We start from the raw sequence: 56,383 nt of genomic DNA, 5'->3' as shown, positions 1-56,383 counted from the left end.
CTGTGTCGGCAGGAACCGCGGAGCCAGGCACCGAACCATGCCGACCGCGACCCAGGGGCAAGAAGCACCCGAGCCGGACAGCGCCCATTGCGATGCCTTGCTCTGTGCGGGCAAGGCCGGTCGCCCGCAGCACGCCCCAACCTCCGGCAGAGGACTTGTAGGGCCGCGTCGACTTCCTGGTCGCCATGCGTTGAATCCCCGTGATCGAGCGTCGAGTGTTGCGCTCAAGCAAAAAAATATCTTTCGCAAACGCCGCCCAAGTTCGAGTTTCGCCCGTTGCGTCTGATCTACTCGGCAGGACACCATAAGTAACCGTTTCACCAATTAGCTTGCGCAGCCATACCAATGGATGATTCAAGCCGATGGCAAAACCAATGCATGCTTCCAGGGAAGAGAAGGAGCAACGAATGAAATGTCTAAGCTGCGCGTGTGAGGTGGAACTACCTCACCAGTACTATTTTTGCTCTCGGGAATGTTTCGATGAGACAACCCACAACACCGAATGGAGGATGTTGAGCGATGGACTTCCGCCTACTGGTTTTCCTGCTGGTGGCCAGCCCCGCACTGGCTCAGGACCACACTTCCCACGCCCCGGCTGGCCCGCCCGAGGGCAACTACGGCCAGGGGCACGAGAAGTGGCACAACATCTACAGAGGGATGCATAACACGCTGGGTGGCTCATGCTGCAACGGCGGCGACTGTCGGCCAACGGTCGCCAAGTTCGAGGGGGGAAAGTGGTGGGGCAAACTCAATGGAGTATGGACGCCGATCGAGCCGCCCAAAAGGGTTCCTGAACACCCCTACTCATGGAACGAAACGGCCCACATTTGCGCGGCTGGGAACACCGTCTACTGCTTCATACCCCCCGACAACGGGACCTGAACCTCCAGCCTAGCCGGCTGGGTGCGTCGTTTCGGAGAAGAGTTCGCCTTGCTCGGGTTCCACGGGCAGTGTGCTCGCGCCTCGCAAGGCACCCAGGAATTCACTGAGCCGCTCAAGATACAGGTAGATCACCGGCGTCGTGTAGAGCGTGAGAATCTGCGACAGCACCAAGCCACCCACGATCGTATAGCCGAGCGGCTGGCGGATTTCCGATCCGGCGCCGGAGCCCAGCATCATCGGCACGCCGCCCAGCATCGCCGCCATGGTGGTCATTAGGATCGGCCTGAAACGTATCGTGCAAGCGCGGTAGATCGACTCCCGTGGACTGAGACCTTCGCTCCGCTCGACCTGGAGCGCAAAGTCGACAAGCATGATGCCGTTCTTCTTGACGATGCCGATCAGCAGGATAACGCCGATCATGGCGATGACGCTGAAGTCCATATGGACCGCCATCAGCAACAACAAGGCGCCGATAGCGGCCGAAGGCAGCGTCGACAGAATGGTAATCGGATGGATTATGCTTTCGTAGAGCACCCCGAGGATGATGTAGATCACCACCAGCGCCACTCCGATCAGTATTGGTGTGCCTGAGAGCGCCGACTGAAAGGCCTGCGCACTACCCTGGAAGCTGGTTGCGAGCGAAGCGGGCGTTCCGGCATCGCGTTCGAACTGCTGGATAGCGGCAACCGCATCTCCGAGCGCCGCCCCGGGTTTCAGGTTGAAGGAGATCGTGACCGCCGGGAACATGCTTTGATGGTTGACCACGATCGGCGCGGCCTTGGTCACGCTGGTCACCAGGGCGCTTAACGGCACCTGCTGTCCTGTCGAAGAATTCAGATAGATATCCTTGAGCGCTTCTGGACCGTACTGGAATTCCGGGCTGACCTCGAGAACGACGTGATATTGGTTGAGTTGGGTAAACATCGTGGAGACGATGCGCTGGCCGAAGGCATCATCGAGCGTGTTGTCGATGGTCGACGGAAGGATGCCGAAACTCGACGCGACTTCGCGATTGACGGTCACATCGAGTAGTGGTCCTGCATTCTCCTGATCGGTGGCGACGTCGACGATTCCCGGCAAGCCTTTAAGCTTGTCGAGGAAGATCGGCGCCCAATGGTTGAGCTCGTTGGAATCGGCATCGGCCAGAGTGTATTGATATTGCGTCTTCGAAACGCGACCGCCGATAGTGATGTCCTGCGCCGCTTGCATGTAGAGCGTTATGCCTTGGGTCTTGGCGAGTTGGGATGATAGACGGCTGATCACCTGATCGGCGCTGACGTCACGTTGGTTGTTGGGCTTAAGGGCGATGTACATTGTCCCTCGATTGAGCGTGCTCCCGCCAGTCGCTCCTATCGAGCCTGCGACCGATGCTACGGCCGGGTCCTTCAGCACAGTGTCGATTATCGCCTGCTGGCGCTCGGCCATTGCCGGGAACGAGATGTCCTGATCGGCCTCGGTGAGGCCGATAATCAAGCCGGTGTCTTGTTGCGGGAAAAAACCCTTCGGGATGACAAGGTAGAGATAGCCGGTGATGGCAATCGTTCCCAGCATGACGAGCAGCGTAACGAAACTGTGCCGCAGGACGATCCGTAAGCCCCGTTCATACACTCCAAGCAGCGCGTCGAAGCCGCTTTCGCAAATATCATAGAGCCGCCCGTGCCTGATGTCGGCCTCATGCCTGAGTAGATGCGCGCACATCATTGGCGTCAGCGTCAGCGAGATCACCAGCGACAGGATCAGTGAAACGCTCACCGTCACGGCGAACTCCTGGAAGAGTTCGCCGACATAGCCCCCCATCAGAAATAGTGGAATGAACACCGCGATGAGCGACAGCGTAATCGAAACGATGGTGAACCCGATTTCGCCCGAGCCCTTTAGCGCAGCCTGCATCGGGGTGAGGCCCTCTTCGACGTGGCGGACGATGTTCTCGATCACCACGACTGCATCGTCGACGACGAAGCCGACCGCGATCGACAAGGCCATGAGCGACAGATTGTCGAGACTGTAGCCAAACACATAGAGCACGGCAAAGGTGCCGATCAGCGAAAGGGGCACGGTTACTGCGGGAATGACCGTTGCCCAGAAATTGCGCAGGAACAGGAATATCACCATCACCACCAGGGCGATGGTCAGCATCAAGGTGAACTGCACGTCCTCGACCGAGGCACGGATGGTTTGTGTGCGGTCCGAAACGACCGATACCTTGATGCCGGGCGGGATCGAGGCTTGTAGTTGGGGCAACAGGGCCTGGATGCGGCCAACCGTCTCGATCACATTGGCACCGGGCAGACGCCGGATAGCCAGCAAGATGGCGGGCTTCTTGCCGAACCAGGCGGCCACAAACTGGTTCTCCGGCCCGTCGATCGCGGTGCCGATGTCGCGGATGCGCACAGGCGAGCCATTGCGATAGGCAACGACAATATCATTGTAGGGGGCAGGCTTGAGCAGCTGGTCGTTGGTGTTGAGCGTGAAGGTTTGACGCGGGCCGTTGAGCGTGCCCTTCGCAATATCGACATTGGCCTCGCCGAGCACGTTGCGAACATCTTCAAGCCCAATGCCGCGAGCCGCGGCCGCCTGTGGATTGATCTGCACACGGATCGCCGGCTTCTGCTGGCCGCCGATGCCTACAAGACCCACGCCGGAGATTTGCGAGATCTTCGGCAGCAGGATGTTTTCCGCATAGGCATCGACCGTCGTCAGCGGCAAGGTATCGGATGTCAGTGCGAGCACCAGGATCGGCGTATCCGCCGGATTAACCTTACGGATGGTTGGCGGATAGGGGATGCCCTGCGGCAGGAAGGGGCTGGCGGCATTGATCGCCGACAGCACGTCAACCGCCGCGCTGTCGACGCTGCGGCTGAGGTCGAACTGAATGGTGAGCTGTGTGCTGCCAAGCGCACTGGTCGAAGTCAGCTGGGTCACGCCAGGGAGTTGGCTTATCTGTTGCTCAAGCGGGGTGGCCACCGACGACGCCATGGTTTCGGGATCGGCGCCAGGCAACTGCGCTGATACCTGAAGCGTAGGAAAGTTGACGTTCGGCAGCGATGCGACTGGTAGAAGCTGGTAGGTGGCGAGCCCACACAGCAGCAGACCCGCCATCAGCAGGCTTGTCGCGATCGGCCGGTGAATGAAAGGGGCCGAGACGTTCACGGGATCGCTTGCTGCACTGCGCTTTGCAGGGCGGCTTCATCAGCGGCTTTGCCCTCCAGCACTTGAACGCGGCTGCCTTGCACGAGCCTGTACTGTCCGTCGACGACGACCGTTTCGTTGGCCTTGAGACCCGAATCGATGAGGGCTTGCCCCCCGCTCAACTGTGCAACAGTGACGGGCCGCATCTGCGCGGTTCCATCAGGTGCGATCACGTAAACATAGGAGCCGTTCGGACCTTGCTGCACCGCCGACCCTGCGATCGTCAGTCCCCCAGTGCGGGTATCGAGAAGCAAACGCGCATTCACGAGCGCTCCGGGCCAGAGTTGGTTCCGGGCGTTCGGAAACGTGGCCCGGAGGCGGATGGTCCCTGTCGTCTGGACGATCTGGTTGTCGACAAGCAGGAGTTTGCCTTCGTCGAGCTTGGTCTTGTCGTCCTGGCTGTACGCAAAGACCGTAAGCGGCCCCTTGGCCATCTGCTGCTGGATTTGTGGGAGCGTGTCCTCGGGCAGCGTAAAGATCAACGAGATCGGTTGGACCTGCGCAACATCGACCAGACCAAAAGTATCGGTCGGATGAATGATGTTGCCTTCGTCGATCTGCCGGATACCCGTTACACCGTCGATCGGCGAGGTCAGACGGGAGTAGCTCAGATTGATCTGGGCGGCTTGTAACAGAGCCTCGTCTGCCTTGATTGTTGCCTGGAGCTGGATGACCTGAGCCTTCTGCGTGGCCACCAGCTGGGACGTTGCAAAGCCTTTCGCCAGCAGTGGCGTGTAGCGGTCCAGATTTGCCTGCGCGTTGACGAGTTGCGCCTGGTCGCGATCGCGGGTCGCGGTAATCTGATCGATTTGTGCCTGATAGGGATCTGGGTCGATCTGCGCCAGCAGATCGCCCTTTTTCACTGTCTGACCTTGCGTGAATGCGATCTTCGTAATCGGTCCTGAAATCAGGCTATGCACCACCACGTTGTTGTAGGCGATCACCGTTCCCACTCCACGAAGGTAGATCGGCACGTCGTGACTGGCCACTTCGCCGGCAACGACCGGAACCGCCGGCGGAGGAACAGAGGCTGCCGCGGGTTCGGAAGGATCGTAGACATGCTTGGCTGCAAACCCAACGCCGCCGATCAAAATCAGCAGCGCGGCAACAATGACGGGTCGCTTGCGCATCGAAGGCTCCTACAAAGACGGGATCGCTTTTTTCAGCAGCCGGACGCCAACAGCGTGTTTGTGCCGGTCACGCCCGTGCTGCCGCAGGTTGGAACCGTTACCAGTGGGCTTGTCACCGGATCGGCTAATTCGGGTGTTGGGATGCCAATTATCGGGCTCACTCCCAAATTGCCGAGTTCCGAAGACCCCAGCGGAATCCCAACACCCATGGACGATGTCCCAGACGATGTGCCCGTGGTGGTGGATAGTATCGATGTGGTGCCGGAAGGCGACGCGCTCGACGCCGTCGTGCTGCAGGTGCCCGATGCTGTTGAAGGCATCGGGTTCACAGAAGACGTCCCGCTCATGGTCGTGGTTCCGTCAACGCCTCCGCCATCGAAAGTGGAGAGGGCGGAGGTCGTTCCGGCAAATTCGGAAGGTGACGCCAGAACACCAGGCGCCAGGAAATTGGTACACCCAGAATTGGGCGTGATTACAGAGCCAGGCGTCGTCAAGCCACCAGGATCGAGTTCGACCGCGCCCAGCGGAATACCAACCGGATTGAGGGGCGAACCAATGCCAGAGAGGGGCGAGGTCATTCCTATTGGCGGCGTGGTCGTGCTGACTTGCGCCAGGCTCGGCCCGCTGAACAAGAGAGCGATCGCAATGGCGATCGGCAAGATTGGCATCGCAACATCATTGTCATTTCGCATTGGAACTACCGTCGTTTCGTATGTCCAGGTGAGGCATGCGTAAAGGAACGTCGTTGGGCCGTTGGAACGCATTTCGCCCGGTCAGATCGGAGATGATGGCAGATGGAGGGGGAAGCGCTCTTCCGTAAAGGCGGCCGGATTTCCCTATTCGCACGCCGACCCCGAGCATTTGACGGTTCGTCGTCTCGGCTACAAACCAATGTATGAGCCACTCAGACTTCTACTTCATTCCCGTATACCTTTGCGGGATGGATCGCATGGTCGCTGGCACTTTAATGTGGGCAGAAGGCGAGACAGCGGGCCAGCATGGCAACCTGGCTTGCGCCGAGGGGTTTGAGCGGTCCTGCAAACGGATAGCGGTTGCTACAGGCGAAATCGACGATTTCGGGAAACGTCTCAGGTCAGTTCGCATGAGAGAGGCGCCCGATGTCCCAGACCGCCAGGATCAGTGTACTCCGCCAAGCCGGTGGCGGGTCCAAGGTGCCGCCGCCGGCGAGCGCCCCTATCGGTGAGACATTTGCGATCGCTCGCGTTCCGAACTCCACTATCCCCATAACCGCCGATAGCCGCCCTGGTGAAGGCGATCATGGCCAACAAGCTCCTGGAGGCCCGCTGCCGGCGAACGAGCAGCCCGAGGCGACCGTCGCAAGCGAGCACGTGCGCGGACCAGGCGGTTCAGATACCGGACACCGAAACCGCCGGCCAGCCGTCTTCATCATCGGTTTCATTGTCCTGGCTGCTCTTGTCCTCGGCGGATCCTACTACTGGTACGCGAACCGCAACTTGGTGAGCACGGATGACGCCTATGTCGATGGGCGGGTTGTCACCATCGCGCCGCAGGTTTCGGGCCTCGTCGTGTCGCTGGACGTGACGGACAACCAATTTGTACACAGGGGTGATCCGCTGATCCATATCGATCCGCGCTCCTACATGAGCGAGCGGAACCGGGCGCAGGGGACCCTGGACAGCGCCAAGGCGCAAGCTGCGGGGGAACGGCTGGCGACCGAGATCGCTCGCAAGAATTTCCCCGCCCTGTTCCAACAGGCCCAGGCTCAATTGCTGACTGCAAAGGCCAATTTGACAAAGGCCCAGGCCGACTATGACCGGCAGAGCACTCTGCCGAAAGCCGCGACGACGCAGCAGGAGGTCGATGCCGCGTTGGCGGCGCTGCGCCAAAGCAAAGCGCAAGTCACGCAAGCCGAAGCCCAGGTTCAGCTGAGTTCACCGGTCGAGCAGCACATCGGCCAGAGCGATACGCAGGTCGAACAGCTGAACGGTAAAGTCGAGCAGGCTCAAGCGCAGCTCGATCAAGCCGAACTCAACCTCTCCTGGACGGTCGTGACGGCGCCACAGGATGGCTGGATAACCCGGCGCAACGTGGAAATGGGCAACTACGTCACACCTGGCCAGCAGATCTTCTCGATCGTTCCGCCGGACATGTGGATCACGGCCAACTTCAAGGAAAACCAGCTTGATGGTCTGCGGCCCGGCCAGAGCGTGAAGATCGACGTGGATGCCTATCCTCGGCTCGACCTGCATGGCCATGTCGACAGTGTGCAGATGGGGTCCGGCTCGAAGTTCACCGCCTTCCCACCCGAAAACGCCACCGGCAATTTCGTAAAGATCGTCCAACGCGTGCCAGTCAAGATCGTCATCGACAGCGGGCTCGATCCCAAGCGTCCGCTGCCGCTTGGGATCTCGGTGGTTCCGACGGTTTCAGTTCGATGAGCAGCACTCCTGCCGAGGCCAGCGCAGCCTGGAAGCCTCGCTACAACCCTTGGCTCATCGCGGTTTCGGTGACCCTTGCCGCCTTCATGGAAATCCTCGACACGACGATTGTCAATGTTGCCTTGCCGCACATCGCCGGCAGTCTATCGGCGAGCAATGACGAGGCGACCTGGGCGCTCACCTCTTACCTGGTGGCAAATGGGATCGTGCTGACAATTTCTGGCTGGCTGAGCGATCTCTTAGGGCGCAAACGCTATTTCCTGATCTGCATCACCATGTTCACGGTCTTCTCGTTCTTGTGCGGGACGGCGACCAGTCTGGGCGAACTGATCGTCTTCCGGTTGCTGCAGGGTTTTTTTGGCGGCGGCCTGCAACCGAACCAGCAGTCGATCATCCTCGACACGTTCCCACCGGCCAGGCGCGCGGCCGCATTCGGCGTGACGGCGATCGCAACCGTCGTCGCCCCCGTCCTCGGCCCGACGCTGGGCGGCATTATCACCGATCAGTCGACGTGGCGCTGGATCTTCTTCATCAACATACCCGTGGGCATCCTCGCCGTCTTCTTGAATGCGATCCTCGTCGAAGATCCGCCTTGGGTGAAGGACAGGAAGAGCCGGGGGCTTGACTACATTGGCCTGTCGCTCATCACGCTTGGTCTCGGATGCCTGCAGATCATGATGGATCGCGGCACGGACGACGACTGGTTCGGTTCGCCCTTCATCGTGTTGATGGCGCTGCTCGCTTTCCTGGGAATCGCTGGCGCGATCGGCTGGCTGCTAATTGCCAAGAAACCGATCGTCAATCTCGAAGTGTTCAAGGACAGGAATTTCACCACCGGCTGCGCAATGATCGCGGCGATGGGCAGTATCCTCTACGCGAGCGCCGTCGTCATCCCACAGCTCGCACAACAGGTTCTTGGCTATACCGCAACCTGGGCGGGGCTCATTCTTTCTCCAGGCGGCATCATTGTCATCATCCTCATTCCATTGGTTGGACGCCTCATGACAATCGTCCAGACGCGGTTCGTCGTGGCTGCCGGTTTTTTGGTGATGGGAGGCGCGCTGTTGTTTTCGAGTCATCTGGCACCGAACGTCGATTTCCCGACACTCGTGCTGATGCGCAGCTTGCAGGCGGCCGCGCTGGCGTTTTTGTTCGTGCCCATCAGCACGACCACCTATCTCAGTTTGCCACGCGAACTGAGCGGCGACGGGGCTGCCCTCTTTTCGATGGTTCGCAACGTGTCCGGTTCGATAGGGATTTCCGTCGCAACCTCGCTCGTCACCGAGCGGAGCCAGATCCGGCAGTCCTACCTGTCGGAATGGGCCTCGCCCTTTCATCAACCCTACAACGTGTTGGTTGATCAATACGAACGTGCGTTGACGGCGACCGGGCATGCCGCGGGATCAGTCCATGGAATGGCGGTTGGAAAGGTCTACCAAGTCTTCCAGACGCAAGTTGCCGTCCTCGCCTATTCGGACGTCTTTCTGTTCTTCTCCTTTGTCGCCTTCCTCGCCGTCCCATTTTGCCTCCTGCTATCCGGCAAGAAGGCTGCCAACGGCGAGGGCGCCAGCCACGCGGGTTGATCATGGGCCAAAATTTGCGCGCTGTTGCAGCGATTCCAGTCATCTTCGCGCTGGCAGGTTGCACTGTCGGACCGGATTTCGTTAGGCCTGATCCCGGCTTGCCGAAACGCTGGTTTGCGAACGGCGCGGCAACTGCGCTGGAAAACTCCAGGGAATCCAGCGCTGCGGTTCTCGAGCCTGTCGACCCCGCTTGGTGGCAGGCCTTTCGAGACGCGGCTCTTACCTCGCTCATGCAGCGCGTCGCCGATGCCAACCTCGATGTGAAGACCGCGACCATCCGGCTCGCAGAAAGCCGTTTTCAGCGCGCTGCCGTGGCCTCCGCTCAACTGCCTGGCCTGAATGGCAGCGCCAGATACCAACATCAGAGTCTTGATGATGTGAGTGCCAAAGGCAGCCTGATCGGCGGCCTGCTTGGTTCACCGGGCAGCACCATTTCTTCCGCAAAGCCGGCCGACCTGTTTACCAGCGGCTTCGACGCATCCTGGGAACTCGATCTTTGGGGGCATGTCCGCCGCCAGGTCGAAGCTGCGGATGCGCAGGTTCAGTCTTCCGAGGAACGGCGGCGTGACGCGCTCGTCTCGAGCCTCGCTGAAACCGCACGCGACTACATCCAGCTGCGCGGCACGCAGACCCTAATCAGGATCGCCAACGACAATCTGAAGATCCAGCGAGACATTTTGCAGCTGACGCAAACGCGCCAGCTGCAAGGTTTGACGACCAGTCTGGACGTCGAGAACGCCGCCGCGCAGGTCGAAGCCATCCGTGCCCAGTTGCCCAGCCTGCAACAACAGGAAGCGCAGCAGATCAACGCCGTGAGCTTCCTGCTCGACCTGCCGCCCGATGCGCTGCGCGGCGAACTCGCCACCGGGAAACAGGTGGTGCCGATGCCTGCCCGGGTTCCGGCCGGCATTCCTTCCGATCTCGCGCGGCGGCGCCCTGACATTCGTGCTGCGGAAGCGCAGCTTCACGCGGCCACCGCAGACATCGGAGTCGCAGTGGCCGAATTCTATCCCTCCATCCAGCTGAATGGATCGGTGGGTTTCGACGCCCTCAAAGTCGGGAACTTGTTGACTGCCAGGGCGATCACAACCAATCTCGGCCCGAGCATTTCGATACCGATTTTCCAGGGCGGCCGGCTAAAGGCGACACTGGATCTTCGCAAGGCCCAGCAGGTCGAGGCGGCGATCGCCTACCACAGGACGGTGCTGCGAGCCTGGCACGAAGTTGTCGATGCCCTCATCGACTACCGCGCCGAACGGCAGCGGCGCTCCCGACTGGCCAGGCAAGTCGAGCATCTGCGTCAGGCCTTGTCGCTGGCCCGTGACCGCTACAATAACGGAGTCACCGAGTTCGACACGGTGCTCGACACCGCACGCACACTGCTGCAAGCCGAACAGGATCACGCACAGAGCACGACCAACATCTCGATCGACCTCGTCCAATTGTACAAAGCGCTCGGTGGCGGTTGGGAATTGACGTATCCGAACGCACCGCCCAAACCGCCGATCAATGCTCAACGAACTTCGAAAGCAGGAAAGCCGGCATGACCTCGACAGCGAGAAGGGCTCGACGTCGACCTTTGGGCAAGCTGGCTCGGAAATCGGTCAACTTGCCAATTGGAGCGGAAACAGGACCGCTTCAATCCAAACCACTCCAGTTGGCGAGATTGGGTCACAGGCAAGAGTGCCAGATTCCATTGGATCCATAGTAACTCGGGTCCACGGCATCAAACGAGCAGTAAGCCGTGTCTGTGTCGTCGTTCAACCAGGTCTGGTTGTCATTTTGCAGATCGCCAAGTTCCCGATCGCGAAAAAAGACCTTGTGGTGCTGGTTGCCGATGGCACCGCTGCCAGAGTGTACGGCATGACCGTCACTGCCGCCGCTGCGCGCCATGGAAACCGTCACCGTGCCGGTCGCCAGCATCACGCCCAAAGTAATCTTCGCCAATGTTGTGGCTGATTTTCTCACGATACGCTCCTTCAGATTGAGAATTCCAAGACTGTTGAACAGAATCTATATTAGTCATGTGCTTACTTCTCGGAATAGCATCTAAGTTTGATGCATATATATCATGATCTATGGTGGTATCGGCTGTGAAACGAGATTCAGCCGGGCCGCAGTTCGGTTGGCGTGCGCGCCAAATCTTTCGGCGTTCGAATCCGGTCCCCACTCACGCTGTGGAGCCCGGATTCGAAGAGACTCTGGTGGATCACGGGCAATATGGGTACCCGAGATAGCCGTAGTATGGATACGGGTAACCACAGTAGCCGTCGTCATAAAAGTCACTGCCGAAACCGCGACCCCTTCTGAACCTATGACCGTCGCCGACATGGACGCCACGGACATGGGCGCCATCACCCATGCTTGCGATACGACCGTCGCCGCCAGGGCTCATGCCGTGGCTACCGCCAAAGCCTTCGCCGCGGCTGCCGCCAAAGCCTCCGGCATGGCCGCCACCGCCCATGCTCATGCCATGACCACCGCCGCCGCCGAAGCCGCCGCCGTGACCGCCGCCACCGCCGTGCGCCATCGAGGCCGTCGCTGATCCAGCCGCCAGCATTGCGCCCAAGGCGATCGTCGCCAAGACTGTTGTTGCTCTTTTCATAATACACTCCTGTATTTTAAGCTTTCGGAGCTGTTGAAAGCCATACTGATATAGATACAGGAGTCATTTCTCGACATAATACGATTGTTTGACGTTTATATATCTTTTAACTACATATATTACTTGTTGATTTCATGTGTTGCCGGCAAATGTGCCAGGCAGCGCCTTTGAGGCCTCGGCTGCAAGGTATCCCGCTCCGACCAGAGCGGGACCGGTCGTCGCATCGGATGCGCTGGCAACCTATGGGCTGCCCCAAGACGCTCCGGGATCAGGATGTGCGATGGACGCAACTCCAAGGTTCATGCGTTCGCCGACGGGCATGGCGTCCCGTTTCGCATAGACAACCTTCACTGCATTTTGCAATTTTTCGAAGGCGCGCATCTCAATCTGACGCACACGCTCGCGCGAAACGCCGAATTCGCTTGAGAGATCCGCCAAACTCCTCGGGTCATCCGCAAGCCGACGCGCCTCAAGGATGCGCCGTTCGCGTGCGTTGAGCACGCCAAGCGAGTCGATCAGCGCTCTATGCCGGTTGGAGGCCTCCTCGATCTGAACGAGCTTGTACTCCTGATTGTCCTCGCCCTCGACCAGCAGATCCTGCCATTCGCCTTCGGCTCGACCTCGCAGGGGCGCGTTGAGCGACGTGTCTCCGCCCATGCGGCTGTTCATGTAGACAACTTCCTGTCCCGTCACCCCAAGGTTGCTTGCGATGAGTTCCACCTGATCTGCATGCAGGTCGTTATCGTCAAGCGCCGAGAGGCGAGCCTTGAGCCGCCGCAAATTGAAGAACAGCTTTCTTTGATTGGGCGTCGTGCCCATCTTCACCAGCGACCAGGAGCGCAGGACATATTCCCGAATGGCCGCCTTGATCCACCAGACAGCATAGGTCGCCAAACGAAAGCCGCGCTCCGGTTCGAAGCGATTGACTGCTTTGATCAGACCGATGTTGCCCTCTGATATTACCTCCGACATCGGCAGTCCGTAGCCCCGGTAACGCATGGCAACCTTGGCAACCAGGCGAAGATGTGACACCACCAGTTGGTGAGCGGCCTCCGGGTCGTTGTGCTCGCGCCAGCGTTTTGCCAGCGCCTGTTCCTGCCCCGGCGTCAGCATGGGGAGATGTTTGATCGTGCCTAGATAACGGCTAAGCCCGCGTTCGCTCGACAGATTTGTTGTTGTTGCACGTGCCATGCAGCACTCCTTGCTTGCGTCGCAGGGGATCAGTTGCTTCCTGACGCCCATAGCTTTCGATGTTGGCTTCTCTGTTCGACGCTGCCCTGTTGGCCGCGCTCTTCGCTTGAAGGGCGAAGATGCACCCAGGCGCCGTTAGCGCGTGCCATGAAGTACAGAAGCGATACAGCTGATCATGGCCTGGCTATCCAAAGGCTTGCGGAAGAAGCCGATCGCGCCCGTTTCCCGAGCGCGTTTGCGGACGCGTTCCTCGGGAAAGGCGGTGATCAAAATGGTCGGTATGTGATAGCCATGTTCGATCAAATGATCCTGCAGCTCTATTCCTGTCATTCCGGGCATCTGGATATCGCAGATCAAGCACGACGTATCTTCCAGATTAGATGACCTCAGGAAGTCCTCGGCCGATTCGAATGCAAATGCGATGAAGCCCAACGATCTAACGAGGCTTGCGGTCGCAAGTCGAACGGACTCATCGTCGTCGATGATCGAGATCATCGCGTTACGGGTCAATTCACTATTCCTCCGTGCTTGCCGATGACCCAAGCATTGCTGTTCAACGACTGTTTCTCAGCGAGAGATTGCGCCTGCGGTCGTGAAAGCGAAAGTTATACAGAGGTGTAACAATTTATTTCCCGGGAGCGTCTATCCCCAGGGCGCCGGCCATCTTCACCAGGTCGGCCAGAGTTCTGGCACCCATTTTCTTCATCAGGCGACCGCGGTGGATTTTCACCGTGATTTCACTGAGTTGCATCTCGCCAGCGATTTGCTTGTTCATCAATCCAGTCGCGACAAATGCCATCACCTCGCGCTCCCGAGGGGTCAGGGTGCGCAGAAGGCTTTGCAGCTCCGACTGCGCCCGGTCTCTCTCTCGCCGTTGCCTGTCGCGCTCCAGAGCGCCGGCGACTGCATCCAGAATATCCTGATCTCGGAAGGGCTTGGTGAGGAAATCGACAGCGCCGGCCTTCATGGCGCGCACAGACATCGGAATGTCGCCGTGACCGGTCATGAAAATGATCGGCAGATGAATGCCTGCCTTGGCCAACTGCGTTTGAAATTCGAGTCCGCTCACCTCCGGCAGCCTGATATCGAGCACAAGGCAGCTCGGACCGTCGGGAAGCCGACTGTTCAGCAGTTCGGGAGCAGAACCGAAAAGCTCGACGCGCGTACCAACAGATCGGAAGAGGCTGCTTAAAGCTTCACGTAACGACGAATCGTCGTCCACGACCAGAACGGTCGGAGGCACAGCGCCGTCGTTGCCTTCTGATTGGGAGGGAGGGGCGGGGCGTCGGATCATCACCCGGCATCCTTTTCAACGCGTGGCAGGGAGAATTGGAATATCGCGCCTCCGCCTGGATTAGGCACGATCCACACACGGCCTCCGTGTGACTCAATGATCGACCGGCAGATAGACAGCCCCATGCCTATTCCATCCGCCTTGGTGGTGAAAAAAGCCTTGAACAATTGGCGGGCACTTTCGGGATCGATGCCTGGTCCAGAATCTCGGACTCTCACATTTGCCTGGTTGGATCCATCGATCGACGTCGTGACGAGAATTTCCCGTATGTCGCTCTTACAAGGGGCCATTGCCTGAATCCCGTTGATCAACAAATTGATCAGGACCTGTTGAAGCTGGATACGGTCGCCAAGTGCGGGCAGCGGCCTGTGGGCCAGATCCAGTTTCAGAGTGATGCGATTTGCAACGAACTCATGCCGCACCAACACGATTGACTCGTTGACGATCTCGTTCACGTCGACAAGGGTCATCTGGATGTCGCCCTTCTTGGACAACGCTCGGATTCGATGGACGATATCGCTGGCGCGTTGGGCGTCAGCGATGCTCCGCCTGACCGCGCTGCGGACCTCATCCAGATCGGGCTTGTCGCGATCGATCCATCGCAGGCACGCCTCGCCGTTCATAACGATGCCGGCAAGCGGCTGATTTACCTCGTGCGCGATCGAGGCCGTCAATTCACCCAAGGTGGTGAGGCGTGTCACATGGGCGAGTTCAGCCTGGGCCTTCAGCACCTCGGTTTCGGCTCGCCTGCGCTGTGATATGTCCGTATTCGTTTCGAGAACCGCCAACGGTTTGCCATCGGCATCCTTCTTCAGCGACCAGCGGCTGGAAACGACAACGACGGATCCGTCCCGCTTCGTGTGCATGAGCTCACCTTCCCAGCGGTCGGAGCTGAGCAGTTCCCGATTGATCTCGTTCAGTTCGGCTGGAAAGACGGTCTGCAGGAACTGATGGCTGGACTTTCCCGCCGCGTGTTCGGCGGACCAGCCGTAAATGGCTTCGGCACCACGATTCCAATAAGTGATCATATCACCCATGCTGCGTACGAAAATCGCATCATGCGTCAAATCGAGCAGTTGGGCTTTTTCAGAAAGGTCGGTCGAGGTCGACTGGTTTTTAAGGACAAGAAGGCTGGTAATGGCGATGGCCGAGATGCTCATGAGGCAGCGGCTGAGCGCGCCTCCACTGGCTTCGTCTCCGTGAACAATCCAGAAGCTCAACAAAGTGAGCGCTGCACAGCCGAACGAACACAAGACAATGCCACGCCTACGGAAGGCGGTACCCGCGAGCAGAATAACGACCACATAGAGGACCGCTACCGCCCCAGAAAATGGATCAATCGTATCGACAACGAATATCCCGGCCGCCAGAAGGATGGCCAGAGGGGCCACTAGCCGCGAATTGCCGGATGCTGGCGGAGATAGTCTGTGCCGCATAAGGTCTCTGCTCGGTTCCTGGTCGACGCTTGCGCTGCTGATCGACTCTCCGTGGCGCGCCGTCCAACCTAGGCAACTGGATCCTTTCTGCTTGTTGGAAATTGCGGTCGTCGGTGCCTGATTGCACCTTTGTCACCGCAACACCTCGCAGCGAATCCCCTAGAGACCGAGCGACCCATCAACGACACAGGCTTGGGAGCGAGCCCAAGATCTGGCTGAAAACACGCAAATCAGAGCCGGCCAAGGCAACAACGAGCAAGTCCTGGCAGCGACGAGAGCGGTATCACGAAACAGGATTATGTTCAACGCCCGGGCGGAACCCACCGCTCGCCTTCTTGTAACTACATCCGGCGGCGTTTCTCGACTGAACTGAAAGAGGAACTCATGGTACATGCGATCGAACGGTCCCGCAGTCTCGGCTCAACCTTGCCGGAGTTGCGTGCAAAATGCTGGCTTTTTATAATGCTTGGCATCGCGCTGCTGAGCCTGGGCTTTCTGGGATTCGCGAACTTGTTCGCCGCGACGGTGCTATCCGTCTTCTATATTGGCGTGTTGATGTCGGTCGCCGGCATCGCGCAGGTCGTGCACGCTTTCAATATTCAGGGATGGAGATCGTTTGCATTCTGGCTACTGAGCGGCTTCGCCTATGCAATCGCCGGCATCGCCGCATTCCACAACCCACTGCTTGCAGCCTCGGCCTACACGCTCGTGCTGGCAATCACACTCATTGCAGCAGGCATTCTGCGGTTCTGGGTAGGCCTCCAGTCCAGGCGCCATCTGGCCTGGGGCTGGGTTGCGTTTTCAGGGGTAGTCACGCTTCTTGCGGGCCTTGTCATCCTCTTCGGGCGGCCACTCAATACTCTGGCGACGCCAGGCGCGATTCTGGCAATCGACCTGACCATGCAAGGCGCGACGCTCTTGGCATTCGGTTTTGGACTGAAGAGCAGCGCGCTTTCGTGGATGTAAAAAATAGAAGCTGGCAAGCGTGATAGTTTGAGCGGTTCCATTTGCCGAAAGCCACTTGAGACGATCGCGAGCAGCGTGCTCCGCACCTCTCCACCTCTGACCGCCACGATCAGCGTGCGATTCAGCTATTGCGTGTGTCAACAAGAAAGACCTCGTCAGCGCCCGATCGATACCGTGTGTCTTACGCGCCAGGCGGACACTCATGCGGTCCGTGTCCCAACCAATTGGCGCCGTCGCAAAGCCCCCGTAGCAAGGAATGAAACAAAATGAGCATAGCCGCCGATAAGATATCCCGTCGAACCTTGCTGGCTGCGACTGCGGCTGGCGGCTTGTTCACGACGGCGACACTGGCCCAGGCGCAGAAAGGCGACCCGATAGCCAACGGTCGCGGCGGCACCAACCCTGGTCCGATGAATCCTTCCCGAATAGCCCAGAATCCGGATCTAATGGTCCCACCGAGCACGGATTCGGGTGAACTGCCGAATCTGCGCTTCTCGTTCGACGATGCCCATATCCGACTGTCTGGCGGCGGCTGGACCCGGCAGGTGACCGCACGCGAACTCAGCGTCTCCAAGGACATTGCCGGCGTGATCATGCGACTGAATGCCGGCGGCGTGCGTGAGTTGCATTGGCACAAGGCCGCCGAGTGGGCCTATGTTCTGTACGGAAGAGCACGCATCACGGCGGTCGATGCCAATGGCCACAATTTCGTCGACGACGTCGGCGCGGGCGACCTGTGGTATTTCCCGCCGGGCATTCCGCACTCGATCCAGGGCCTCGATCCAGACGGGACTGAATTCTTGTTGGTGTTCGATGACGGCGACTTCGACGAGGACAACACCTTCCTCTTAAGCGACTTTCTGAAACACACGCCTCCCGAGGTGCTCGCCAAGAATTTCGGCGTTCCGGCATCGAGCCTTGCGAACGTCCCCGATCCTAGCGAGCTTTACATGTTTCCCGCGCCGGTTCCGGGGCCCCTCAGCGCAGACAAGATCGCGGGCGCGGTTGAGGTCCCGCACAGCTTCAGCCACCGCATGATGGCACAGGCTCCGATCAAGATGAAACATGGCACTGCGCGGATTACCGACAGCAACGTGTTCCCAGCTTCCAGAACAATCGCGGCGGCCCTGGTCGAGGTCGAGCCGGGAGCGATGCGCGAGTTGCATTGGCATCCGAATACGAATGAATGGCAGTACTACATTCAGGGTCAGGCCCGCATGGGAGTGTTCGCGGCGTCGGGCGCCGCCCGCACATTCGACTTCCAGGCCAACGACGTCGGCTACGTACCCTTTGCCATGGGCCACTACATCGAGAACACAGGCAACACGACACTGCGATATCTGGAGGTATTCAAGAGCGACCAATTCGCCGATGTGTCACTGAACCAGTGGCTTGCCCTCACACCGCCGGAGCTGGTTCGCGCCAGTTTGCGTGTCGACTCGCAGTTTCTGCACGCCTTGCGCAAGGAGAAGTCGCCCGTCGTGCCGGCTTAACATCGCGCAGCCGGGTGCGCGAGCCGGTGACGCTGCCCTCGCTTCTCTTGCAGTTCTTGTTGTCGTTCCGGACCCGCTGCTCGGACGCGAAGCATCGTCCAGGATGCTCACGACGGCGTGAGGGAGCTCAGTGATGCCCGCCAGGTCGGATGGACTGCCAGCCCGCGAACGGCTTTTCCCGGGTCGTCGATCGCCGAGCGCCAGGGTGGCGCGATGCGCCGTCCTCCTGGCGCCGATCGTTTTGACTGCATGCCAGCCAGCGGTTCTCGATCCACAAGGGACGGTCGGGATTGCAGAGAAAACGATCCTGATAGATTCGCTCGCCATCATGCTTGCCATCGTGGTGCCGACGATCGTCACCACCTTTATCTTCGCCTGGTGGTTTCGAGCCTCCAACACAAGAGCGACCTACCTGCCGAATTGGGAGTATTCGGGCCGTATCGAGCTCATCGTCTGGTCCATTCCCCTCCTTGTGATCATGCTCCTAGGCGGAGTGGCCTGGATCGGATCCCATGAACTCGATCCCGCGAAACCGTTGACATCAAACACGCCACCGCTGGAGGTCCAGGTGGTCGCATTGGATTGGAAGTGGCTCTTTATCTACCCAGGCCAGCGTATAGCGAGCGTGAACCATCTTGTCGTTCCGGCCGGCACTCCCATTCATTTCTCGCTGACGTCCGCGAGCGTGATGAATGCGTTCTTCGTACCGCGGCTCGGTAGCATGATCTACACGATGAACGGCATGACAACCCAGTTGAACCTGCGCGCGGACGCTCCGGGCACTTTCCACGGCCTTTCGAGCCACTATAGCGGCGATGGTTTCTCGGACATGCATTTCGAGGTGCAGGCCGTGTCTGCGCAGCGGTTCGCTGCCTGGATTGATGCCACGCGCGACGTGGGGCCAAGCCTCGATGCCAAGAGCTACGCTGCCTTGGCAAGGCAAAGCGTGAACACCACTCCTTTCACCTTCCGTGCGGCCGATCCTGACCTCTTCCAGCAGATCGTCACACAGCAACTGCCGCCTGGGCCTGGCCCGCAAACCGGCCGGCCCAATCCGAGCGTATCCCCACAGACGGAGGACTAGCATGTTGGGCAAACTCAGCTGGGCAGCTATTCCCCTCGACCAGCCGATCCCACTGTTCACGGCCGCCCTGGTGGGTGTGGTGATTGTCGGCGTCCTCGCATGGGTCACGCTGAAGGGCTGGCTTCCGTACCTTTGGCGCGAGTGGATCACCAGCGTGGACCACAAGCGGATCGGGATCATGTACATCCTGCTCGCGATGGTGATGCTGCTGCGCGGCTTCGCCGACGCGATCATGATGCGGTCGCAACAGGCGCTGGCGTTCCGCTCCGAAGGCTACTTGCCACCCGAGCACTACGACCAGATTTTCTCCGCCCACGGCACGCTGATGATCTTCTTTGTCGCTATGCCCTTCGTGATCGGGCTGATGAACTTCGTCATGCCGCTGCAGCTTGGGATCCGCGACGTGGCGTTTCCGACCCTCAACTCGGTCAGCTTTTGGCTCACCGCTACCGGCGCGTTGCTCGTCAATATTTCGCTGGTCGTGGGCGAGTTCGCGCGCACCGGGTGGCTGCCGTATCCTCCCCTGTCGGAGATAGCCTACTCGCCCGGGGTCGGCGTCGACTATTATCTTTGGTCGCTCCAGATATCCGGTGTGGGCACCTTGCTCACAGGCGTCAACTTCGTCACGACGGTCCTGAAGATCCGTGCACCCGGCATGAACTTGATGCGGATGCCGATGTTCTGCTGGACGACGCTCGCCTCCAACCTGCTGATCGTCGCGGCATTTCCCATCCTAACGGCGACTTTGGCGATGCTGCTGCTGGATCGCTACCTCGGTTTTCACTTCTTCACCAATGAAGCCGGCGGCAACGTGATGATGTTCATGAACCTGATCTGGGCGTGGGGACATCCTGAAGTCTACATCCTAATCCTGCCGGCCTTCGGCATATTTTCGGAAGTGATCTCGACCTTTTCCCGCAAGCCGTTGTTTGGCTATCGGTCGATGGTCATGGCGACGATGGCCATTTGCGCACTTTCCTTCACTGTGTGGTTGCACCACTTCTTCACTATGGGGGCCGGCGCCGACGTCAACGCGATTTTCGGTATCGCTTCGATGATTATCGCGGTGCCCACGGGCGTGAAGGTCTTCAACTGGCTCTTCACGATGTACGGTGGCCGGGTCGTCTATTCCCAATCGATATTGTGGTCGATCGCCTTCATGATCACATTCGTCATCGGCGGGATGACTGGCGTCCTGCTGGCGGTGCCCCCGGTGGACTTCGTCCTGCACAACAGCCTTTTCCTTGTGGCCCATTTCCACAACGTCATCATCGGAGGCGTGCTCTTCGGTGCCTTCGCCGGCTACACCTACTGGTTTCCGAAAGCCTTCGGCTTCCGGTTGCACGAAGGGCTTGGCAAAGCATCGTTCTGGTGCTGGCTCGTGGGCTTCTATGTGGCCTTCATGCCGCTTTATATCGTAGGCCTAAAGGGTATGACGCGTCGCATGCAGCACTACGATGTCCCCGATTGGCGTCCCTGGCTGCTGATCGCGGCCGGCGGCACGGCCATCATCCTGGCCGGAATAATCCTGCAGATCGCGCAACTTGCCATCAGCATTCGCTGGCGTAAAGAACTTCGTGACGAGACCGGCGACCCCTGGAATGGACGCTCGCTCGAGTGGGCGACACCCTCTCCGCCACCAGCCTTCAATTTCGCGGTGCTCCCGAGCGTCGAGGGCGACGAGGCTTACTGGGACATGAAGCAACGCGCGCGCCAGCAGGCCATGCTGGGCGAGGAACCTCCCTATGCGGACATCGAGATGCCGAGGAACAGTCCCACGGGCTTCATCTGCGCCTTCTTCGCCACCTTCATGGGATTCGCACTGATCTGGCATATCTGGTGGATCGTAGTCCTGGCTGCGGTGTGCGCGTTCGCAACCTTTGTCGTCTTCGCCTGGCGGGATGAAGTCGAATATGTAATTCCGGCTGACGTGGTCGCACGCATCGACCGGGCCAACCGAACCGCGCGCGGCGAGACACTCGCCCTGTCGGGGACGCCGTCATGAGCGCGTTCGACGCGGCCGTCGGCCGGGACGGCCCGAACCACGTCGAGCGTGCCCAGGGCTCGCCGGATATCCAACACAGCGCGAAGCATGCGGCCTATGCGCTGGCGTCGAAGCGTATCATCGCGGGCTACGGCTTCTGGATTTTCCTGCTGAGCGACATCGTCATGTTCTCCGCCTTCTTCGCGACCTACGCGGTGCTGGTTGACGCGACGGCCGGCGGACCGAGTGGGCAGGGGCTGTTCGACCTCGGCAATGTCGGCATCGAGACGGCCTGCCTTCTCCTGTCGAGCTTCACTTGCGGCCTCGCAGGCATCGGCGCCCGGACGCGCAACGGATTCTGGTTCTATGGCGCGATGGCCGCAACCTTCATACTGGGAGCTGCATTCCTTAGCATCGAGATCCGCGAGTTCATGGGCATGATTGCGCTCGGGGCAGGCCCAACGCGGAGCGCGTTCCTGTCGGCCTTCTTTACGCTGGTTGGCTGCCATGGCCTGCATGTGGCCATCGGCTTGTTATGGCTGCTTACGATGATGGCGCAGGTGTTCACAAAGGGCTACCGGGCCGACATTCTGCGGCGCCTGCTTTGCTTCAGCCTGTTCTGGCATGCCCTTGATATCATTTGGGTCGGATTGTTCACAATGGTGTATCTGATGGGAGTCACGCAATGAGCCACGCCGAGCAGGACGAAGACTCGCACTACGTCGACACCGCGCCGGGTGACGAGAGCCTCGACGGATACGAGGCTGCCGAAGAAATCAGGACTTACCTGATCGGGCTAGGGCTCGCAACGCTGCTTACCCTGGTGTCTTTCTTTATCAATCGCACCGCGCTGGTTTGGGAACCAAGCATTCCTGTCGCGCTGGCCGTCCTCGCGATCGCGCAGATGGGCGTCCACCTCGTCTTTTTCCTCCACATCACCACCGGCCCCGACAACGTCAACAACGTCTTGGCGCTTGCCTTTGGTGTGTTGATCGTTCTCCTAGTCATCGTCGGATCGCTCTGGATCATGGCACATATGAACCACAATATGATGCCCATCGATCAGATCATGCAGATGCAAAGTTGACCCATAGCGAGGCGGACGCGATTTATCGCGGCAGAGGTGCCGTGCGCGTAGAGTCAAAGCTCAGCCAATGCGCAGCACATTTTCCTTTGTTTCGTGGCGCAACCGGTGGAGCAGATTCGCTTACAATCGCCGGGGTTGCCGCGTTTCACAATCCACAGCTTGCCTCGACTTACACGCCTGTTCTGGCAATCACATTACATCAGTTGCGGCAGGCATTCTGCGATTCTGGGTGGGCCTCCAGCCCAGGCGCCATCTGGCTTGGGGTTGGGTAGCGTTTTCAGGGATAGGTACGGTCCCACCGAGCACGGATTCGGGTGAACTGCCGAATCTGCGCTTCTCGTTCGACGATGCCCATATCGGACTGTCTGGCGGTGGCTGGACCCGGCAGGTGACCGCACGCGAACTCGGCGTCCGGGCGTGGCTGTGCGGGGCGTCGCCCATGTGCCGCGTTTCTCGGCCTGACTTGCCGCAACTCCGGAACCTTGAGGATGGGGCCTTCCTCACTCCAATCCTGCATCGGCGATGCCGCAACGTGCGAGTGCTTCTTCAATACGGTCCGCCAAAGTCGGAAAATCCGCGCCCTTGCTGCGTTTAAACCGCACGCTCGGGCAAGGTTCAGACAATATCGCCCATAGAAGGGCTGGCCCTCTAAGCTTTCTTCAGGAATTCCGTCCTGAGAACCAGATCTTTGACCTTTTCAGCCCGACATTCGACCTCATCCTCGTTACCCGTAAGATGGATGTTCTTGATCAGCGTTCCACGTTTCAGGGTCACGGAGGTGCCCTTGACTTTGAGATCCTTGATGACCGTGACGGAATCCCCCTCGCTCAGTGGGGTGCCATTGCTGTCTTTGACCCTCATGATCTTGTTTCCCGTCTTTGTGCATCGAGCTTGCTAAGAAGATCGGCGATTTCCTCGGCATCCTGCCGGTTCATTCCCACGATGGTTCTGCTGCCCATCTCGGCTGGCCGGCCGGTAAGAGCATCATTGACGATCCAGGTGCCAGCCGGCTCCTGACAGGATTTGTAGCGTTGAGTCATACAGACACGATAATCGCCGAGGCTCGCCATGCCAAGGGCAGATCATTCTTTTTCGTTTTGTATTGATGTTTCATGCATCAATGATACCATCGAGATTGTCATTTCTCATACCCAGACACTGATACCTCGATGATCACAGCCTTCCAGCTTCGTGCCGCCCGCGCCCTTCTCGACATCGACCAGAAGACCCTGGCGGAAATGGCTGGTGTCTCCGTGCCAACGATCCAACGCATGGAAGCCAGCCAAGGCAACGTGCGAGGCGTTGTCGATAGTCTGATGAAAGTGATCAACGCGCTGAACCGCGCCGGCGTCGAACTACTCAGCGAACATGTGCGCAGCGACGACGGCGGCCGCGGCGTCAGGTTCCGGCATCCCGATGCGCTGTTGGGCAAGCCGAACTAGACCATACTGAGTACACCTTCTGCGCCACACATTCACCGTCCCTCAACTTCCCTTTCTTCCAGAAACACCCAATGAGCCTCTCCCGGCACGGCAGCATGCGGTCCCGCTTTTCCGCACGGAAAGGCAAGGTTCGCTCATGATTCTGTATTTGCGCCGGTTGACCGGAAAGGAACGAAGCGAACGAACTGATCGGCATCTCGCTCGTTTTCTGACGTTCATCGCAGGAGCCGCCAATGCTGGCGGCTTTCTGGCGGTTCAGCAGTACACATCGCACATGTCCGGTATCGTTTCGTCGATGGCGGACCACGTGGCACTCGGCAATGTCGGGCTGGTGCTTTCCGGATTGGGGGCCTTGTTGTCATTTGTCGCCGGCGCGGCCTGTTCGGCGGTCCTGGTCAACTGGGGAAGGCGGCAGGGCCTGCAGAGCGAATACGCGTTCCCGCTTGTCCTGGAAGCGATCCTGCTGATCTGTTTCGGTCTGCTCGGCAGCCATCTCGCACGTCACGAAGCACTGTTCGTGCCAATGACGGTGATGCTGCTTTGCTTCATCATGGGGTTGCAGAACGCCATTATCACCAAGCTGTCGGAAGCCAGAATCCGGACAACGCATGTCACTGGCCTGGTGACCGACACGGGCATCGAACTCGGCAAGCTGCTTTATTGGAACATCTCGGGGAATGATTCGGACGAACTGTTCGTGAAAGCGGATCGAAGGAAGCTGAGGCTGCTTGCGTCGCTTGTCGCATTGTTCTTTATCGGCGGCGTCATGGGCGCCGTGGGTTTCAAACACGTCGGCTTTGCGGTGACGTTGTTTCTCGCTGCCATTCTCCTCGTGCTGGCGTCCATGCCAGTCCTGGAGGATGTCTCCGTTCGCATGAGGCGGCTCTGGCAGTAGCCCCATGGAGCTTTGCCACGTGCCGGATTTGGCCGTCGGCAATCCGGCACCATATCGGCGACAGCAAATTGTCTCTTGGCGTCACCCGACATGCCTTGTACAGATTCTCCCTCTTTGTGCCCCTCATCCTGTCGGGGGGAAGAGCCTGTTTCATATGCGAAGAGCGTTGCGTGCGTGGACACCCGCTCATCAACGGCGGGAGGTCGCGTTGCGCTGGTTGAGCCGTCGCTCGGTGGAGCAGAAGCCGGCAACTCCGGTTTCCTCGATGCGCAGCTTCTCCGGCCTGATGGCCGCTTACTGGCGATCGAAGAAATGGCCGGAGGCATGGGGGCTGACGTCGGTCATCATCATACTTACAGCCTTGTCGGCCTTGGCCAGTGTCTGGTTTGCAGAGGTGTCGGGCCAGCTCGTCAGCGCGATCGCTCTTCTTCACCGTCCTGACAATCCCGCGACGCTGAGGACTATCCTGGAAAGCGCCGCGACACTTGCCGCGATTGTGGTGCTCAAGGATGTAGGCTTCATCGCCGTCCGCCACTATTTCTCGACGACGCTGCACCGAAGGTGGCGTGCGTGGCTTGATCAGCGGTTCAACGATGCCCTGCTCGACAGCAACCATACGCACTATCACCTCCAACATGGCGCCACCCATGCCATACCGCCCAATATCCCGGTTCCCGACAATATTGATCAGCGTGTCCAGGAATCGATCAAGGGAATGGCCGGCGGTGCCATTGGCGTCGCCATGGGTATCGCGGGGGTGCTGCTGTCACTTGTCTTTGTTGGCCGCAAGATCGTCGAAACGTCCGCTCCGGTTGATGGGCTGCCCTTCTTCGGCGGCTATGGCAGCGCCTTCCTGACGCTTGTTGCCGTCGTTGCCTACGTCCCGATTGCAACCTTCGTCGCGACGAAGCTGGGAGGTGTGTTGCAGGTGCTGGACAACACAATGCAGAGGGCCGAGGGCAGTTACCGCGGCGCGCTGAACACGCTTCTCCACAACAGCTTTTACACTGCCGCCGCCTCGGGCGAGATTGCGCAGAAGGGCATCCACAAACGCCGCTATCTCGACATTGATCGCACCTGGGCGAGGCTCAACAAGCTGGTCTCCGGGTACATGGCTTTTGAGCTCTTCTATAATTTCCTGGGATCTCGGATTGTTGCCTACGCGCCGGGCCTGTTGCCCTATGTCGACAACGAGATCAGCCTGCAAGTCTACATCACGGGGGCCGAACTGGCGAACGCCCTGATAATTGATTGTTCCTGGTTCATCCACGTTATGCCGGACATATCGACGCTCAAGGCGAATTCAGGTCGCCTGACCGAACTTGCAAGGGCGATCGAGGATGTGCAACGGCCGCGCGAGTTCTACGCGCGCACCGGCCTTTCCGAACTGCGCTACAGCACGCAGGATCCCAAACTTGGCCTGACCCTCGACGATCTGGAACTGATGCATGAGGGCGATGATGCGCCCTTTATCAGGACCGGCGAGCACCACTTCAAGCCAGGAGAATGGACCTTGCTCGTCGGAGAGTCGGGCAGCGGCAAGTCGTCTCTGTTCAAGGCCATCAACCGCCTCTGGCCGCATGGTCGCGGCGCGACAATTCTGCCCGAGAGCGTGCGAAGTCTGTATGCCGCTCAGGATGTGAACCTACCCCCCATTTCCCTCAAAGAACTGATTTGCATGCCTGATCTAGTTGAGGCCCATTCGGATGTCGACGTCGCCGTCGCGCTGACCAAGGCAGGCCTTGCCGAATTCGCCGGCGACCTCGCGCAGGAGGGGCGCAACGGGCATAGCTGGGACCAGCTTCTTTCCGGCGGTCAGAAGCAGAAGATCATACTCGCGCGGATACTCCTGCTCCAGCCGGGTCTGCTGTTTCTGGATGAGTCGACGAGCGCCCTCGACCCCGACGCCACGGTTGCCTTCCACCAGGCGATCAAGGATGCTTGTCCGAGCGCGACGGTGATCAGCATCATGCATGATGCCACTCCTCCGATATCCGTCACCGGCAAGGGCTTCTACGACAGCGTGGTCACCATCGCAAACGGCACCACCAGAAAGGAGCCGCTCGCTGATACGAAAGGCGGTCCCGTGGGTCCGGCGCGGGTGATGCCAGTTCCCAAGGCAAAAGAGCGCGAAGATGTGCGGCCGCGGCCCAGCGGACAAGGATAGCTCTACTTTATCGGGTACGCTGCGCGCCGTTTTCGCGAGGCATCCACTGCAATGACGAGCAGGTGTACAGCGCAAGGGCCGTTACCACGGCGTCCATACCGTTGCGCGCTACTCGGTAGTCTTGCCGTCGAAATGCTCCGACGACAACTCGGCGACCGACTTCTTGCTTTGGACCAGCTGGTCGCGATGATTTGGTGGACCGTAGATGGTATAGACTTTCAGACTATTCGCACCCACATTGATCAGATTGTGAGAAGCGCCTGCGGGCACAAGGATTGCGTCGCCGCTCTTTAACTTGTGCGTGATCCCGTCGATGACAATCTCGCCCTTGCCCTTCTCGACCCGAAAGAACTGGTCGCGGGTCTTGTGCGTTTCCATCCCAATGTCCTGCCCCGGACTTAGCGACATCAGCACAAGTTGCAGATGATGGGCCGTATAGAGCACCCGCCGGAAATCTCTATTCTTTTCTGCCAAATCCTCGATGCTGACTTAGATCAACATGCCGGTCACGTCCGAAGCTGTCCGCCTTTATTCGAGTAACGATCATCGACACCTTCAAGAGGCACATCAACAGGGCGCCTCACGTCCGGCCGGCGCCCCTCAAAGCCCACCCAGCTCCCAGTGTGGCGCACGGTCACTTTCGTCACACGACGATTCACTTGCGTTTGCGCTCAAACTGGCGCGATGCTGCCCTCGGAAAAATAATCAATGGCAACCGAGATCAAGAGCGAGAAGCAGGTGCATCATTCCCCCACCACGCGCTACGCTGCGTCTGGCCATCTTCTCACCACCGTCCGACTATTGTGAAAGATCAGGTAGATCGGTCGAAACGGCTCGATTTACGAAGCTCAGCGAGCAATATCACGACCGTGCTGCTGAAATTAACACAGACTTGCTCGGCCATCGGCAACGAACACCATGCGGTTAGCTCCGCAACCAGATGATTGGTGTCTCCGTCTATCGGGGCCGAATCAAGCTGCCCCTTCTTACCCATCACAATTATCACCGTGCCGTTTGCACCATAACCGATCGCTGCCATCCTGTTAATACGAGTGTCGCCATCGACGCGAACATCGAACAGCACTGACCCGCCAGTTTCCTCCGCAACATCAACCACTCGATCGGAAAACGGCCGATTCATACCGTCTGTATTGGCGAGCGACTGCTCCAGTAAGACCAGCTCAACATACTCCGCCTTCATGCCGCGACTATGGGCGCGCAGGCGCAATCGTCCAGGATCATTTCACACAGGAATCCCAATGACCGCCACCAAACGTGCCGACGATATTGGCTTGACTAAGGACGTAGTCGAGTCTGAATTTGCAAAGCTTTTCTGCAGATGATCGGATCCCGACTGAGCCCGACCTCTATTTCGTCGCCTTCGATCTGCTGCACCTCAATGGCCACGATTGGCGCGATATGGCGCTAGAGGAGCGGTGCGAGATCCTGGCAAGCATGATCGAGCAAGGCGGACGCCAATTCAGCGAGGCACCGCCCTGCGAAGCCACGTCGATCTAACACCTCCTTTGGGTCAGCTCTTATGCCTTTCCAAATCATTCTTGCGTCGCGCTTGCATCTCGGCCAGCAAATCAGCTTCTTTGACCGTCCCTCGCTGAAAGACAGACAGCACGATAAATGCCAGTGCCTCACCGTCGACGGAACCGCGTTCCAACTGGGATTCGATGCATAACTGGTCGAACACGCACTGGCAGATCGCCAACTCTTCCGGACCAAGGAATTCGCTTTGGGGAATGCGGCTTAGCATCTCAACGCCTTACAGGGCGAGAGTGTACATCTCTCAATCAGCAATGCCCTCTAGGTAACCCGCCGACGACGCAACTGTGTACGCTTCCGACATACGGTTAGCGAGTTAATTCCTGAATAGGCCTCCTACGGCCGGGTAGCGGCTATGCCGCAGTCCGAATTGTGATGATTCATTGGACCGAGTGCCGCGAAAGGCGTAGCTTATCAGGATTGCTCAAGCCTCCTGAAAGCAGCGCGAGATGCCGGTTAGCGATGCCGAGTTCATGCATCGGGAGAATATCAAGCACTTCGAAAAGAGGCTGGAGACGGAAACAGACCCCGTAAATCGCGGTCTGCTGTTGAAACTTCTTGCCGAAGAGACGGCTTGGATGCTCCCTCACGCTGCTGCGGAAAAGACCCCTAAGGCCGGGTAAGGAGAAGGCCAGCGGATGCGGAGAGACTCAGGTATATGATCGCCATCGCCTCACAGTCTGCTTCGACTGTGAGCGCGGCAGCGTGTTCTGCCTTCGGGACAAAGTAAGGGGTACTCAAGGTCCCCCTGCAGCGCGCGGCGCCAACGTTCATCTCGACCCGGGGCGGGACGTCATTGGCGGGAAACTGAGACGTATGGCGGCGCGGGCTCATATATCGAGGTTTAGTGCGAAGGTTTGGCCGTGTGCTAATACAAGGACGGCGGGGGGGGCGCCCATGGAAGAGACCTCGTTGCCAAGATGGCGGCGACGCTGCTGAAGAGCCGTGCCATTGGCTTTTCGGTGGCTTATCGGTGCCCCGTCAGACCGATCCGAGCATCTTTGGCCGACATTCCACTCAAGCTGCACCAGAGGCCAGCGCATCGCGCATCGCCTCCGGTTCGGCCGGCCAGCAACATGTAACTCGAAGGCGCTCGCGCGGCGTGTCGGGTTTGGCGCCGGTGGACCGTAGTGTCTCGAGAAAGCGCACCCAATCGGCGCCAGAGGGGGCTTCTGGGCGTGCAAGGAGCCAGCGTATCCAATCCACCTCGGGTAATTCCTGGTGAGGACTTACATCGACCTCGGTTCGCTGGCATGTGCAGTTAAGGAGATCTGCTCCTCCTAACCGTGCCGCGTTCTTGGTTATGCGGTGCCAAACGCCCCAGGTTCCCCCCCGGTGCTTGGCAGCAGGCCAAGTTGACGCACCGCGCTGAACCCGCTTATCCTGTCGGCGAAGCCCTTTGCGCCAGTCTTGTGGCCAAACGGGGGTGACAAGCGACGTCAGGATAGCACCGGATGCAGTGGAAATCTCTGATTTCAGAATTGATGCGCGAAGCCGCAGCCGTCCAAGTCCAGCTAACTTGTGGATCTACTGTCTCCCGACCTAATTTTTATGGCTCAGCTGGTGGATAAGGTCCCGTTCGGAGAGTTCTACGAGGCAAGTCCAGACGCCGTAGTCGTCATTGACCGGACCGGACACATTCTCTTTGCCAATAGCCGGGTTGAGGCCCTGCTGGGATACAGCCCGCCGGAACTCATCGGAAAGCCCCATAGTGTGCTTATGCCAGCGCGGTACCGCGACAGTCATGCGGCTCATGTGCACCGGTTTATGCTCGAACCCACACCGCGCATGATGGGCGGGGGACTTGAGCTTTTCGCACGTCGTAAGGACGGTAGCGAGTTCAAGAGCGAGATAAGCCTTAGCCCATATCAGGCCCCAGACGGCTTGTTCGTGATCGCGGCCTTGCGGGATCGCGAGGCTTTGCATCCCGGCAAGAGCATTGTCGAATCTGAAAACGCCGCTCTGCGGGATATGCTGGGACAAGCCCGGCTCGATTCCGCTCGCCTGATGGCGCAGGCTGGGATCGAAGCCGCCGAGCACGAGGCCGCCCAGCGATTGCAACGTCTTCTGCTGGATGAGTTGCATCATCGCATGAAGAACATGCTCGCGATGGTCGTCGGAATTGCGTCGCAGACCTTGCGCACAGCCGAGACCCTGGAAGAAGGGCGACAAGCTATTTCGAGCCGTTTGGTCGCCATGGGCAGAGCGCAAGACATTTTGCTCCAAGCCAGTGAGACCGGCGCGGAACTGGCTGATGTTGTCAGCGCTGCCATCGAGCCTTTCGATCGCCACGAGATTCAACGGTTTGTTGTTCAGAATACGCCGATCGAGATCGGTCCGGGGGCGATTCTGCCCCTCACCATGTCCCTCAACGAGTTGTGCACCAACGCGGTCAAATATGGCGCACTGTCCAGCGAGACCGGACGCGTCAACATCGCCTCGACGGCCAATGAAGAGACCCAGCTATTCACGCTGACCTGGACGGAATCGGGTGGCCCAACGGTCCAGGAGCCGACCCGGCGCAGCTTTGGAACGCGTCTGCTCGGCGCTCTTGCCACTCAGCTTCACGGCGATGTCCGGGTGCGATACGAGCCGGGGGGCGTCGTTTACCGACTCGAGATTCCTCTGGCCCTTTTACGAACGTTTCGCGCCAGGTGAGACAATAGCGGCGAAGGTTCATATCCCAATGCAGCGGCGCTCGAACTTGCCGTGGCCAGCGCCATTGGATCAACGGCTTCAGAAAGGGAACAAACCGGGGGAGCAGGCGGTTACTGTCTTGCAGTGCTCGCCGCACCGTCAATTAACAGCGAGGACGCTGGGGTTTCTACCCACCCGACTTTCGTAGCGGCCTTGCCCGGAGCCAACCAAGAATGTCGGAAACACCTTCACCTTCTGAGCAACAGGACGACGCCGAAGCCGAAGTTGAAGGCTTCAAGGAAGACCTTGGGCCTTTCGTCGTCGCTGCCGAAACCACCAGAATGCCGATGGTTTTCACTGATGCCAAGCAGGCCAACAATGCAATCATCTTTGCCAACGACAGCTTCATTTCCCTCATCGGATACCAGCGCGACGAGATCTTAGGGCAAGACTTCAACTTCGTTCTGGCAAGCGCGACCGACACTGCACCGCTGGCGACGATAAAGGCCGAGTTTGAGGAAGGTTCGTGCAGGGGAGCGGAGATTTGTTGCCGTCGAAAGGATGGCAGTACGTTCTGGGCCGACGTCTTCATCAGTCCGGTGCAGGACGAGAGCGGCGACACCGTCCAGCATTTCGCCTCGTTTGTGGATCTCACACGACATAAGGAAGAGCAGGCGAGGTCGGAGACTCTGATTGATGAGTTGAACGACCGAGTCAGGAACATGCTCGCGGCGGTGCAATCGATCGTCTCTCAAGCCTTCCGAAAAAACGTCGATCCAATGGCCACCCGCGAATTCATCGCGTTACGCATTGCCGCGCTGTCTCGGTCACATGACCTTTTGGCCCATGGGAATTGGGGGAGGGCCGGGCTGCGCGACATTGTTGACAATGCATTGCAGCCGTTCAATGTCGGCGGCGACCGATCAAGGCGATATGAGGTCACTGGTGACGATATCCGCCTTCCCCCCAGGCGCGCATTGGCCCTGGGCATCGCACTTCACGAGCTCGTGCTAAACGCGGTGACCCATGGTGCGCTCTCCAACGATAGCGGATCGATCATGGTGTCGTGGACAAAAGAGCCGAAACCATCTGGCGATCGGTTGATTCTGGTTTGGCGTGAGAAGGACGGACCATCGGTGACGCCGGCCTCGAAAAAGGGCTTCGGCTCCCGGGTGGTCGAAGACGGCCTTGCCCATGAACTGGAAGCCACGGTGCACCTGCACTACCCCAAGGACGGCGTGATCTGCACAATCGACATGGCAGCACCCCGCGATGATCGTGGTGAGTAAGATCCTCACCGGTCAGCGGATTTTGGTCGTCGAGGATGAAATGCTCGTCCTTATGGGAATAGAGGACATGCTTGCCGATCTCGGTTGCGACGTCGTCATCGCGGCCGCAACAAATGAGCAAGCCATTGCCCTCATCGAGGCCCAGCACTTTGATGCCGCGCTGCTCGACCTGAACCTGAATGGCGTCAGAAGCTACCCTGTGGCGGACGTCCTAGCCGAGCGCGGCGTGCCGTTTGCGTTCGCGACGGGCTACGGTGTCGGCGGTCTCAGGGAGGGCGACCGGGAGCGACCATTGCTTGTGAAGCCCATTGCCTATGTCGCGCTGGAAGAGCTGCTTACTGGTCTGCTTTCGGCACCAAAATAACTCACATTCCGAAAAACCACCAGTGCAGCGCGTAACTGACGCGTGAATGGCACCGCTGACGTTTGAAGACATATCGCTGGCTTCGACTATGGTGTTCGTGCAGAAGCTCAGAGACAATTCTCGATCCACCAAGCGGAAGCTTTGGGCAGGTTGCGGTTTTTTCGAGGGGATCGCCAGCTTGAGGCGGCCCCAAGTGCCTAAGTCGCGGATGCCGGATTGGTATGTAGCTTGTGTGAGACGCACAGGCATTGACCGTGTCGGCTGCCGACGCCCTGCTTGCTCCCCAATCCCGTGCCCTGGCATAGGCGCGCTGCGTCTGCAGTTCGCTTGATCGAAATCAAAGACAACTGGCGCATTGCTCATAACTTTCTCAAGCAGAAGAGAAAGTTGGAGGAATGGATGATGGATAAAGACAGGGTAATCGGGTCTGCGAAGGTCGTAAAAGGGAAGATAAAGGAGGCCGTTGGCAAGGCGGTCGGTGACGCCAAGTTGGAGTCCGAGGGCAAGGCCGACAAATTCGAAGGCAAGGTCCAGAATGCCGTCGGCGGCATCAAAGACGTCATCAAGGAGAAATAAGCACTATTTCTGGCAATTCTTTAGATCGCAAATCGACAGAGGCCGCTCTTAATGAACCGTAACATACTCTATCTGGTAATCGGCGCGCTCCCGGCCGCTGTGACTGTAGTAGGTTATCAGCTCTACAGAGAGCAGCAAACCGGGATTACTGTGAGTATCGGTAAAGACGGTGCCTCCGTAGAAGGCAAGTAGCCAGTTGGTGCACGCATGGCCATTCGAACATTGAAAGGCCAGTTAATCGAGTTTGTGGGAATAAGGTGATCGTCGGCAAGGTCCGACCAAAGGCATCAAAGGAGAAGATCCTGTGTCGCTTGGAGCCATACTTATCATCTTGCTTATCATTTTCCTGCTCGGCGGATTTAGTGGCCGCTTCGGTGGATACGGCTACGGGTTCGGCCACGGCGGCATCGGTATTCTTGGCGTGATTCTGATCGTCGTCATCGTCTTGGTTCTCATGGGACGAGTTTGAGTCCGTGGCGAAAATTCCGCCCGCTTCTCAACGAATTTAATACAGGCACAGGCATACCCACTTAATCGCTCACACACACAAGGGGTAACCATCCCCTCTAGGAGAAGATCATGAACAAGATCATGTCGGGCATACTGGCCGGCGCATTGTCGGCTTCGTTCGCGGCTTCCGCCGCCTTGCCGGCCAATGCCGTGGAGATGTTCGTACCCCAGGCGCCGTCAGCTTCAAGCGACGTTCATACTGTGGAAGCCCGCAACGGCGACCCGCGGTGGATACGTCGCCACGGCAACCGAGTGCATCGCCGTGTTATACACAACGACGGCATGTACTGGAACGGCCACCGCGGCTACCGCGAGTACCATCGGGGCTATCGCCGGCACGGCGACCTTTGGTTCCCGCTTGCTGCCTTTACCGCCGGCGCACTGATCGGCAGCGCAATCGTCAACAGCGAGAACAACCGTGTCTACGGAGGCAACGCCCATGTGCAGTGGTGCTACGACCACTACAGGTCGTATCGCGCGTCGGATAATACCTTCCAGCCTTACAACGGCCCGCGTCGGCAGTGTCGTTCGCCCTACTGAAGTTCCGCCGCGTGCCATTCGTTGGGCTGGTCCTGAAGCACACGAGAGGACCAGCCTCTAACTGGCGTCCCGCCCTACGCTTTGCGCTGCTCGGCGTGGCACATGCCAGGGTCTGAACGCCAGGAGGCTCAGGTCATGCGCGATCTCGTCAGCGCCGACCGACGGCGGTACCAGCATCGTCGGCTGGACGAGATCACGCACCTTGCCTGCCATGACGAGCGCGTTGCGGTCCGAGGCGCCGCGGGTATCGAGCAGTCTGACATTCGCCCAGATATTGCTGAGTTTCGCGGCAACCCGATCCGGCATGGTGTCAAGGTCGTGGCGAGCATGGACATTCCCGATCAGCATGCCGGATGAGTTTTTGAGACGTGTCTGCGCCAGACCGAAGAATGTCTCGGCGCACAGGTGATCCGGAATGCGCCGCCCGGAATATGCGTCCAGAACGATGGCGTCGTAGCGATGACGGTCGGCGCGCAAAAAATCCCGCCCGTCGGAAGTGCAGCAGTGAACGCCCCGAGGCAACCCAAAATATTGCTGTGCGATCTGGAAAGCCTTTGGGTTGATGTCGACGATAGTGACATGCACGCCAACCCTGTCCAGCATCGTGCCCAGGCTGCCGCCGCCACAACCGATCATCAGGACGTCGGACACTTCCGCTTGCGCGAGAAGACCAAAGATTGCGTGTATATAGGGCACGACGCTGATGCCATTGGGGTCGCACTCGCTTTGATAGCAACCGCCTTGGCGATAGATGAACGAACCGGAATCCTTGGTCCGCAGAACCTCGATGTTGCCGAAATCGGTATGATATTTCGCAACCCGGATCATGACCTGGTCACCACTGTCAAATTCCTAAATCCGCCGCACAACTCGTCTCTCGAGCGGCCTTTTGCCAGGGCGTTTCGCTGCCGCCGTCATTGCAGGCCCGCTTTGCACTTGCCGAGCACCGCGGAGCGTCCAATTCCGGCTCATGTCGCGCGGGTTCCCATGGCACATGGATAGATGTGTCACGCATCATTTGTTGAATGCACCGCATTTTAATATATGCTGCAACCGGCAGGGACAATATCTCAAAGTTAACAATGAGGGATGCGACCCGTGATAACTGCTCCACAGTTGCGTGCCGCGAGGGCGCTCCTTGGCATTGACCAGCGCAGGCTGGCCGAATTGTCCGGCCTTTCGGTGCCGACAATTCAGCGCATGGAAGCCAGCGAATCGATTATCCGGGGCAACGTCGATTCCCTGATGAAGTTGATTGGAGCCCTTGACCTTTCCGGCGTCGAGCTGATCGCCGAGGGCGCTTCCAGCCAGATCGGTGGACGTGGCGTGCGGCTTAAAGCGGATTTCGACCCCGCCAAAATTCTGGGCGGTGTCGATGCGGGCACCAAATTCGCTGCGAGGAGCGTGGCGTGACTTTGGACGCCGCGGTCCTCCTATGGGGCGTTGCTTCGCTCCTGGGGACAGCGGTGCTTGCGATTGCGTTGAGCCGCACACTGGACTCGGGAACACGCCTCGTCTACGGCTTGACGCTCGGTATTTCGGCCGCCGCGCTCTTGGTTCTCGTGAGCCGCATCCTCGAAGACCCCATCACCCCGTCGACTGCCGTATTGCCGGTCGGGCTGCCCTGGATTGGAGCTCATTTCCGCCTGGATGCGCTCTCGACCTTCTTCCTCGTCGTCATCAATTTCGGCGGCGCCATGGCCAGCCTTTACGGTCTCGGCTACGGCAGCCACGAGCCCTCGCCGCACCGGGTGCTGCCGTTCTTCCCTGCCTTCCTCGCCGGAATGAATCTGGTCGTGCTCGCGGACGACGCCTTCACCTTCCTGCTTTCCTGGGAATTCATGTCGCTCTCTTCCTGGGCATTGGTCATCGTCCACCATCGCGAAAAGGACAATGCACGGGCGGGTTACATTTATCTCGTGATGGCGAGCTTCGGCACGCTCGCGCTGCTGCTTGCGTTCGGCTTGTTGTCCGGCTCGGGCGGAAACTACACGTTCGAGGCGATGCGTACCGCGGGGCCTACCCCGCTCGTCGCCACTTTCGTCCTGGCTCTCATGTTGCTGGGCGCTGGCTCCAAGGCTGGTCTGGTTCCGCTACACGTTTGGCTTCCACTCGCTCACCCGGCCGCGCCAAGCCATGTCTCGGCTCTGATGAGCGGCGTCATGACCAAGGTCGCCGTGTACGGCTTCATCCGCGTTATCTTCGACCTGCTCGGTGAACCGACATGGTGGTCGAGCGTCATCGTCCTTTTCTTCGGAGGTCTCACCGCTGTCTTGGGGATTCTTTACGCGTTGATGGAAAATGATCTCAAGCGACTGCTTGCCTACAGCACCATTGAAAACATCGGCGTCATCTTCGTAAGCCTTGGGCTCGCGCTCGCCTTCAAGGCGAATGCCATGCCATCGGCTGCAGCGCTGGCGCTTACCGCCGCGCTGTTCCACGTTCTCAACCATTCATTCTTCAAAAGCCTGCTCTTTTTTGGCGCGGGCGCCGTGCTCACGGCAACCGGCGAACGGGACATGGAGAAGCTGGGCGGTCTTATCCATCGGATGCCGCTGACCAGCTTCGTCTTTCTCGTTGGCTGCGTGGCGATCTCCTCGCTTCCGCCCTTCAACGGATTCGTCTCCGAATGGCTTGCTTTCCAGGCTGTCCTGCAGAGCCCGGATCTGCCGCAATGGGGCCTGAAGGTGATGGTGCCCGCCGTCGGCGGCCTGCTGGCGCTGTCGGCGGCGCTGGCCGCGGCCTGCTTCGTAAAGGCTTTCGGAATTACGTTTCTGGGCCGACCACGGACCTCGGCGGTGGAACACGCGCACGAAGCTGACCGCTACTCGTTGGCGGCAATGCTCATCCTTGCCGCGCTCTGTCTGCTTGCCGGCATTCTGCCGGGCTTTGTCATAGATGGCCTTTCCCCCGTGACGCTTTCGCTCATCGGCAGCCGCATGCCGGTGCAGATGGCGCAGCCTTGGCTTTCGATCGTGCCGATTGCCGAGAGCCGCAGTTCCTACAACGGCCTGCTGGTTTTTGTATTCATCGCCATTTCCGCATCCGCCGCGGCCTATGTCATCCATCGCTTCGCGTCGCACGCACTGCGTCGAGGTCCAGCCTGGGGTTGCGGCTTCGCGGACACGGTCCCAGGCTCGCAGTACACGGGCGTCAGCTTCGCACAGCCTATCCGCCGGGTCTTCGGCACATTCGTGTTCCGTGCGACCGAAAGGGTTGAAATGCCGGCACCCGGCGAAACCGGTCCGGCTCGTTTCAATCTGGAAATCCATGATGTGATCTGGGAGACGCTGTATCTGCCTATCGGCAAGGCCCTCGACTTTGCGACCGACCATCTGAACCATCTGCAGTTCCTGACGATCAGGCGCTACCTGACCCTTGTCTTTCTCTTTCTCATTGTCTTGCTCCTGGTGCTCGCACTATGGCCCTGATCCTTGAGTTGGCGGTTCAAGGCACGCAGATGATGCTGGTGCTTTTGCTGGCGCCGCTCCTGACTGGCTTCGTCCGCAAGGTGAAGGCAAGACTCTTGCGCCGCCAGGGTCCTCCTCTCGTCCAGCCCTATCGCGATCTCTTGCGGCTCATGCGCAAGGAGGTCGTTCTGGCCGACAATGCATCCTGGCTGTTTCGCGTCATACCCTATCTGATCTTTGCCGCCACCTGGGTCGCCGCTGCGCTCATCCCGACGTTCGCTACCGGCCTTAAATTCAGTTGGACCGCTGACCTCATAGCGATCGTCGCGCTGCTTGGAAGCGCACGGTTCTTCCTGGCGCTTGCGGCGATGGACGTCGGCACGAGCTTTGGCGGCATCGGCGCAAGCCGCGAGGTGATGATCGCTTCTCTGGCCGAACCCGCCATGCTCCTGATCGTTTTCAGCCTGGCACTCGTTGCCGGAGCGACACAACTGTCCACGGTCGCAGCCTTCATGGGCTCGCCACAGGTCGGCCTGCGGGTATCGCTCGGAATGTCACTGATCGCTCTTGTTATAGTGGCGATCGCAGAAAATGCCCGCGTGCCGGTGGATAACCCGGCGACGCATCTGGAACTGACCATGATCCACGAGGCGATGGTCCTGGAGTATTCCGGTCGCCATCTGGCTATGATCGATTTCGCAGCCTTCCTGAAGCTTCTGCTCTACGTCTCGCTGATTTCTTGTGTCTTCGTTCCATGGGGGCTCGCAACCGCCGGGGCCGGACCCTGGACCTATGTCCTGGGCGTCATTTTCTACATCTGCAAACTTGCCGCAAGTGGCGTTCTCCTCGCCTTGTTTGAGACGGCCATCGCCAAGATGCGTGTCTTCCGCGTCCCGGATTTCCTCGGAGCCGCGCTCATGCTGGCTCTGCTCGGCACGCTCCTGCTGTTCGTGTCACGGAGCCTCTGATGAACGGCCTCACCTTCGACATCGCTCATCTGCTCGCCGGTGGCCTGGTGCTGGTCAGCTTCATGATGCTGTATCAGGATCGCCTCTTTGCCCTGATCAACGTCTTCGCGCTTCATGCAATCGTGCTCGCCCTGTCAGTGGCCTGGCAGGCCTACATTCAGGACGCCCATCATCTCTATGTCACGGCGGCGATCGCCCTCATCTTCAAGGCGATCGTCATTCCAGTCGGGCTTCACCGCATCATTCAACGGCTCGGTATCCATCGCGACATCGAGACAGCCGTCGGGATCGGTCCGACCATGCTTGCCGGAATAGGTCTGGTGACCCTCTCCATGGTCCTGATGCTGCGGGTCACTCCCGACGCCGACCCCCTCGCCCGCGAGGATCTTGCCTTCGCGCTGTCCATCATATTGCTGGGACTTCTGGTGATGGTCACCCGTCGAAACGCCGTCAGCCAGGTTGTCGGATTCATGTCGCTCGAGAACGGCCTGGTCCTCGCCGCCACAGGGGCCAAGGGCATGCCTCTGGTCGTCGAGATCAGTGTCGCCTTCTCGATCCTCATCGCCTTCATCGTCATCGGAGTCTTCCTGTTCCGCATCCGCGAGAGGTTCGACTCAGTGGATGTCGGCGCGCTCGACGACTACAGGGGAGAACACCGTTGACCGCGTTTTCCCTCGATGCGGTGGCCGCCATTTTGCTGATACCAGTCATCGCGGCCGCGCTTCTGGCGGCGCTGCCGAATTACCGGCTGGCGGCTGGCCTCAATGTCGCCGCCAGCTTGCTGACCTTGCTCGCCGCAATGTCGCTTTTCGTCACGGATCGGCCGCTGCCCGGTCAATACCTGCTCGTCGACGATCTCAACATCGTTTTCATCGTGCTCAATGCATTTGTCGGCTTCACGACCAGCGTCTTCAGCGCCTCCTACATTGCGCACGAACTGGATACCAGACGGCTGACCGCGTCGAACCTGCGATTCTACCATGCAATGTACCAGATCATGATGTTCGGCATGAACCTGGCGTTCGTGTCGAACAACATCGGCTTGATGTGGGTGGCGGTGGAGCTTGCCACGCTGACCACCGTGCTCATGGTTGGCATCTATCGCACGCATGCAGCGCTGGAAGCCGCCTGGAAATATTTCATCCTGGGCAGCGTCGGCATCGCGCTGGCCCTGTTCGGCACCATCCTCGTCTACATGGCCGCGCAACCAGTTGTTGGCGAGGGCACGAATGCCATGGTCTGGACCGTGCTCATCGCACACGCGGCACATTTCGACCCGGCTTTGCTGAATGTCGCCTTCGTCTTCCTGCTGCTTGGCTACGGTACGAAGGTTGGCCTTGCGCCCTTGCATGCCTGGCTGCCCGACGCGCACGCGGAAGGCCCGACGCCGATTTCCGCGGTGCTGTCGGGCTTGCTGTTGAACGTCGCGCTCTATGCCGTGTTGCGTTTCAAGATGTTGCTCGCGGCAAGCCCGGAAGCGATCGCGACGGGGCCATTGATGATCACGATGGGGCTGACGTCGCTTGTTTTCGCGGCCTTCATGCTCTACCGCCGCCGCGACATCAAACGTCTGTTCGCGTATTCCTCCATCGAGCACATGGGCATCATCGTGTTCGCTTTCGGCATGGGTGGCCCGCTCGCCAACTTTGCCGGCCTGCTGCACATGGTGATGCACAGCCTGACCAAGTCGGCGATCTTCTTCACGGTCGGACACATCGCACAAATCAAGGGAACACAGAACATAACCGAGATCAGGGGGCTGACGGAGACGCATCCGGCGCTTGGCTGGGCGCTCGTCATCGGCGTCGTCGCCATTGCCGGCCTCCCTCCGTCCGGCATCTTCATGAGCGAATTCCTGGTCGTGAGTTCGACATTTGCAAGACACCCTTTTTTGGCGATGCCGTTGGTGTTCGGGATTTTGCTCGCTTTCGGCGCCCTGCTGCTTCGGTTGACCGGTGTCGCTTTCGGCGAACCGCGAGGCAGCGCTGCGCCCGCCAAGGCGTCCTATATTCCGATGTATTCCCACCTGGCGCTGGTGTTCGCCGCCGGCATCTATCTGCCGCCACCACTGGTCACATGGTTCCAGCATGTCGCCAATCTTCTGGGATGAAGCCGAAGGGAGAAAGAAGCATGCCCGCTCTGATCGACCTCATCCTTGCCGGCGAACGTGTCGACAACCATTTTCCGTGGGCCCGCGCCGTGGTGGCTCCGAAGATATGGAGCTTTGCTGTCGAACAACTTGTCGAGGGTCACTGGGGCTTGCTCGGTCTTTGGGGTGAGCCAGGTGTCGTCCACATGGCGCTTCTCGATGAAAGTGCCAGGGACATCGGCGTTGTCAGCCTGGTATGTCCGGATGGGCGCTACCCATCAGTCGGCCGACGGCATCCGCCCGCATTGCGGCTCGAACGTGCAGCCGCTGACTTGTTCGGACTCTTGCCCCAGGGCGCACCCGATACACGACGGTGGCTCGATCATGGCCAGTGGGGTGTCAGCTATCCACTGGGAACACAGCGGACGTTCTCTCCGACTGCATCCCCCTATCATTTCCTGCCTGCAGAAGGGGCTAGCCTGCACCAGATCCCGGTCGGGCCTGTGCATGCCGGCATCATCGAACCGGGGCATTTTCGATTCACAGCGAGTGGCGAAACGGTCGTCCGGCTGGAGGAGCGCCTCGGATACGCGCACAAGGGCATAGAAGGCCTGATGGCGGGGTCCGATATCGACAGCGCTGCCAAACTGGCGGGCAGGATCTCCGGTGACAGTACCGTGGCGTATTCGTTAGCTTTTGCTCGTGCGGTCGAAGCGGCGCTGGGCGTCGAGGTTCCGCCACGCGCGGTCTGGCTGCGAGCGCTCATGGCCGAACTGGAACGTCTGGCCAACCATGTGGGCGATATCGGCGCCATTTGCAACGACGCCTCCTTCTCGCTCATGCATGCCCACTGCGGGGTGCTGCGTGAGCGCGTCTTGAGGGCAAGCGATGCCGCCTTCGGCCATCGTTTGATGCGCGACCGCATCGTGCCCGGAGGGGTGGCAAGCTTCCTGAGTGATGAGGGGACGACCGCGATTTGGTCCCTGATCGCACAGATCAGGCAGCGTTTTCCCGCGTTGGTCGAACTCTACGACAATACGGCGTCGCTGCAGGATCGGACAGTCGCAACCGGCCGTCTGAGGGTGGAACTCGCTCGACAGTATCGCGCCGGAGGGTATGTCGGCCGGGCCTCGGGTCGGGACTTCGATGCGCGGCGCGGTCTCGCATACCCTCCCTACGGCGAGCTCACCTTCGATGTGCCTCTCCTTCAGGAGGGCGACGTGAACGCCCGGGTCTGGGTTCGCATCCACGAGGTCGAGCAGAGCTTGTCCCTGATCGAACAAATCCTGCGACAACTGCCAGACGGGCCGATCCGTATCGACTTTGCGCAGACAGGCGGACCATATGAAGGCATGGCGCTCGTAGAAGGTTTCCGGGGCGACATTCTGGCCTGGCTGCGCATTGGCAAGAGCGGCATTGTCGAGCGCTGTCACCTGCGTGACCCCTCATGGTTTCAATGGCCGCTTCTTGAAGCAGCGATAGAGGGAAATATCGTCGCCGACTTTCCGCTCTGCAACAAATCGTTCAACTGCTCTTATTCCGGGCACGATCTCTAAGGCATTCTGTCATGCGCAAGCACCTCTTCGAAGGCCTCGCACGGACCCCTCTCACCGAGCGTCCGCCCGAGGCGAGCCGGACGGCGATCGAGGAACTCGCCCGCGCTCTGGACGGCGCGGCCCGCAAACGGCTGGGCCGCAGCCTATCGATCCGGGCGGTAGACGCCGGTTCCTGCAATGGCTGCGAACTCGAAATGCACGCGCTGAGCAATGCCTTCTATGACGTCGAACGCTTCGGAATCCGCTTCGTCGCGTCGCCGCGCCATGCCGATGTGCTGCTTGTCACGGGCCCGGTCACAAAGAACATGCGCGAGGCACTGAAGCGTACCTATGACGCGACACCGGCCCCCAAATGGGTGGTTGCCATTGGCGACTGCGCCAAGGACGGCGGCTGTTTCGCTGGCAGCTATGCGGTCGTGGGAGGCGTATCCGAGGTGCTGCCGGTCGATCTGCACATTCCAGGCTGTCCGCCGCCACCAATCGAAATCCTGAAAGGCCTGCTCGGCTTGCTTGAGGGTGTAAATTCAAAGGCCGGTGTGCTCCCAGATTGAATCTTGATGCGGAGTTTTTTCCAGGTCCGCCTTGTCGCTGCATGCATCCAATGCGTAGGCTTGAGTTGGTGATTTTTGGAATCTTGCTAGTAGCAATCCCGCCAATCCCGCGCTCGGATCCGCATGAACAAGCGGTCGACCTGGTGGAGCAACGGTCCGGCCGTCGTTATGTCAGCCATCTGCCAGGTCCCGCGCGGTCGGTCTGGCGGCACCTGCGAATTGCTGCGTCCCGAAAGATGGCTGGACTCCTGCTGACCAAACGGACGCGCCAATTTGATCCACGTCATAGCGCGTTCAGCTGCCAAGGCGTGAAATGCGAGAAAATAGGAGGGTCGCATCGATGCTGATCCGCACGTTCTCCACTTTGGAATGCGCGAAGTTGCTGGCTGCCAATCGTGTCGGCCATCTAGCATGCGCAAAGGACGGACAGCCCTACGTCGTCTGCTTCAACTACGCCTACGCCGACAGTCACATCTACGCGTTCTCATTGCCGGGCAAGAAGATCGACTGGATGCGGGCCAACTCCCTGGTATGCGTCCAGATCGTCGAACACACCCAGGGACGCGGATGGAGAAGCGTGATTGTCGACGGCCGCTTCGAAGAACTGCCTGACCAGATCGGCCACAAGCTTCAGCGCGATCACGCATGGTCAGTGCTGAGCAAGCACGCGGACTGGTGGGAGCCCGGCGCGCTCAAGCCTGTCATGCCTCCCGTGTCAGATAGCTTGCCGCACGTTTTCTTCCGGATAGTCATAGAAGAGATGTCTGGCCGGGAAGCCAGTGAGTAGGCTGTTTCCACCCTACGCGCAGCCGTTGGCAGCCGGCGCATTCCGCAGCGCGTCCAAGCCGATCAAGCAGCTGGCGTCGGTTCCTGATCGAACTCTCTCAGCCAGTCGCCTTCGAATCCCGCCCGTTGCAGGCCGCTGCGACTATAGGAGCACGAGCGCATCAACCGCCACACGAGCCCGCTGCGCTCGTTCTTGATCATCAGGACAACCGGGCCTTCATCGAGGCCGAAGTGCGAGGGCGAGATCCACCAATCAAAGGCGCTGCCGGCCGTTCCCTGATGCGTCGGATTGAATGCCGCCTTGAAACCATAGGCTTTGGCGGCCTTGAGCCTGGCCTGGTGAATGCAGAAGCTGATCGTCGGCCGCACGATTTCCGGAGCGAACGGCAAGGACGCAGCGACTGCCCATGGAGCGAGGGTGCCATCGTCGGGACCGTAGGGAACGCCACGCGGCATAGGAGAGGAATCTACGTTCGATGCCCTTCAACTTGAGTGTGCAGGGGCCGGGGCCATCACTCGCGGTAATGCCCCAGCAATGTTTGCCGTAGCCATCAAAACCTCGCGGGTTCTCGATGGCGTAGCGGTGCTGAACCAGTGTGGCTCGCCGGCTGTTCTCGAAATAGTCGCTTCCCTTGCTGCGCATGAAGCCGTCCTGCACGCCGCGAAGATCGATCCAAACGCTGAGGGACCGCCCGACCGCCATCTTCTGCCAGAACGACCGCACCGCGATCGGCTGTTACGAAGCGCTGAAGGAAGCCGGCCTGCCGCAGGACATTTCCGTCGTCGGCTACGACGACGAGGAAATCGCCCGCCACCTCTTCCCGCCGCTGACCACCTCGATCCTGCCGCACATGGCGATGGGCCAATGGGCGATCGAACAGCTGGAAGCGCCGGCGGCGCCTGGACGGGGGCGGTATCCGATCACGAAGCTGGAGAGTCCGCTGGTGGAAAGGGAGAGTGTGCGGGCGGTGAAGGCCGGCTGACGGCGGCGCGGCTGGCCAGCGAGGCGCCGATCCGGGAGCCATGGACTGGATAGAAGGCCGGCCTTGGAATATTTCATTCCCGACAGCTACCTAGATGCGGTTGCCCAGCCAGTCTTCGGAAAGGTTCCTGATACGGAGGGACGGATGCCTCCCCTCGTTTGTAAGATACCCTCATCGAAAAAATCCGGTCGCGGGGACCGCCCAAGCTTAATACTCAAAGAAATGAACGGACCGATGTCGTCGACATCATCTCCATCCTGGCTTTCCGCCGGCAAGCTATCGAAGTCCAGCAGCAGCGCATGAAGGTCGGCAAATAGAATATCTTCCGTAGGCCTGACCGCCAGGATACGGGCACGGATTGCCAGTTGGCCACGGTCCGCCGTCATGGTGGCGAGATCGTCCAAAAGGCTCCTCTGCGTCCCATTCATCTCGGTAGCTTTCGAGATGAGGACTTCCGCCGCTCTCTCCCGCATCCAGAGGGGGCGGGTGGAGCTATGTGAAAAATCCCGAACTTGTGCGGGAGGCGGGGGCCGGCCGCGTCAGCCGCACCGTGCTTGCTCTCCAGCTTGAAACGGAAATCCGCACCGGGATGGACATCAATCCCGGCCGCCGCGCCGACCGGTTCGTGGAACGTTGGCAAAAGCTCGACCGTACGGGACAGGAACAATATCAGGCCGGCGACATGTCCGGCTACAAGTCAACGCGTTCTGCCATGTCCGAGATGGCCAAGAGCCTTGAACGCGATCCTCAACTTGAATCCCTACTGGCAAACCGCAAACACGAGCTTGGCATCAACGTCGATTCCGGCCGCCGACTCGGGGCGGAACTCGCATTCAGCCACGGCATCGGTAAGGGGAGAGGCATTGGAATCTAAGGCATGCCGATTTGCCGCCGTTTCCACCCCGCAGGCGGCCGAGGCAACAAACCTGATTGTCTCCGGCATGGGTTCTGTCCAGCAGAAATCAGCAACAACCAGTGAGGTGCAGGTAAGCTATGCCCGAGCCGGATCGTATTATACGCCTCAAAACCGTCCTTGCCCGGACCGGCCTGTCCCGTTCAACCATCTATCGCAAGATCGCCGAAGGCACTTTCCCGGCTCAGATCAGGATTAGCGTCAACGGGGCGGGCTGGCACGAATCCGATGTCAATCGATGGGTTGAGAGTCCCACCGGCTGGTGTGTTCGAATGAAATAACGCGCCACTACTGTCCGGAGCTGACCAACGATCTGCCGATTGATGGATGTCCAATATGCGGCCGTCTCCGGACTGGCGGCTTTTGGCTGACCTTGGGCCAACAACTGCCGTTCTGCGGCCGACCCGTTGTCGGACGTTCTCCACGCCGCGGTCAGCACCCGAGACTCGCTATTTGTCCTGTTAGGCCGATCGGCAGAGCCGGGGCCGAAATCGAACCGAGCGTTCTCGTATGGTACCGGGATGACTGCGGGAAGATCTTGTCACCTGCTCAATAGAGTAAGGAAAGTTTACTAACATGCCGTAACGTTGAACGGCGACGAGGATTGAGAGCCGCGAGAGAGTAATTTCCAGGCAGGTATACGCTATGCCTTCAAGTGGACGCCCCAGCCAAGCATTTGGTCGCTCCGACGATTTCGAGCGAAAGGCCAACCGAGCGAGCACTGCATGACGAATTCCACGCTTCTTCAGATCGACAAGAATGATGCCCGTCTCGGCATGTTTATTCATGGGTTCGGCAAGCAATGGCTACGCAGCCCATTTGCAGCCAGCCAGTTCAAACTATCCAGCCCGGCCGAGCTGGAGACGCTTCGCGAAAGTTCCGTAACGACGCTTGTCATCGATCTTTCAAAGGGGATCGGGCCGACCAGTTCGACGGGGATCGGGCCGACCAGTTCGACGGCCGAGATACCAAAACCCAATGGGAGCTCAACGCCCGCCAACGCTGGGGCGGCGTTGACGAAGGCGACCGGGATGGTCCGCTCGATCTTCAGCAACGCAGCCTCATCAATATGCATTGACCGGCAGCAAGTGGAAGCGGTTGTCGATGTCGTCGACCAGCTCCTGTACACTCGCCCGGCAAGCGTCTTGAACCTCACCAAGCTCAAGACAAAGGACGAGATCAGCTTTCAACATTCAGTAGCAGTCTGTGCCCTTGTCGGCTTATTCGCGCGACATCTCAAGCTTGACAGTAATCTGGTCCGGATACTGTCCGTTGGCAGTCTTCTACACGACATCGGAAAGATTCGCATCCCGACTGCCATTCTGACCAAGACCGACAAGCTCACGGCTGATGAGATGGCGGTCATGCAGACCCACCCGCGCGAGGGATATGCAATGCTGGCGAGGACGAAGGGTCTACCGGAAATCGTGGGAAAAATCTGCCTTCATCATCACGAAAAGCTGGACGGATCCGGCTACCCGGATGGCTTAAAAGACGGACAGGTCGGTGCCGCGGCACGGATTGTCGCGATTTGCGATGTTTTCGATGCCTTGACGTCTATTCGGCCATACAAGAAGGGCTTCACTCCGGAGGCTGCCGCGGAGATGATGGGGACGTGGAGCGGTCATTTCGATCGAGCGCTTTTAAAACAGTTCTTTGATTGCATGGGCCTGAGGTGGCCGAGCGGACCAGATCAAACCCTGCAAACCACCGATGAGATGGGGGACATTGCTCAGGCGGACTTGAACAACTTCTAATTCACTTATCGCGCGCACGGTTGAGCCCGCCGCCAAGGTGTCACATCTCAATACTGAACGCTACACGTTCAGATCGCGCAGGCCAATCGCCGTCATCCATTCGTCGACCAGGCGGGCGTACTGCCTCGCGTGATCGATCCGGCTCGGGAAGGCATAGTCCTCGATCGTGCCTCTACGCCTCTCAAGCCAAACCAGAAGGCTGGCCCTGACGTCGCTGGTGATCTCAAACTGGACCGGGCACCCCGTCTTTTGCTGAACGACGAGCGCACGAGTCCTGATCTCCGGTCCGGCAACGAGGTCGCGAATTCTGATCTTGACCAGGGCGCAGCCGCGAAGCTTGCTGTCGATTGCAAGATCGAACAATGCACGGTCTCGAACGCGTCTCTCGCGGTCGAGAAAGGCGCGAACGGCCGAGATCTGCTTGTGCGTGAGTGGCCGCTTCGGTCCAACCTTCTTGCCAGCGTTCCAAGCTGCGCGCTCGCGACTAGCATCATCGTATTGAGAGTGACCCCATGTAAGTTCTCCTCGGCCTTGATTAGCCGGATGAGAAACGGGATCGCCGGCATTGCAGCTTGGGGGCCGAGGAACGGAAGGTCAGCTTTTCGCAGTCCAACTTTGAAAGCAGACGTTCCTAGGCTCGTCCTTGGCCCCCAGCTGTGAAGGGTTGATCTCAATGGCTGTCAAAAGATAGGGCGCGACATCGACGGCGTCAGCGAACCAGCTCGAAACCGGTCGCGGCTCCCGGCCGGGTCAGTCCGAGACAATTTCGTAGTGAAGAACCTGGGCGTCGCCGAGTGAAGACTTCAGTCCGGGCGAGATGACGCCGGAGCCGAAGAGGAGAATATCTTCGCGACGTACGAATACTTCATGGCCGGGTCCCATCGACACAAATGTGCCCGAAGAGCTTCGTTCGACAAGCCGGGCCCTGCCATTCGAAATGGTGAAGGTCGCGTGGCGCCTCGACACCCAGGGCCGCTCGACGATAATATTGCATTCCGCGGATCGGCCGATTGTCACGGATTCGTTGTTTCGACACGATCGCAACTGATCTCTATAGCGGATCACCAGACGAATCTGCCGCGGCGGGACGGAGCGCCTATCGGTAGTGGCGCCACGGGTGGCGACCTGAGTATTGAGGACCCCATTGCTGCTCCACAGGGTATAGACATCGAAAAGTTCCTGCTTTCCCTTGAAGTCCATTTTGTCGAGGAGCCGCAGGCCCTTGCGGCTGCCCGCGGAAAGGGCTTCGAAGAAGCTCTGGCTGATCAGCACCTCCCCGGGGTTGGCCGTGGTGGACAACCTTGCGGTGACATTGACAACGTCACCGAATATCGCGCCCCGCGCGCGAATGACCCGCCCGAAATGCAATCCGATACGAGCGAGCAACGGCCCTTTCGTCAGTTGGTGGCTGATTCGACAAACGGCCGCCAGCGCCATCTCCGGGCTCTCGAAGAGGCTGAGTACGTCATCGCCCTTCGAGTAGATGAAATCACCGCCGTATTGGGAGACGATCGCCCGCATTGCGTCCAGGCAGTCCGAAAGCTGCAGCAAAGCGGCATCGTCGCCGATGCGCTCATAGAGGGGCGTGCTGCCCACGACATCAGCTAAGAGGACTGCGGCAAGAAGCGTTTCCTGATCCATCGATCTTGTGTCCGACCCGAAAAGCCCAGCGTGTATAACACACGAGGTTGCCTGCAACATATCTACTTGAGCGCTGGGAGACCGGGGCCATGCTTCGGGCGATCGTCACGGACGGACGGGTGTATGCTTAACTCATCTCTCCAAATCATATCACCGGCAAAGGCTTTTGAGATAGAAAGCAGCGGCTGGTTCACAGGAGGCGGCGAGGCCGATCTTGACGTCCGACATGCTGCGCGAAGCTGCCGCTCGGTCGCTACAGGTCCGTTCAACGCTCGCTCGCGAGCAGCTCGTAACTATGCCAGGACTAGGAGCCGTCTGGCTTGACCAATTCCAAGTGACTTACTCCTAACGCTTGGGCAAGTTCGTAGAGAGTAATCACGGTGGGATTTCGCCGGCCGCGCTCAAGGCTACTTAGATACTGCTGACTGAATCCGGAGCGTGCTTCGACCTCCTCCTGCGTCAGGCCTTTCTCTCGCCTAATACGAGCGAAGTTTTTTCCAACAAGCTGACGCATGTCCATGCGTCGACAATCGAGGTTTACACACTTTAGGTTTATCAACTATAATATGTATTAGCTGTTGGTTAAATTCGCCTTTTGAAGGAGGCCATACCGTGTCGACGACAAAGCCAAATGTTCTCGTCGCAACCTGCCATGACAAGCAGCCGCAAACTGCAGTGCTACACGACGACGCACTCCAGCTGATGAACGGTTGGCAGATGGCTCGGTACGTCTCCCTGGTGTTATGCCGCGCGCAGCAGCGGCTGGAGAGCCGAATAATGGTCAATCCCAGTATTCGGGGATTGACCGGAGATTCCCTGCAGCGAACGAAAGGCCGAGCGAAGCACATTCTCGGTGATCCAAGGGCGTATGCGATTGCGCGGGAGGCCGAGGTCTTCGCGATGACCGCAACTCTAAAGCTTCAAGATAATATCCCCCAGGTGACGGCTTCGTCGCTCGCTGGTGTCATAGCCAAGTTGGAGATGATCGTCGGCGCAGATCGAGATATCGGTGACCCGACTGACTTCCCGTGGCCGCATATTACTTCGGTGCTTCGTGACCTCAAAGCCGTTGCGGGCGAATTGCCTCCTTATCGGCCGGACCGCGCCTCGACAAGGGCTGATGCAGCGCGTTATTGGCAGGATGCTTGCAAGCTCGTCAGGGCGCTTGCGGACGAGGATGCTCGGTCGAGCGACTCCGCTTTATAAATCTCGCTAGGCTGTCCAAGGCTTGGCGCGGTGCCAAATTCCCCAACGTGGGCCTGTTGAAACTGGCCGTTGTGCAAAAGCATCGTCACGGCCATACGCGTAGCTATTGCCGAAATCGCTGGTTTGTTTGAAGGGAAGCCGGCGGCTGACTGGGTAGCGTCCGGGCTATAGCTAACCCGAACATCCTGCCGACTGCTTCCGTGGTGCTTCCGCCACGTGTTTCCCGGCCCCTTCGCAGAGAAACATGGTCTTGCTAACCGGCTGTTTTCACAGTATAAAACTGGCGCACCCGACAGGATTCGAACCTGTGACCTCTGCCTTCGGAGGGCAGCGCTCTATCCAGCTGAGCTACGGGTGCTTTCCGGAATCCGGAAAACGAACCAGCCGGTGAACCGGCAAGTCACGGCTTCTTAGCGGAAGCAGGCGCAGGCTTCAACGGGCAATTGGCGATTGGCGCAGCGACTTGGCTCGGTGCGTCCAGGCTGCGGCCTCTCAGGTTTCCGCCCTCGCCTTCACCGCCCGCCGCCCGCGCACCGCGCGTTTCGGCTTCTTCGCACCCGTCAGTTCGTGCATCGCATCCAGCTGCATCTGCTGCATTTCGGCCAGGCGGGTCCATTGGCGCGAGATGAGGTAGTCGAGCTTTTCGTGCAGATGGCGCACTTCGAGCTCGGCCTTGAGGTTGACGCGGTAGTCGTTGAAGGAGCGCAGGCGGTCCTTGGACTCCTGCCGCCTCTGGCTCATCATGATGATCGGCGCCTGGATGGCGGCGATGCAGGAGAGCAGCAGGTTGAGCAGGATGAAGGGATAGGGATCGAAGGCGCTGCTCATGCCAGCGATCAGGTTGATGCCGATCCACACCAGCAGCACGCTGGCGAACGAGATCAGGAACCACCAGCTGCCGCCGAAGGCCGCCATATTGTCGGAGACGCGGTCGGCGAAGGTCCGGTGCTCCTCGAACTCCTCCTCCGAGTTTTCGGAAATCGTGTCTTGCCTGGCGATCGATTCGACCACCTGGCGGTCGAGCTCGGAAAATTCGCCGTGTTCCTGCTGCAGCAGCTCCTCCATGTAACGCATGCGGTAGCGGCCGAGCTCGGCGCGGCTGATACGGGCGCCGGCCGGCAGGTCGGGATGGTCCGACCGGATGCGGTCGGCGAGGCTCGGGCGCAGCGTGTCGATGCGGACGAGATCGCGCTTGCGGAATTTCCGGCCCGATATCGCCGACGGTTTTTTCTTCGGCTTGCCGCGCGATGCGCCCTGAGCGGATGGCTCGGAGTCCGGCACGTCGGGCGTCTCAAAGTGCTCGTCCGAGGTCTGGTCGGCCTCGTGCTCGCCAATGATCGGCGCCTCGAAATATTCGCCGCCGCTGTCGTGCTGATTGTCTGCCGCCTGCTCAGGCGGCGCTTTCGGGACAGTGCTCATGGTGCGGGCTCCTGCTGTCGGGCTGCAAAGGACGATAAGCAGAGGTGGCGGCGCATAGCCAGCGCCGGGCACGGATTTCGCGGGCCGGACAAGTGGTTTTGATCAACCCGAGGAGCGATGTAGCTCGATGCTTGCTGGCGGCGGCTCGCCTTCGCAGGCTCAGGGCGGTGGACCATCCGAGATTCGTCGAAGCCTCCCCAACTTCGTCATCCACGGGCGGAGCGGAAGCGAAGCGGACGCGAAGACCCGAGGATCCATGCCGTGACGTTTGTAGAGGGTGCAGCGGAGCAGAATTCAGCACCGCTGCAGGCGCTTTGAAGTCGCGGCATGGATCCCTTGGGCTGCGGAGCAGCTCCTCGGGTCTGCGCCGCGTCGCAACGCTCCTTGCTCCGCCCGTGGATGACGAAGTGATGGGCGTTCCAGCATTGCGAACCAGGCCGTACAGTGCTGCGGGGGGCGGCGGGAACAAAAAACCCGCCTTGCGGCGGGTCACAGTGCTTCAATTGGCGCAAATCAGCACCATGCCCAAAACACTAGCACAATTGCCCTCACCGGGCAATCCGTCACCGGGCACCAAGGCGCAAATCGCGCGGCGGCCACTACTGTTCCGCGAACATCAGCCTGGTCTTGGCGCCGTCCACGGACGGCGACAGACTGCGCTGAATCAGCGCTTCGACATGGTCATTGCGCTGGCGGGCGCTGTCGGCGCCCATCACCACGACGATCAGATTGCGGCCGTCGGCATTGTAGGAGGTGACGATGTTGAAGCCCGACGCCCTGATGTAGCCGGTCTTGATGCCGTCGACGCCGCGCACGCGGCCGAGCATGTCGTTGTGGCCGCGCACCAGCCTGCCGCGGAACATGAAGTCACTTTCCGAGAAATAGTGGAACTGCTGGGGAAAGCGCTGACGCAGCGCCATGCCGAGCACGGCCATGTCGCGCGCCGTGGTGTGCTGGTCGTCGTCGGGCAGGCCCGAGGCGTTGCGGAACACGGTGCTGGTCATGCCGAGCTGGCGCGCCTTGGATGTCATCATGGCAGCGAACTGCTCCTCCGAGCCGCCGAGATATTCGCCGACCGCCACCGCCACGTCATTGGCCGATTTGACGACGATGGCGCGGATCGCCGAATCGACGTCGATGCTCTCGCCGCGCCGGAAGCGCAGCTTGGTCGGCGGCTGCGAGGCGGCGTGGTCCGACACCGGGATCTGCGTCTCCTTGGTGACGCGGCCGGTCTCCAGCGCCTCGAACAGCAGGTAGAGCGTCATCATCTTGGTCAGCGAGGCCGGGTAGCGCTGCGCCGTCGAACTGACCTCGAACAGCTGCTTGCCGGTCCTGGCGTCGACGACGATCGCGGCATATTTCCGCGCCGGCGCCGGCACGGCCAGCACGCTGTCGGGCGGCGTCGCGGTGGTGCAGCCGGCAAGCAGCACCATCAGGACGAGTGCCGCAAAAACTCTCTGGATGAGCGGAAGGGGACGCAGGTTGGACAAGGGCAAGTCTGTTCGGGTCAAGCTGTTGCTGAGATGCGGCGAAGCTAACGTAACGCGCCAGCTGCGTCCATTTGGTTAATGCCGGTTAGTCCCAGGATTGTCGAGGCCCGGAGCTCGGGTTCCTCTCCCCCGCCTTCTGGCGGGGCGAAGAAGCCAGGCCTGAGGCAAAATGCCGATTGCGGTGCTTGCGCAACCGCCGCCGAACGGGTTCTGTTTGCGCATCAGAATCGGTGAGAGCGCAATGACTGTCAGCACGATCAAGGCCAGGGGCATTTCGGTTTCGCTCGACCTCACGGTCGGCCACATCGCCGACATGGTCGTCAGTCGTGACGGGCGGCAGCTGAAGCCGCTGCATCGCGCGCCCTGGGTCGATGCGAACGAGACGCTGCCGGACAATTTGCCGGAAGGCACGGTTCGGCTGTCGGGCGATTTTCTCTGCGCGCCGTTTTCGCGCAGCGATGTCGAGGAGGCGCCGCTGCATGGCTGGCCGGCCAACAGCGCCTGGGATGTCGTCGAGAGCGCCGCGACAGAGGGCGGCTGGCGCGCGCTCTTCCGCCTGCGGCACAAGGTGATGGGCGCGAGCGTCGACAAGATCCTGACGCTGCGCGACGACCATCCCTTCCTCTACCAGGAGCATGTGTTTTCCGGCGGCCATGGCGCCATCTCGGTCGCCCATCACCCGATGACGGCGATGACCGGCGGCGGCAGGCTGGCCTTTTCGCCAAAGCGGTTTGCCGCGACGCTGGACGATCCGCTGGAGCCGGATCCCGCACGTGGCCGCTTCATGCTGGCCTATCCGGCGCGGTCCGCCGATCTCAGCCATTTTCCCGCCGCCGGCGGCGGCACGCTCGATCTCACGGAATACCGTATGGACGACCGCCGCGAGGATTTCATCACCCTGGTCGAGACCGATCATGGCGGGCCGGGCTGGACCGCCCTGGCACGGCAGGCCGAAGAGGACCTGGTGCTGGTGCTGAAGAACCCCGCCGAGCTGCCGATCACCATGCTGTGGCTCAGCAATGGTGGGCGCGACTACGCGCCGTGGAGCGGCCGCCACCTTGGCGTGCTCGGCATCGAGGACGGCCGCACCGCCGTTGGCCATGCCGCCTCGATCGGCGACAACTGGCTGAAGCGCGAAGGGGTGGCGACCGCCTTTGCGCTTGGCGAAGGCCAAAGCGTTTCCTTTCGCCATGTCATCGGCGCCATGCCGCTGTCCGGCTGCGAGCCGCCGCAGGAGGTCACGACGGCGGATGGCCGCATGCGGCTGGCAGCCGGTGGCTCGTCCTGGGAGGTTCCCTTCGACGGCGATTTCCTGCGCATCGGCCAGCCAGCAGCCTCATAGGCAGGATTGCGCGACCGTAGGGTTTGAAATTTCCACGAACTGCCGCCAAGATGTGGCCGAAATCATCATGCGGAACATGGTGGATTGAAGCTCCTGCCAGAGAGGCTCTCATGTCCGAAATCGCCCATCTCGCCGCCACCATCTTCAAGCGTGCCGGCAAGGCAAACCGCTTCATCGTCGCCATTGCCGGACCACCAGGCGCCGGCAAGTCGACACTGTCGGCACGGCTGCATGACCTGCTGCCCGAAGGTGCTTCGGAAGTCGTGCCGATGGACGGCTTCCACTATGACGACGCCGTGCTTGAGCGGCGCGGCCTGCGCGCGCGCAAGGGGGCGCCGGAAACCTTCGACTTTGCCGGTTTTGAGGCCCTGCTGAAGCGTATCCGGGCCGGCGAACCCGACATTGCCATCCCGGTCTTCGACCGCAGCATGGAACTGTCGCGCGCCGCCGCCTCGATCGTCGCCACCGAAACCAAATTCATCCTGGTCGAGGGTAACTATCTGCTGCTCGACGAGGAGCCGTGGTCGCGGCTGGCGCCGCTGTTCGATTTCTCCATCTTCGTCGACGTGCCGCGCAATGAGCTCGAGCGCCGCCTGCTGGAGCGCTGGCACGAGCACGGCCGCTCCGATGCGGATGCCCGCGCCTGGATCGCCTCCAACGACATGCCCAACATCGACCGGGTGCTCGACCGCCGCCGGGCCGCCGATCTGGTGATCGGCGATCCCGCTTGATTCTACGGATTGCGCAAGGGGAACCTTAAGACATTCGGGCCGTTATCGCCGAGAAGGCAATTCTGCCAAACAGGGATTCCGTCCGATGGCAACCAAGGCAAGAAAGCCCGCGCCCGCCAAGGGCAAGGCAACCCAATCCAAGGCAGGCGCCGGCCCGGCGATCGCTGCACGTTCGAAGGACGCCAAGCCGGCCTTCGGCAAGGCGGCGCCGAAGAAAGTGGTGCCGACAGCGGCAAAAGCCGCAAAGCCGAAAAAGCCTGCGAATCCGAGCGATTCGCTGAGCGGCAGTGCCATGCGCACGGCCAAGGCCACGGCTAATGTCGCTGCCGGCGCCGTGATGGTCGCGGCCAGAGGCGCTGCCTCCTTGGCCGCCTCCGTCATGGGAAAAGGCGGTTCGAAAGCCAAGGCGAAGGCAAAGTAGCCTTCTCACAGGGTCCCGCTGGTTTGCTTCAGGCCCTGGCCGGTATGGTCAGGCCTTTCTGCACCGCCGGCCGCGCCAGACCGCGTTCCAGCCATGTTCCCACATTGGTGAAATCGTCGAAGCCGACGAGCTCGCGCGCTTCGTAGAAGCCGATCAGGTTGCGCACCCAGCCGAGCAGCGAGATGTCGGCGATGGTGTAGTCATTGCCCATGATCCACTTGCGGCCCTTCAGCCGGCCGTCAAGCACGCCGAGCAGCCGCTTGGATTCATCGCGATAGCGCTCCAGCGGGCGCTTGTCGGCAATCTCGCGGCCGGCGAATTTGTGGAAGAAGCCTACCTGGCCGAACATCGGCCCGACCGAGGCCATCTGGAAGAACACCCACTGGATGGTCTCGTAGCGGCGCGCGGCGTCCACGGGCATGAGCAGGCCGGTCTTTTCGGCGAGGTAGAGCAGGATGGCGCCGGATTCGAACAGGCCGATCGGCTTGCCGTCGGGACCGTTCGGGTCGATGATCGCCGGTATCTTGCCGTTGGGATTGAGCGACAGGAATTCCGGCGTCCAGCTTTCGTTCTTGCTGATGTTGACCAGATGCGGCTCGTAGGGCAGGCCGAGTTCCTCGAGGGCAATCGATATCTTCACGCCGTTCGGCGTTGTCGCCGAATAGAGCTGGATCTGGTCCGGATGTTTGGCCGGCCAGCGTGTTGCGATCGGAAAGGCGGACAGGTCAGCCATGGAAAACTCCTGAACGGGGATTCGCGCCGAGCGGCGCGGTCTTGGCGGGTCCATCAAGGATTAGGCGCG

General features: G+C 59.8%; 53 protein-coding genes, 1 tRNA gene and 5 pseudogenes. 37 read left to right on the top strand and 22 right to left on the bottom strand.

The features are described 5' to 3' along the window. Positions 1 to 891: 891 nt before the first annotated feature. Both ASD99_RS01125 and ASD99_RS01120 read right to left on the bottom strand, forming a co-directional pair. A complete protein-coding gene (locus ASD99_RS01125; protein ID WP_056593328.1) occupies positions 892 to 4,032 on the bottom strand; it encodes an efflux RND transporter permease subunit in 3,141 nt (1,046 codons plus the stop codon). Then, positions 4,029 to 5,201, bottom strand: a complete 1,173-nt coding sequence (locus ASD99_RS01120; protein ID WP_057142465.1) for an efflux RND transporter periplasmic adaptor subunit — start codon at positions 5,199 to 5,201, stop codon at positions 4,029 to 4,031. Before ASD99_RS01120 ends, ASD99_RS01125 begins: the two co-directional genes overlap by 4 nt. Before the next feature lie 207 nt (positions 5,202 to 5,408). On the opposite strand from ASD99_RS01120, the gene ASD99_RS33035 reads away from it, so the two are divergent. The 4 genes from ASD99_RS33035 to ASD99_RS01095 all read left to right on the top strand — a co-directional run bounded on the left by ASD99_RS33035 (position 5,409) and on the right by ASD99_RS01095 (position 10,751). Beyond that, complete coding sequence (locus ASD99_RS33035) at positions 5,409 to 5,936, top strand: hypothetical protein (RefSeq protein ID WP_056593322.1); 528 nt, start codon at positions 5,409 to 5,411, stop codon at positions 5,934 to 5,936. A 383-nt stretch (positions 5,937 to 6,319) separates the two neighbouring features. After that, positions 6,320 to 7,621 (top strand): HlyD family secretion protein, encoded by a 1,302-nt coding sequence (locus ASD99_RS01105; protein ID WP_082583108.1) that lies wholly within the window; start codon positions 6,320 to 6,322, stop codon positions 7,619 to 7,621. Further along, on the top strand, positions 7,618 to 9,204 hold the full coding sequence (locus ASD99_RS01100) for a DHA2 family efflux MFS transporter permease subunit (RefSeq protein WP_057142463.1): 1,587 nt from the start codon (positions 7,618 to 7,620) through the stop codon (positions 9,202 to 9,204). The genes ASD99_RS01105 and ASD99_RS01100 overlap by 4 nt, the downstream gene beginning before the upstream one ends. Positions 9,205 to 9,206: 2 nt before the next feature. Then, positions 9,207 to 10,751 (top strand): efflux transporter outer membrane subunit, encoded by a 1,545-nt coding sequence (locus ASD99_RS01095; RefSeq protein WP_057142462.1) that lies wholly within the window; start codon positions 9,207 to 9,209, stop codon positions 10,749 to 10,751. Positions 10,752 to 10,875: 124 nt separating this feature from the next. Here ASD99_RS01095 and ASD99_RS01090 read toward each other — a convergent pair whose 3' ends face one another. Continuing rightward, entirely contained in the window at positions 10,876 to 11,172 is a 297-nt protein-coding gene (locus tag ASD99_RS01090; protein WP_156388896.1) for a hypothetical protein, read from the bottom strand. Between the two features lie 361 nt (positions 11,173 to 11,533). Here ASD99_RS01090 and ASD99_RS33030 point away from each other — a divergent pair, with 361 nt between their 5' ends. Further along, a complete protein-coding gene (locus ASD99_RS33030; protein ID WP_162252288.1) occupies positions 11,534 to 11,749 on the top strand; it encodes a hypothetical protein in 216 nt (71 codons plus the stop codon). Between the two features lie 300 nt (positions 11,750 to 12,049). On the opposite strand, the gene rpoH is transcribed toward ASD99_RS33030, so the two are convergent. From rpoH to ASD99_RS01065, 4 genes are all read right to left on the bottom strand, one after another. After that, positions 12,050 to 13,000 (bottom strand): RNA polymerase sigma factor RpoH, encoded by a 951-nt coding sequence (gene rpoH, locus ASD99_RS01080; protein WP_082525696.1) that lies wholly within the window; start codon positions 12,998 to 13,000, stop codon positions 12,050 to 12,052. 135 nt (positions 13,001 to 13,135) lie between these two features. Then, positions 13,136 to 13,510 carry a response regulator transcription factor gene (locus ASD99_RS01075; RefSeq protein ID WP_244482976.1) on the bottom strand — a complete coding sequence of 125 codons (375 nt, stop codon included), beginning with the start codon at positions 13,508 to 13,510 and terminating at the stop codon, positions 13,136 to 13,138. Between the two features lie 115 nt (positions 13,511 to 13,625). Beyond that, positions 13,626 to 14,294, bottom strand: coding sequence for a response regulator transcription factor (locus tag ASD99_RS01070; protein ID WP_056593302.1), 669 nt, complete (start codon positions 14,292 to 14,294; stop codon positions 13,626 to 13,628). Beyond that, a complete protein-coding gene (locus tag ASD99_RS01065) occupies positions 14,294 to 15,685 on the bottom strand; it encodes a sensor histidine kinase (protein ID WP_162256670.1) in 1,392 nt (463 codons plus the stop codon). The genes ASD99_RS01070 and ASD99_RS01065 overlap by 1 nt, the downstream gene beginning before the upstream one ends. Before the next feature lie 429 nt (positions 15,686 to 16,114). On the opposite strand from ASD99_RS01065, the gene ASD99_RS01060 reads away from it, so the two are divergent. The 6 genes from ASD99_RS01060 (at position 16,115) to cyoD (ending at position 22,344) form a co-directional block, all read left to right on the top strand. Further along, positions 16,115 to 16,696 carry an HdeD family acid-resistance protein gene (locus tag ASD99_RS01060; RefSeq protein WP_056593474.1) on the top strand — a complete coding sequence of 194 codons (582 nt, stop codon included), beginning with the start codon at positions 16,115 to 16,117 and terminating at the stop codon, positions 16,694 to 16,696. Between the two features lie 266 nt (positions 16,697 to 16,962). Beyond that, a complete protein-coding gene (locus tag ASD99_RS01055) occupies positions 16,963 to 18,189 on the top strand; it encodes an oxalate decarboxylase family bicupin (protein WP_057142458.1) in 1,227 nt (408 codons plus the stop codon). Between the two features lie 133 nt (positions 18,190 to 18,322). Continuing rightward, positions 18,323 to 19,273, top strand: coding sequence for a ubiquinol oxidase subunit II (gene cyoA / locus ASD99_RS01050; protein WP_082525688.1), 951 nt, complete (start codon positions 18,323 to 18,325; stop codon positions 19,271 to 19,273). A gap of 1 nt (position 19,274) precedes the next feature. Then, on the top strand, positions 19,275 to 21,278 hold the full coding sequence (cyoB, locus tag ASD99_RS01045) for a cytochrome o ubiquinol oxidase subunit I (protein ID WP_056593290.1): 2,004 nt from the start codon (positions 19,275 to 19,277) through the stop codon (positions 21,276 to 21,278). Next, complete coding sequence (locus ASD99_RS01040; RefSeq protein ID WP_082583106.1) at positions 21,275 to 21,946, top strand: cytochrome (ubi)quinol oxidase subunit III; 672 nt, start codon at positions 21,275 to 21,277, stop codon at positions 21,944 to 21,946. The genes cyoB and ASD99_RS01040 overlap by 4 nt, the downstream gene beginning before the upstream one ends. Beyond that, positions 21,943 to 22,344 carry a cytochrome o ubiquinol oxidase subunit IV gene (gene cyoD / locus ASD99_RS01035; RefSeq protein ID WP_057142457.1) on the top strand — a complete coding sequence of 134 codons (402 nt, stop codon included), beginning with the start codon at positions 21,943 to 21,945 and terminating at the stop codon, positions 22,342 to 22,344. The genes ASD99_RS01040 and cyoD overlap by 4 nt, the downstream gene beginning before the upstream one ends. 648 nt (positions 22,345 to 22,992) lie before the next feature. Here the strand turns inward: cyoD and ASD99_RS01030 are convergent. Both ASD99_RS01030 and ASD99_RS01025 read right to left on the bottom strand, forming a co-directional pair. After that, on the bottom strand, positions 22,993 to 23,205 hold the full coding sequence (locus ASD99_RS01030) for an alkylphosphonate utilization protein (protein WP_056593284.1): 213 nt from the start codon (positions 23,203 to 23,205) through the stop codon (positions 22,993 to 22,995). Continuing rightward, complete coding sequence (locus ASD99_RS01025; RefSeq protein ID WP_056593281.1) at positions 23,202 to 23,414, bottom strand: hypothetical protein; 213 nt, start codon at positions 23,412 to 23,414, stop codon at positions 23,202 to 23,204. The genes ASD99_RS01030 and ASD99_RS01025 overlap by 4 nt, the downstream gene beginning before the upstream one ends. A gap of 99 nt (positions 23,415 to 23,513) precedes the next feature. Between ASD99_RS01025 and ASD99_RS01020 the strand changes: the two genes are divergently transcribed. From ASD99_RS01020 to ASD99_RS01010, 3 genes and pseudogenes are all read left to right on the top strand, one after another. Further along, positions 23,514 to 23,786, top strand: coding sequence for a helix-turn-helix domain-containing protein (locus tag ASD99_RS01020; protein WP_057142456.1), 273 nt, complete (start codon positions 23,514 to 23,516; stop codon positions 23,784 to 23,786). A 136-nt stretch (positions 23,787 to 23,922) separates the two neighbouring features. Beyond that, positions 23,923 to 24,669: pseudogene (locus tag ASD99_RS01015) on the top strand (YoaK family protein); the annotation flags it as partial. A gap of 220 nt (positions 24,670 to 24,889) precedes the next feature. Beyond that, positions 24,890 to 26,848 (top strand): ABC transporter ATP-binding protein/permease, encoded by a 1,959-nt coding sequence (locus ASD99_RS01010; protein WP_274533675.1) that lies wholly within the window; start codon positions 24,890 to 24,892, stop codon positions 26,846 to 26,848. 108 nt (positions 26,849 to 26,956) lie between these two features. Here the strand turns inward: ASD99_RS01010 and ASD99_RS01005 are convergent, their stop codons facing one another. Continuing rightward, positions 26,957 to 27,322: a cupin domain-containing protein gene (locus tag ASD99_RS01005; RefSeq protein ID WP_244497570.1), complete on the bottom strand. Its 366-nt coding sequence runs from the start codon at positions 27,320 to 27,322 to the stop codon at positions 26,957 to 26,959. Between the two features lie 337 nt (positions 27,323 to 27,659). Beyond that, complete coding sequence (locus tag ASD99_RS01000) at positions 27,660 to 28,049, bottom strand: hypothetical protein (protein ID WP_057142453.1); 390 nt, start codon at positions 28,047 to 28,049, stop codon at positions 27,660 to 27,662. Between the two features lie 119 nt (positions 28,050 to 28,168). Here ASD99_RS01000 and ASD99_RS00995 point away from each other — a divergent pair, with 119 nt between their 5' ends. After that, entirely contained in the window at positions 28,169 to 28,366 is a 198-nt protein-coding gene (locus ASD99_RS00995; RefSeq protein WP_057142452.1) for a hypothetical protein, read from the top strand. Positions 28,367 to 28,379: 13 nt separating this feature from the next. Here the strand turns inward: ASD99_RS00995 and ASD99_RS00990 are convergent, their stop codons facing one another. Further along, the gene (locus tag ASD99_RS00990; protein ID WP_057142451.1) at positions 28,380 to 28,613 is read right to left on the bottom strand and encodes a hypothetical protein; all 234 of its coding nucleotides are present in this window, start codon (positions 28,611 to 28,613) and stop codon (positions 28,380 to 28,382) included. Positions 28,614 to 29,953: 1,340 nt separating this feature from the next. Here ASD99_RS00990 and ASD99_RS00980 point away from each other — a divergent pair. From ASD99_RS00980 to ASD99_RS31675, 6 genes are all read left to right on the top strand, one after another. Next, positions 29,954 to 31,060, top strand: a complete 1,107-nt coding sequence (locus ASD99_RS00980; protein WP_057142449.1) for an HWE histidine kinase domain-containing protein — start codon at positions 29,954 to 29,956, stop codon at positions 31,058 to 31,060. A 212-nt stretch (positions 31,061 to 31,272) separates the two neighbouring features. Next, a complete protein-coding gene (locus ASD99_RS00975; RefSeq protein ID WP_057142448.1) occupies positions 31,273 to 32,328 on the top strand; it encodes an HWE histidine kinase domain-containing protein in 1,056 nt (351 codons plus the stop codon). Continuing rightward, positions 32,312 to 32,692 carry a response regulator gene (locus tag ASD99_RS00970; protein ID WP_056593253.1) on the top strand — a complete coding sequence of 127 codons (381 nt, stop codon included), beginning with the start codon at positions 32,312 to 32,314 and terminating at the stop codon, positions 32,690 to 32,692. The genes ASD99_RS00975 and ASD99_RS00970 overlap by 17 nt, the downstream gene beginning before the upstream one ends. A gap of 402 nt (positions 32,693 to 33,094) precedes the next feature. Continuing rightward, the gene (locus ASD99_RS00965; RefSeq protein ID WP_056593465.1) at positions 33,095 to 33,268 is read left to right on the top strand and encodes a CsbD family protein; all 174 of its coding nucleotides are present in this window, start codon (positions 33,095 to 33,097) and stop codon (positions 33,266 to 33,268) included. Between the two features lie 304 nt (positions 33,269 to 33,572). Then, entirely contained in the window at positions 33,573 to 33,737 is a 165-nt protein-coding gene (locus ASD99_RS31680) for a DUF3309 family protein (RefSeq protein ID WP_082525686.1), read from the top strand. 110 nt (positions 33,738 to 33,847) lie between these two features. Continuing rightward, positions 33,848 to 34,318: a BA14K family protein gene (locus ASD99_RS31675; protein ID WP_082583105.1), complete on the top strand. Its 471-nt coding sequence runs from the start codon at positions 33,848 to 33,850 to the stop codon at positions 34,316 to 34,318. Positions 34,319 to 34,375: 57 nt separating this feature from the next. Here the strand turns inward: ASD99_RS31675 and ASD99_RS00955 are convergent, their stop codons facing one another. Beyond that, positions 34,376 to 35,146 (bottom strand): spermidine synthase, encoded by a 771-nt coding sequence (locus ASD99_RS00955; protein WP_056593239.1) that lies wholly within the window; start codon positions 35,144 to 35,146, stop codon positions 34,376 to 34,378. 270 nt (positions 35,147 to 35,416) lie between these two features. Here ASD99_RS00955 and ASD99_RS00950 point away from each other — a divergent pair, with 270 nt between their 5' ends. The 8 genes from ASD99_RS00950 to ASD99_RS00910 all read left to right on the top strand — a co-directional run bounded on the left by ASD99_RS00950 (position 35,417) and on the right by ASD99_RS00910 (position 43,679). Continuing rightward, positions 35,417 to 35,731, top strand: a complete 315-nt coding sequence (locus ASD99_RS00950; protein WP_056593462.1) for a helix-turn-helix domain-containing protein — start codon at positions 35,417 to 35,419, stop codon at positions 35,729 to 35,731. Between the two features lie 2 nt (positions 35,732 to 35,733). After that, the gene (gene hyfB / locus ASD99_RS00945) at positions 35,734 to 37,749 is read left to right on the top strand and encodes a hydrogenase 4 subunit B (protein WP_057142446.1); all 2,016 of its coding nucleotides are present in this window, start codon (positions 35,734 to 35,736) and stop codon (positions 37,747 to 37,749) included. Next, entirely contained in the window at positions 37,740 to 38,696 is a 957-nt protein-coding gene (locus ASD99_RS00940; protein ID WP_056593232.1) for a respiratory chain complex I subunit 1 family protein, read from the top strand. The genes hyfB and ASD99_RS00940 overlap by 10 nt, the downstream gene beginning before the upstream one ends. Further along, entirely contained in the window at positions 38,696 to 39,358 is a 663-nt protein-coding gene (locus tag ASD99_RS00935) for a hypothetical protein (protein ID WP_056593227.1), read from the top strand. The genes ASD99_RS00940 and ASD99_RS00935 overlap by 1 nt, the downstream gene beginning before the upstream one ends. Next, on the top strand, positions 39,355 to 40,806 hold the full coding sequence (locus ASD99_RS00930) for a hydrogenase 4 subunit F (protein WP_056593226.1): 1,452 nt from the start codon (positions 39,355 to 39,357) through the stop codon (positions 40,804 to 40,806). The genes ASD99_RS00935 and ASD99_RS00930 overlap by 4 nt, the downstream gene beginning before the upstream one ends. A 20-nt stretch (positions 40,807 to 40,826) precedes the next feature. Next, positions 40,827 to 42,341 carry a nickel-dependent hydrogenase large subunit gene (locus tag ASD99_RS00925; RefSeq protein WP_057142667.1) on the top strand — a complete coding sequence of 505 codons (1,515 nt, stop codon included), beginning with the start codon at positions 40,827 to 40,829 and terminating at the stop codon, positions 42,339 to 42,341. 11 nt (positions 42,342 to 42,352) lie between these two features. Continuing rightward, positions 42,353 to 42,892: an NADH-quinone oxidoreductase subunit B family protein gene (locus ASD99_RS00920; protein ID WP_056593224.1), complete on the top strand. Its 540-nt coding sequence runs from the start codon at positions 42,353 to 42,355 to the stop codon at positions 42,890 to 42,892. Between the two features lie 340 nt (positions 42,893 to 43,232). Next, positions 43,233 to 43,679, top strand: a complete 447-nt coding sequence (locus ASD99_RS00910; RefSeq protein WP_056593223.1) for a pyridoxamine 5'-phosphate oxidase family protein — start codon at positions 43,233 to 43,235, stop codon at positions 43,677 to 43,679. A 62-nt stretch (positions 43,680 to 43,741) separates the two neighbouring features. Here ASD99_RS00910 and ASD99_RS31670 read toward each other — a convergent pair. Then, positions 43,742 to 44,321 (bottom strand): annotated as a pseudogene (locus ASD99_RS31670) (glucoamylase family protein). A gap of 37 nt (positions 44,322 to 44,358) precedes the next feature. Between ASD99_RS31670 and ASD99_RS00900 the strand changes: the two are divergent. Continuing rightward, positions 44,359 to 44,661 (top strand): annotated as a pseudogene (locus ASD99_RS00900) (substrate-binding domain-containing protein); the annotation flags it as partial. A gap of 86 nt (positions 44,662 to 44,747) precedes the next feature. On the opposite strand, the gene ASD99_RS00895 reads toward ASD99_RS00900, so the two are convergent. After that, complete coding sequence (locus ASD99_RS00895; protein ID WP_156388893.1) at positions 44,748 to 45,065, bottom strand: hypothetical protein; 318 nt, start codon at positions 45,063 to 45,065, stop codon at positions 44,748 to 44,750. 86 nt (positions 45,066 to 45,151) lie between these two features. Between ASD99_RS00895 and ASD99_RS00890 the strand changes: the two are divergent. The 3 genes and pseudogenes from ASD99_RS00890 to ASD99_RS00880 form a co-directional block, all read left to right on the top strand. Next, positions 45,152 to 45,535, top strand: a pseudogene (locus tag ASD99_RS00890) (Ti-type conjugative transfer relaxase TraA); the annotation flags it as partial. A 119-nt stretch (positions 45,536 to 45,654) separates the two neighbouring features. Beyond that, positions 45,655 to 45,855: a helix-turn-helix transcriptional regulator gene (locus ASD99_RS00885; RefSeq protein WP_057142440.1), complete on the top strand. Its 201-nt coding sequence runs from the start codon at positions 45,655 to 45,657 to the stop codon at positions 45,853 to 45,855. 444 nt (positions 45,856 to 46,299) lie between these two features. After that, the gene (locus tag ASD99_RS00880) at positions 46,300 to 47,331 is read left to right on the top strand and encodes an HD-GYP domain-containing protein (RefSeq protein ID WP_056593195.1); all 1,032 of its coding nucleotides are present in this window, start codon (positions 46,300 to 46,302) and stop codon (positions 47,329 to 47,331) included. A gap of 75 nt (positions 47,332 to 47,406) precedes the next feature. Here ASD99_RS00880 and ASD99_RS00875 read toward each other — a convergent pair. The 3 genes and pseudogenes from ASD99_RS00875 to ASD99_RS31665 all read right to left on the bottom strand — a co-directional run. Then, positions 47,407 to 47,748: pseudogene (locus ASD99_RS00875) on the bottom strand (integrase); the annotation flags it as partial. 333 nt (positions 47,749 to 48,081) lie between these two features. Beyond that, the gene (locus ASD99_RS00870) at positions 48,082 to 48,972 is read right to left on the bottom strand and encodes an adenylate/guanylate cyclase domain-containing protein (RefSeq protein WP_057142439.1); all 891 of its coding nucleotides are present in this window, start codon (positions 48,970 to 48,972) and stop codon (positions 48,082 to 48,084) included. 304 nt (positions 48,973 to 49,276) lie between these two features. Further along, on the bottom strand, positions 49,277 to 49,492 hold the full coding sequence (locus ASD99_RS31665; protein WP_082525684.1) for a helix-turn-helix domain-containing protein: 216 nt from the start codon (positions 49,490 to 49,492) through the stop codon (positions 49,277 to 49,279). A 92-nt stretch (positions 49,493 to 49,584) separates the two neighbouring features. Here ASD99_RS31665 and ASD99_RS34485 point away from each other — a divergent pair, with 92 nt between their 5' ends. After that, a complete protein-coding gene (locus ASD99_RS34485) occupies positions 49,585 to 50,178 on the top strand; it encodes a hypothetical protein (protein WP_244482974.1) in 594 nt (197 codons plus the stop codon). Between the two features lie 281 nt (positions 50,179 to 50,459). On the opposite strand, the gene ASD99_RS00860 is transcribed toward ASD99_RS34485, so the two are convergent. From ASD99_RS00860 to ASD99_RS00850, 3 genes are all read right to left on the bottom strand, one after another. After that, positions 50,460 to 50,536, bottom strand: a tRNA-Arg gene (locus ASD99_RS00860). Between the two features lie 134 nt (positions 50,537 to 50,670). After that, positions 50,671 to 51,597, bottom strand: coding sequence for a DUF1003 domain-containing protein (locus ASD99_RS00855; RefSeq protein ID WP_057142438.1), 927 nt, complete (start codon positions 51,595 to 51,597; stop codon positions 50,671 to 50,673). Between the two features lie 599 nt (positions 51,598 to 52,196). Continuing rightward, on the bottom strand, positions 52,197 to 53,087 hold the full coding sequence (locus tag ASD99_RS00850; RefSeq protein WP_057142437.1) for a D-alanyl-D-alanine carboxypeptidase family protein: 891 nt from the start codon (positions 53,085 to 53,087) through the stop codon (positions 52,197 to 52,199). Positions 53,088 to 53,328: 241 nt separating this feature from the next. On the opposite strand from ASD99_RS00850, the gene ASD99_RS00845 reads away from it, so the two are divergent. The 3 genes from ASD99_RS00845 (at position 53,329) to ASD99_RS00835 (ending at position 55,581) form a co-directional block, all read left to right on the top strand. After that, the gene (locus ASD99_RS00845; RefSeq protein WP_057142666.1) at positions 53,329 to 54,429 is read left to right on the top strand and encodes a hypothetical protein; all 1,101 of its coding nucleotides are present in this window, start codon (positions 53,329 to 53,331) and stop codon (positions 54,427 to 54,429) included. A 110-nt stretch (positions 54,430 to 54,539) separates the two neighbouring features. Then, complete coding sequence (locus ASD99_RS00840; protein WP_056593052.1) at positions 54,540 to 55,160, top strand: nucleoside triphosphate hydrolase; 621 nt, start codon at positions 54,540 to 54,542, stop codon at positions 55,158 to 55,160. An 85-nt stretch (positions 55,161 to 55,245) separates the two neighbouring features. Then, positions 55,246 to 55,581, top strand: a complete 336-nt coding sequence (locus ASD99_RS00835; RefSeq protein ID WP_056593048.1) for a hypothetical protein — start codon at positions 55,246 to 55,248, stop codon at positions 55,579 to 55,581. A 28-nt stretch (positions 55,582 to 55,609) separates the two neighbouring features. On the opposite strand, the gene ASD99_RS00830 is transcribed toward ASD99_RS00835, so the two are convergent. Then, entirely contained in the window at positions 55,610 to 56,314 is a 705-nt protein-coding gene (locus ASD99_RS00830) for a glutathione S-transferase N-terminal domain-containing protein (RefSeq protein WP_057142436.1), read from the bottom strand. Positions 56,315 to 56,383 lie beyond the last annotated feature (69 nt).

The sequence above is a fragment of the Mesorhizobium sp. Root695 genome, from assembly GCF_001428185.1.
Taxonomy (GTDB): Bacteria; Pseudomonadota; Alphaproteobacteria; order Rhizobiales; family Rhizobiaceae; genus Mesorhizobium.
The sequence above is the reverse complement of the archived record's forward strand: the minus strand, read 5'-3'. Positions and strand labels throughout refer to the sequence as shown.

What these genes read in the sequence shown, in the direction of transcription:
- ASD99_RS01120 (WP_057142465.1), bottom strand. Translation starts at nt 5,201, where the DNA reads ATGCGCAAGCGACCCGTCATTGTTGCCGCGCTGCTGATTTTGATCGGC.
- ASD99_RS33035 (WP_056593322.1), top strand. Translation starts at nt 5,409, where the DNA reads ATGGACGATGTCCCAGACGATGTGCCCGTGGTGGTGGATAGTATCGAT.
- ASD99_RS01105 (WP_082583108.1), top strand. Translation starts at nt 6,320, where the DNA reads ATGTCCCAGACCGCCAGGATCAGTGTACTCCGCCAAGCCGGTGGCGGG.
- ASD99_RS01100 (WP_057142463.1), top strand. Translation starts at nt 7,618, where the DNA reads ATGAGCAGCACTCCTGCCGAGGCCAGCGCAGCCTGGAAGCCTCGCTAC.
- ASD99_RS01095 (WP_057142462.1), top strand. Translation starts at nt 9,207, where the DNA reads ATGGGCCAAAATTTGCGCGCTGTTGCAGCGATTCCAGTCATCTTCGCG.
- ASD99_RS33030 (WP_162252288.1), top strand. Translation starts at nt 11,534, where the DNA reads ATGGACGCCACGGACATGGGCGCCATCACCCATGCTTGCGATACGACC.
- rpoH (WP_082525696.1), bottom strand. Translation starts at nt 13,000, where the DNA reads ATGGCACGTGCAACAACAACAAATCTGTCGAGCGAACGCGGGCTTAGC.
- ASD99_RS01070 (WP_056593302.1), bottom strand. Translation starts at nt 14,294, where the DNA reads ATGATCCGACGCCCCGCCCCTCCCTCCCAATCAGAAGGCAACGACGGC.
- ASD99_RS01060 (WP_056593474.1), top strand. Translation starts at nt 16,115, where the DNA reads ATGGTACATGCGATCGAACGGTCCCGCAGTCTCGGCTCAACCTTGCCG.
- ASD99_RS01055 (WP_057142458.1), top strand. Translation starts at nt 16,963, where the DNA reads ATGAGCATAGCCGCCGATAAGATATCCCGTCGAACCTTGCTGGCTGCG.
- cyoA (WP_082525688.1), top strand. Translation starts at nt 18,323, where the DNA reads ATGCCCGCCAGGTCGGATGGACTGCCAGCCCGCGAACGGCTTTTCCCG.
- cyoB (WP_056593290.1), top strand. Translation starts at nt 19,275, where the DNA reads ATGTTGGGCAAACTCAGCTGGGCAGCTATTCCCCTCGACCAGCCGATC.
- ASD99_RS01040 (WP_082583106.1), top strand. Translation starts at nt 21,275, where the DNA reads ATGAGCGCGTTCGACGCGGCCGTCGGCCGGGACGGCCCGAACCACGTC.
- cyoD (WP_057142457.1), top strand. Translation starts at nt 21,943, where the DNA reads ATGAGCCACGCCGAGCAGGACGAAGACTCGCACTACGTCGACACCGCG.
- ASD99_RS01030 (WP_056593284.1), bottom strand. Translation starts at nt 23,205, where the DNA reads ATGAGGGTCAAAGACAGCAATGGCACCCCACTGAGCGAGGGGGATTCC.
- ASD99_RS01025 (WP_056593281.1), bottom strand. Translation starts at nt 23,414, where the DNA reads ATGGCGAGCCTCGGCGATTATCGTGTCTGTATGACTCAACGCTACAAA.
- ASD99_RS01020 (WP_057142456.1), top strand. Translation starts at nt 23,514, where the DNA reads ATGATCACAGCCTTCCAGCTTCGTGCCGCCCGCGCCCTTCTCGACATC.
- ASD99_RS01000 (WP_057142453.1), bottom strand. Translation starts at nt 28,049, where the DNA reads ATGAAGGCGGAGTATGTTGAGCTGGTCTTACTGGAGCAGTCGCTCGCC.
- ASD99_RS00990 (WP_057142451.1), bottom strand. Translation starts at nt 28,613, where the DNA reads ATGCTAAGCCGCATTCCCCAAAGCGAATTCCTTGGTCCGGAAGAGTTG.
- ASD99_RS00980 (WP_057142449.1), top strand. Translation starts at nt 29,954, where the DNA reads ATGGCTCAGCTGGTGGATAAGGTCCCGTTCGGAGAGTTCTACGAGGCA.
- ASD99_RS00975 (WP_057142448.1), top strand. Translation starts at nt 31,273, where the DNA reads ATGTCGGAAACACCTTCACCTTCTGAGCAACAGGACGACGCCGAAGCC.
- ASD99_RS00970 (WP_056593253.1), top strand. Translation starts at nt 32,312, where the DNA reads ATGATCGTGGTGAGTAAGATCCTCACCGGTCAGCGGATTTTGGTCGTC.
- ASD99_RS00965 (WP_056593465.1), top strand. Translation starts at nt 33,095, where the DNA reads ATGGATAAAGACAGGGTAATCGGGTCTGCGAAGGTCGTAAAAGGGAAG.
- ASD99_RS31675 (WP_082583105.1), top strand. Translation starts at nt 33,848, where the DNA reads ATGAACAAGATCATGTCGGGCATACTGGCCGGCGCATTGTCGGCTTCG.
- ASD99_RS00955 (WP_056593239.1), bottom strand. Translation starts at nt 35,146, where the DNA reads ATGATCCGGGTTGCGAAATATCATACCGATTTCGGCAACATCGAGGTT.
- ASD99_RS00940 (WP_056593232.1), top strand. Translation starts at nt 37,740, where the DNA reads ATGGCCCTGATCCTTGAGTTGGCGGTTCAAGGCACGCAGATGATGCTG.
- ASD99_RS00935 (WP_056593227.1), top strand. Translation starts at nt 38,696, where the DNA reads ATGAACGGCCTCACCTTCGACATCGCTCATCTGCTCGCCGGTGGCCTG.
- ASD99_RS00925 (WP_057142667.1), top strand. Translation starts at nt 40,827, where the DNA reads ATGCCCGCTCTGATCGACCTCATCCTTGCCGGCGAACGTGTCGACAAC.
- ASD99_RS00920 (WP_056593224.1), top strand. Translation starts at nt 42,353, where the DNA reads ATGCGCAAGCACCTCTTCGAAGGCCTCGCACGGACCCCTCTCACCGAG.
- ASD99_RS00910 (WP_056593223.1), top strand. Translation starts at nt 43,233, where the DNA reads ATGCTGATCCGCACGTTCTCCACTTTGGAATGCGCGAAGTTGCTGGCT.
- ASD99_RS00885 (WP_057142440.1), top strand. Translation starts at nt 45,655, where the DNA reads ATGCCCGAGCCGGATCGTATTATACGCCTCAAAACCGTCCTTGCCCGG.
- ASD99_RS00880 (WP_056593195.1), top strand. Translation starts at nt 46,300, where the DNA reads ATGACGAATTCCACGCTTCTTCAGATCGACAAGAATGATGCCCGTCTC.
- ASD99_RS00870 (WP_057142439.1), bottom strand. Translation starts at nt 48,972, where the DNA reads ATGGATCAGGAAACGCTTCTTGCCGCAGTCCTCTTAGCTGATGTCGTG.
- ASD99_RS31665 (WP_082525684.1), bottom strand. Translation starts at nt 49,492, where the DNA reads ATGGACATGCGTCAGCTTGTTGGAAAAAACTTCGCTCGTATTAGGCGA.
- ASD99_RS00855 (WP_057142438.1), bottom strand. Translation starts at nt 51,597, where the DNA reads ATGAGCACTGTCCCGAAAGCGCCGCCTGAGCAGGCGGCAGACAATCAG.
- ASD99_RS00845 (WP_057142666.1), top strand. Translation starts at nt 53,329, where the DNA reads ATGACTGTCAGCACGATCAAGGCCAGGGGCATTTCGGTTTCGCTCGAC.
- ASD99_RS00840 (WP_056593052.1), top strand. Translation starts at nt 54,540, where the DNA reads ATGTCCGAAATCGCCCATCTCGCCGCCACCATCTTCAAGCGTGCCGGC.
- ASD99_RS00835 (WP_056593048.1), top strand. Translation starts at nt 55,246, where the DNA reads ATGGCAACCAAGGCAAGAAAGCCCGCGCCCGCCAAGGGCAAGGCAACC.
- ASD99_RS00830 (WP_057142436.1), bottom strand. Translation starts at nt 56,314, where the DNA reads ATGGCTGACCTGTCCGCCTTTCCGATCGCAACACGCTGGCCGGCCAAA.